Origin of the sequence: Sulfurimonas sp. (genome assembly GCF_026988655.1) — a bacterium.
In the GTDB taxonomy this organism is placed as follows: Bacteria; Campylobacterota; Campylobacteria; order Campylobacterales; family Sulfurimonadaceae; genus Sulfurimonas.
Genome location: NZ_JALSKT010000065.1, coordinates 1 through 57,289, shown reverse-complemented (window position 1 = coordinate 57,289; position 57,289 = coordinate 1). Strand labels below are relative to the sequence as shown.

Sequence of the window (57,289 nt, the reverse complement as noted above, 5' to 3'; positions counted from 1 at the left end):
GACAAAATCTATCTTGTTATAGGTGCTGACAACCTAGCATCACTACATCAGTGGTATAGATTTGATGCCTTACAAAAGGAAGTGACCTTTATCATTGCAACAAGAGATGATATAAAAGTGCCAAAAGAGTATCTTACGCTAAATATTTGCGTAGATATCTCTTCATCAGGTTTAAGACAAAAAGTTGACAGAACAAAACTACCAAAAAAAGTTGCTTCTCAAATAGCAAATTATTACAAGGAACATAATGAACAACAGAATACAAAGAATAACGGACACACTAGATAAAAATAAAGCTGAGGCTATTGAAGTTTTTGACTTAAATGGAAAAAACTACATCGTAGATTATGCCATTATTGCTTCTTCACTTGGGCAAAAGCATACAACTGCCTTACTTGACCACTTAAAAAATGAGTTAAAACCTGATGAACATTTTAATAATGTAGATGAAAGTGGAGACTGGGTTGTAGTGGATTTAGGCGATATACTCATCCACATTATGACACCTGAATACCGAACAAAGTATGATATGGAAACTTTTTTAAGCGAATTAGGGAGTCACTAACTCTTCGCTTTTATTTTCCAAGATATCTTTATAGTTATAAATATACTCCACATATTTAACAGGCTCTGCACCCCTTGCATAGCCATATTTTAAGTTTCTATAATACTTTTTTTGAGAAAGTAATGGTAGAACAATCTTTAAATCACTCCATACATTTTCATTTAACCCCAGCTTCTTAGCTAACTTCCGTGCATCTTTAATATGACCAAAACCTATGTTGTAAGCAGCAAGAGCAAATTTAAGTCTATTCTCACCTTTAATCTCTGGGGGTACAATTTTTAGCATTTGCTTGAGATGTCTTGTTCCCCCTTTTATACTCTCTTTTGGATTTAAACGATTTTTCACTCCAAGCATCTTTGCTGTTTTTTTTGTAAGCATCATTAAACCACGTACTCCGGTAAAACTTTTAGCTCGTGGATTCCAGTGTGATTCTTGGTATGATAAGGCTGCTAAGAGTGTCCAAGGAATTTCATATTTTTGTGCAGCTTGCTCAAAATACTTTTGATATTTATGCAACCTGCTTTTAATACGTTTATAAAACATTCTTGTATTGTAATAATCAGAAAAAAGTATATAACTATAATAATGATCTTTAAGTTGTGTCATCAAGCCTTTTTGATTGTAATCATTAAGCCATTTATACATATCAGACTCAAGCTTACTGGCATTTTTTGGTAGTATCCATGCCAACTGTTCACGCTTACTAATAGAAAACGCCATGGCTATATCTGGTATGTACCTTAGATTGAGAGAGTATATGTTTGAGTCTGCAACAGTACAGTCAATATCATGTGCTGCGACCTGCTCTAGCAAGTCTTCGGTCGAATATTCTTTACTTGTTGTTACATTTATGTCGTATCCATCTTTTTGTAAAGCGTGAAGAGTCTCAATATAACTCGTATCTGCTCCAACAACTATATTTAACCCGCTTAAAGCTTCAACATCTCTTGGAAACTTAGATGATAAGAGCATGTCCCTGCTACAAATAACTTGTTCTTGCACTTCAAAATATGATGGTCCAAAATTGTATTTTTTTTCTCTTTGTGGCGTTTTAGTCAAAGATGCTGAAGTTATATGAATATCACTGCGTTTACTCAACTCTAAAGCTTCTGCTACAGTGTGCGCTGTAATAACATTGAGCCTAACGTCTAAATACTTTGCATAAGATTTTAACAAGTCATACTCAAATCCTTGAGGTCCATCAACTCCTATCATATAAGTAGAAGGAGCATTCAAAAAAACCACTTTTAACTGCTTTTCTTTCATTATCTGTTCAAATGCAGAAATCTTTTTTGTGGGGGTAAGAGGAGGAAGTGCTGGCTCGGGTATGGAAACTGTACGGCTTATCCAGCCTATAGTAAAAGAAGCAAAAGCTAATCCTGCTATCAGTAAAAGATAAAGAGTTTTATTCATCACAAAAGTGTACAGACTTAAACTTATGCAAATATAAAGCGATTGACTCCATCTTCATATTCATAAGCAAGGACTTGCCCGTGTGCTTTTAAAATAGAGTCTACAAGATACAGCCCTAATCCAAAACTATTTTTAGAAGGATTGTCTTTAGTAAATGGTTCTATGTAGTAATGTAAGGGGTGCGCAAGTTTTTCACCTTTATTCTCAAAACACAATTCTCCTCTATCATTGACAAATATTCGAATAAACTTATCTGGAGAGTACTTCATAGCGTTATCTATCATATTTTTTATCGCTGTTGTATAAAGACGATAGTTCACATGTAACTTTTGCTCACCACTAAGTTCTACGCTCACCTGTTCTCTCTCAACCATCGCCATATCAATAGCCCCATCAATAATATCTACAAGTCTATAATCACTAAAATCTCGCTTATCATCCAGACTTGTCACCTCTTCAATCATTGCAAATTCAGTCACTAAAGATTCCAGTCTATGAAAAATAGAACTAAATCGCTTACACTGTTTTGGAGAATCAAGCATCTGTGTCGCAATAGTACCCTTAGCAATTGGAGTTTTCAGTTCGTGCATAAGATTTCTTAAAAAGAGGGTTCTTGACTCTAGGACAGTATTTATTCTCTGTCTTGCTCTCTCCATCTCATTTGAAACAGCAGCAATTTCATCTTCACTGTTTGTTTTAAAAGATATATCCATATTTCCTTGACTATATAAGGCTATCTTTTTACGTAAGCGAATAAGAGGACTAAGTTTACGTAAAACTAATATAAAGGAGAAGCAGATTATGGCAAAAGTTGTTGCATAAGCATACAAAATACTAAGATAACTGTAGGGTTTTAATTCATTATCATGAATCAGAATGTTACCACTTGGTGTTTCAATCTCAAAATAAATACCTTCTTTATACTCAAGCATTGTTGCACGAAGATTACTAATAATATTTTTCGTATACATCCCTTTATTATTAATCATCAGGGCTGTATTAAAACTTTTAAAACCTTCTCGTTTTAATATTTTTCCTAAATGGAGAATTTCTTTGGAGCTGTTTTCATCATTATTTAAAACTTCAAGATTATAGACCGCCAGATTGGCTTCCAGCATAATTTTTGAACTCATACGCTGTTGATGTTCTCTATAAATTTGTGTAATAACGGAGTATTTTGTAAAAATATGGTTAATATACTGCTGCTTATTGAGCTTATAAAACTCCCAAAAAATCACACTTACACTCACAAGTGAAACCGTAAGCGCAAAGAGAATTGTAATTAAAACAGCATGTTTTTTCATTATTTTAAAAGTTTATATCCTACACCACGTACTGACTCAATAAGGGACTTATCACCAAGTTTATTTCTAATACGTCCTACCATTACATCAATACTTTTGTTAGAAGAGTCTTCATTGATCGCATTTACATTATGTATCAAATCTTCACGTGACACAACAAGTCCTTGTTTACTTATCATATAAGAAAGTATTCCAAACTCTGCGTTTGTAAGATCAATATTGCGTCCCTTATAGCTGATAACCATCGTCTCTTTATCGCACCTAAAATCACTTTTATTTTCAGCTTTTTCTTCACTTTTAGCCTCATAACGACGTAAAACGGAGTGAATACGTGCCTCAAGTTCACGTGGATCGTAAGGCTTAGGAAGATAATCATCTGCACCAAGTTCAAGGGCTTTTATCTTATCTGTAACATCACTTCTCGCACTTGAGATAATAATAGGAATATCCTGGCGTTCACGTATGGCTTCGCACACCTCAAGACCATCCATACCCGGAAGTGTCAAATCTAAAATCACCAGATCAAATGGCTCTAATTTCAATATACTTACTGCTTTAAAAGGGTCATCTTCTGTGATAACCTCAAACTCAAACTGTTGGAGATACTCAGTGAGTATCTCTGCTAATTCCAAGTCATCTTCAATCATTAATATTTTTTGCATAATTTATTTTAACAAAGAGAACCTAATAATGAGTTAATAACTAAAGGCTAATGCAAGATGATAGCCCAAAAATGCCAAACCATATGCAGCTAGTGATGTAAAAGCTAAAAGATAAAAGAAATATTTTATTCCTCCTGCTTCACGTGTAAAAACTATAGAGGCAGCAAAACAAGGTAAATAGACAATAATGATAATAATAAATGCAACTGCTGAAGCAAAAGAGATATTTTTACTTATGGCATCTCTGAGTGAAGTATTTGATTCATCTACACTTTCCCCTAGTGAATAGAGTACACCTAAAGTAGAAACTATGACCTCTTTAGCTGCAATACCTGCTTCAAGTGCCACTGCCATTTTCCAATCAAGCCCAAGCGGCTCAAATACAGGTTCTGAAAATTGTCCAATTCTCCCTAAGTAACTATCTTCAAGATTCATCCCTGCAAGTTTATTTTGTAAAACAATTTTTTCCTTATCTGTTTGTGCTTTTTCTATCTTTTGTGCATACTCTTTTTCAAGCTCTACGTTGTGAGGATAATTACTTAAAAACCAGATAAGAATCGTTGCTCCAGCGATAAATGTACCCGCTTTTTTCAAATACATTAATGTTTTAGAAAGTACCGTATGCCATACAAGCTTCACAGAAGGAAGACGATACTTCGGCATCTCCATAACAAAAGGTTCATCCGCCCCTTTAAACGCAGTCATCTTCAAAATTTTTGCTGCAATTAGTCCCAAAACTGCGCCTGAGATATAGATAATAAAAAGTACATTTCCAGCGATTGACTCACTAAAAAATGCGCCTGCAAACAAAACATAGACTGGAAGTCTTGCCCCACAAGACATAAAACTGATAATAAAGAGAGTTAAAAGTCTATCTCTGTCATTTTTTAATATTCTCGCACTCATATACGCAGGAATAGAACATCCAAAACCAGTTACAAGGGGGATAAAGCTCTGTCCATGCAAGCCAAATTTATGAAAAAATCCATCAAGTAAAAAAGCAACTCGTGACATATAACCAGTACTCTCTAAAAGTGCAATCCCTATAAAAAGGATAATGATATTTGGAACAAAAAGGATAACAGCACCAACCCCAGAGATAAGTCCATCTACAACTAAGGAACGGACTTCATCATTAGTTATAGTGGCACCAACAGCATCACCCATCCATCCAAAAAATGCATCGATCCAGTCCATAGGAACGGCACCAAGAACAAAAGTAAGCTGAAATAATCCCCACATTAAAAACAAGAAAATAGGAATACCAAAAATGGGATGAATTAAGATATTATCTATCTTTTCAGTCATCGTTTTAATCTCTTTTAGCTCTGTTTTTTTCTTCACAACTTCTGTTACTATACCTCTATTAAAAGAAGCATACTCTTCTGCAAATGCTTCTTTGATATCATCCGTATCATGATGAATTTCAATATGTTTGGAGGCTTCTATTAAAATTGGCTGTAACTCTATCCATATTGGATCATCATGGAGTTTTGCATATGTTTTTTTATTTTCTTTGAGTAGATTAATCGCTATGTTTCTATAACTATTAACTGCTTTATATTTGTGTTTTTCAAGATAAGAAACAATATTTGTTATCTCTTCCTCAACCGCTTCACTAAAAACAAGTTTAGGATCTCTTTTAGGTCTTTCGTATACTTCAAGTACAGTATCTATCAACTCTTCTATTCCCGTTTTTTCAGCTGCAGAAACTTTCACACAAGGAACATTTAAAAGCTCAGAAATATACTCTGCATCTAGTTCTATTCCCTCTTTTTGTGCTTCATCACTCATATTTAAAGCAATAACAATTTTTTTACTCATTGTTAAAAGTTCAGCTGTCAGTTGCAGATTTTTCTCTAAGTTTGTAGAGTCTACGACATTAATAATAATGTCATAATCTTCAGCACAAAGATAGTTATGTGTTACCCTCTCTTCTATAGTATACTCAGTAAAAGCATACGTTCCAGGTAAATCGACAACCGTAAAATGGTAATCTTTATAGTCAAACAAAACTTCTGTTTTATCAACCGTAACACCAGAAAAATTTCCAACATGCAAGTGTGCATTTGAAACTGAATTTATCAGCATACTTTTTCCAACATTGGGTTGCCCCACTAAAGCAACTTTGATATGATTTTCTGTAATTGGACAAACTTTTTTTTCTGTTATCATACTTCTTCAACCTCAATCATTTGTGCCTCTTCTGCTCGTAGAGCAATACGCATCTTTCCTACTTTAATCTCAATGGTTTTTTTTCTAGGTGCCTGTTCTAAAACTTTTATTTTTGCATTTTTCATAATGCCAAATGATATAAAGCGTTGTTTTAAATCATACTCTGCATTAAGTTTTACAACCTTGACTTCTTCACCTTTGTTACAATCTAATAATTTTTTCATTTTTTACTCTTTATTTTAAAAATTGTATGAAGCTAAGATTCTAAAGTTATTGTCATTATAAAATGTACTTTTTGAATCTTCTTTATTATCATGAATTACATACACTACAGCCAATGTTAATTCATTTTGAGTAGTATATTCTAGACCAATATTTTGAGCTACAATGTGTTCTTTTACTTTTAAGCTATTTGCTTTCCCATCAAAATTCCCATAAGCATAAAGAAAATTCACATCGTATAAAGTGTATCTTAAACTAATTACTATAGCTTGAGCATCTCTATCTTCTGTTATTTCATCTAGTATCATGGTATCCATACTTGTGTAGAGGGTACCACCACCATAGCCACTAAAACTATGTTTTCCTTTTTGCTTGATTGATTTGTTATAAGCTAGGCCTACACTAAAATCACCATAAACAACCTGTGCCATACTACCATAAATATTTGCTTTTACATTACTACCATCAAGCTCATTTTGCTTGAGATACTGCAAGTTAACATGCACAAACAATTCATCTGATACGTCAAAATGTCCACTTATGTCTGCATAAAAGCTATTATTTCCATTTTGATCTGCACCTTTTATGATATCTGAAGCAGAAGCATTTGAAATATTATAATACCAAGCACTTACATCTACAGCTGCGTTTGAATAACTAAGACCTCCAAAATTTACACCATCTTTACCAGTGTTTACCCAGCCATTTTCTAAACCTGCATCATAGCCTTGCCAAGCATTTACATGTGCCGCTATAAATGAAAATTTATCCCTTTCATATACTACACTATAGGCATCAAAGGTATTAGGAGTCATACGTATATCATCACTATCAACTAATGGAGTATCAATTATTTGACGACCAACGCGGAGGTTTAATCCTTTATTTTTGTAATTAACATAAGCTTCACTCAGTTGATGATTAGCACCTTGAGAGCTAGAAAGATCTGGATTATGCTTATCTCCCTCTCCTGTTAAATAATGTACATCATTTGAAAAAACTGAGTATATACCTCTTATATTACCTGTGACTTTCCCTTTTTTAAACATCTTTTTGTTCTGGCTGTGTCACCTTCCCAATACTATCTCTCACAGAGTGTTCTAGTTCTCTATTGCTCTCATCAACTGCATAAGTAATAGAACTACAAAACAGTAGCAATACAAGAACGAACTTCATACTTTTATTCTTATCTTCTCTTTAAAATTAATTATGTGAATGATAATCTATATCAACTTATACTCTCCTTAATAATATCAATAATGAATATTAATAAGAAGCTGATTTTATTTAATCTGATTTTGCTATAATTTTATATATTTTACATAAGGGCACCTCTAAAAACCCTAGTATATCTGAGATATGCTAGGGTTTTTAGAGGTGCCCATAAGGTCATATTGATGAAATTTTTATGGACACCCTCTTCTCACTTTAATCTCGCAAATCTTTTTACATTTGTGAACATTACTGCCGGACTCATGGCTACCTACTTTATTACACAAAATAATTTTATTTTAGCAATAATTTTGGCATGGATTGGTGGTGCTTTTGATATTTTTGATGGAAAAATTGCTAGAAAATATAAACTATCAAATGAGTTTGGAATTCAACTTGACAGTTTTGCGGACTTTTTAAGCTTTGTTCTTGTGCCTGTATTTTTAATATTTCAAGCTTCTTATGCACCAGAGCTTCATGGCTTTACTCTTTTTGTAGCGGCAGTTGTATCTATCTATTATGTCATTTCAGGTCTTCGTCGTTTGATACATTTTAATCTTCACGCAGATGCTGGAGAAGTTGAAAACTACTTTACTGGAGTTCCTACACCACTTGGCGCTATTTTGCTTTGGCTTGTTTACCTTTTAAATGCTTATGAAATCCTGCCTGCTTTTGGTGTTATAGTTTGTATGCTTGCAATAGGATGGAGTTTAAATTCTACTCTTAAAGTAAGACACCCATAAATTTTAAAGACAAGGTTTTCATACACCTTGTTTATTTATGATTTACAGCATACCTACCACTCCCCAAAAGTACAACTAAAAGACTCATCACTAAAAATACTAAAGGTGTCTCCCACGCTAATCCACCATATTTTGACAATGTCAAAGAAAATCCATACGCTAAATATATTGCCATTAGCATATTGATTGCAATGATCCCTGAAGCAAATCTAGCATAGAGACCTAAGATAACAAAGATAGGAGCAATCAACTCTCCAACATAAACACCATACGCAAAAAAAGAGGGCAAGCCTACGCCTATAGTTAAGCTCTCAACACCACTTATACCATGGATCAATTTATGCACTCCATGAAAAAGTATCAAACTTCCAAGTGTCAAACGCAGTAATAGTTTAGCAATATCTGGGTATAAAAACATATATTTCCTTTATGGCAGTTTATTTATTCATTCTAAATTTACACGAACCGACACGTAACTCTTTACCATTTTTAATGGCTTCTTTTATATAGAGCAGTGTTCCCTTTGTATCCGCATCCCCAACCTCTTGTGCAATAATTTTATGCAACTCATCCTCAGTGGTTAGCGTCCAAGTTTTTTCATAATTATATCGTGTTTGTATCTTCATTCATTACCTTTTATTATATCTTTGTTACACCTCTGTTATCATATCCAAAAAAGAATTATGTTATAATTTTATCATTCAAATAAGGAAATAAAATGAAAAATATTTTAAAACAGTTCCTAGATACGACTGACAATTTTTTGTGTGACAGAATAAAAAACGTTTTTGACACAACACAAATACAATATAAAAACCAACATCAAGAAGTGAATCTAGAAAAAGAACTACAAAATTTTCAAGAAAATCCTCTTGGCTGTGTTATAGGTTTACACTCAAAATTTGAAACTGCCATTAAATTAAAAATCAAGTTTATCATTGGTTTGTTTTTCGTTTTTATTCCTATAATTGCCTTTAGTCTTCTTTGTTATCTTACAAATATCAATGTTGTATTTGCCTTCCTTGCAACGCTGCCAGTAGCCTTTCTTGTTTCAAGCAGAATGGAAGCCTTATCTAAACGTTATGTACAACTTCACTCTCTCCACCCTACACACTAATCATCGCTAGAAGTCAAAGAAAGTTCTTTTTTTGGCTTTAAGCCCAACTCTTTCATCTTTTGTGCTCTTTTAATTACATTTCCTCTGCCTGAGCTTAACCTATTCATAGCTGTGTCGTATGAGTCTTGTGCCTTAGCTAAACTACTACCGATATTTTTCATTTCATCCACAAACAAAACTAATTTATCATACATAGCTTCTGCTTCTAATGCTATTTTTTTTGCATGTTCTTCTTGTCTTTGCGTTCTCCATATATGCTCAATAGTTCTGAGTGTAACAAGTAGTGTTGAAGGTGAAACAACTAAAATATTACTTTCATATGCACGCTTGAAAAATTCGCCATCTTCTTCAAGTGCTAATAAAAAAGCGCCTTCTATAGGCATAAAAAGAAGAACAAAATCTAAACTGTTCACACCTATGAGTCTTTCATATTTTTTCGAACTTAACTCTTTAACATGAGTAGAAATACTTCTTATATGCTCTTTAAGTGCTTGCTTTTTTTCCTCTGCATCTACTGCGTTTACAAACTTTTCATATGCACGTAAAGAGACTTTTGAATCAACTATGATATCTCTTTGTTGTGGCATATGAATGATCACATCAGGTCTATAGGTTTTACCTTCATTTGATTGTCGTGAAGCTTGTAACTCGTACTCGACACCTAAACGCAGTCCTGATTGTTCAAGTATATTTGCAAGAATCAGCTCTCCCCAATTTCCCTGAGTTTTGTTTTCATTTTTAAGTGCATTGGTAAGGTTTAGTGCTTCTTGTGCTAAGGTTTCATTCATTTTTTTCAGATGTGATAGTTCGTCTTTTAGTAGATGTCTCTCTTTGAGTTCAAACTCAAACTGTTCGCGTGCTTCTTTTGAAAAAGTAGTGATTTGTTCACGAAAAGGTTGCAGTAGTAATTCTAATTGTTCTTTATTTGATGAACTAAATTGTTTAGATTTGTCTTCAAATATCTTATTGGCTAAATTTTTAAATTCTATAGAGAGTTCATTTTTAGCATTTTGCAAAACACTCAGTTTTTCATTTGAAGCTATGAGTTCATCTTCGTAGCGAGTATTCAGCACTGCGTGTTTGAGTTCTAAGTCACTCATCTCATCTTTTAACTCTTCATATCTTTGATCTAACTCCTTAAACGCAGTAGATAAGATTTTAGCTTTATTTTTTTCTTGTATATATAAATATAGCACAAATAAAAAAGCCAACATAGAAAGTAAAAAGAAAATGAGATATTGGTTTTCTAGTAAAACTCTAAGGAGGGTCTCTACCAAGGGATTATGCCTTTTGTTAATTTCTCTAATTATACTATGATTCTTATCAGTTCGAAATTATATGACATTATGTCAAACTATATTATCCATTTTGTAGCATTATAAACTTAACTAATCAAAAGCATTTGCAAGTTTAATATAAACTTAGGAAAATTTAGATATAATTCCACAAATATTTAAGGGGAAGATGCCCTATGAGTGTAGAAAACTTGCGTCATCTCCTTAACAAAAGGATACAGATGCAAGAAAATGCACAAGAAAAACAAACAACAACCGAAGAACCTACAATCACTTTTGATTCGTTAAACTTAAAACCTGAGATACTTAAAAGTATAAAATTTGCTGGTTTTACAATTCCATCACCTATTCAAGCACAAGCTATACCTATAATACTTGAAGGCCGTGATATGGTTGGTCAAGCACATACAGGAACAGGTAAAACTGCTGCTTTTTCATTACCAACACTTTCAAAAATGAAACTCGATGGTAGCGTAGAAATGTTAGTCATCACACCAACAAGAGAACTAGCAACACAAGTAAGTGATGAAATCTTTAAATACGGTAGAAACTTAGGTGTTAAAACAGTTACTGTATATGGTGGTAGTTCATACAAACGTCAACTTGATCTTATAGGACGTGGCGCTAGTGTTGTCGTTGCTACACCTGGTAGAATGCTTGACTTATTAAAAAGAAATATGCTGAACAACTTCGCACCAGATGTTGTTGTACTCGATGAAGCTGATGAGATGCTTGACATGGGATTTTTGGATGATATTAATGAGATATTTTCTTATCTTCCAACAAGTCGTCAAACATTGCTTTTTTCAGCAACTATGCCACAGCCAATTAAAAATCTTGCAAACAGAATTTTAAAAGATCCTGCTTTTGTTTCAATAACAAAAGGTGAAACTACAAACACAGACATAGAACAAGAGTACTATGTGATAGATGAGCATGAAAGAGATGATGCAATCATTCGTCTTATGGACTCAGAAAGCAGTACAAAGTCAGTTGTATTTTGTAGAACAAAATCAGAAGTTGATAGACTCAGTAATGTACTCTCAAACGCAGGGTATTTAGCAAATGGTCTTCATGGTGATATGGAACAACGTCAACGGGAAGCAGTTATCAAGGGTTTTAAAAATGACTCAGTAAAAGTGCTCGTTGCAACAGATGTTGCTGCTCGTGGTATACATGTTAGTAACATCTCGCATGTATTTAACTACCATATCCCATTTGATCCTGAGTCTTATGTTCACCGTATTGGTAGAACTGGTCGTGCAGGTACAAAAGGAAAAGCGATTACGCTTTTAACTCCATTAGAGTTTAAAGAGTTGCAACGCATCAAACAAAAAGTTGGTACTTCGATGAACCATGCTTTTGTACCGAGTAAAAATGATTTACGTTCTTCTACTATTGATAAAATGGTGGCAAGTATCGAAGATCAAAAAATTTATGATGAAGCACATAAAATTCTTGATCGTCTCAAAGAAGATATAGATGAAGAAAAAATTATGTTCAAACTCATCTCAATGATTTTAGATAGACAAGACATTAAAGGTCCTAGCAATATTGGTATTCCTGCTGATAAATTAACTGCTATCTTAGAGCGTGCCGGTAAACGTAATGACAGCCGAGGAAGAAATGGCAGAAGCCGTGGTGGATACCGTGGAAACAGCCGTAACCGTTCAGGTGGTGACAGAAATCGTTCAGGCGGAGATAGAAACCGTGATGGTGGTGGATACCGTGGAAACAAAAGTTCTTCAAATAGAAACAGAAACAGAGACTAAATAGAAAATATTTTCCCTACGGGGAAATATTTCAACCCCTTTTACCCTTCAAGCTTTTTATCTTCAATTTTTCTTTTTACTTTTTTTCATATGAATACGTTATACTTAGTGTATGATTATGTTTCAACAAAAGGATGAGATAATGAGATATATTTATGAAAATAAAAATTTTTATATACAAACACAAAAGAGTGAAATACCTTGGATCAAAATTTTTACAAAAGAACCCTACAAAGAGCTTAGTGATATGCCAAAAGCACTGCGTTTAAAAATGTGGGAGATTTATGATACCGTTGAAGTAGTCATGAGAGATTATTATAAACCAGATAAAATCAACATGGCATCTTTTGCCAATATGCTACCTCGCGTACATATTCATGTAATGGCAAGATATGTCAACGATAGTTATTTTCCAAATCCAATGTGGGGAGAAAAACTCCGTAATTCGGAGCTAAAATTACCTAATGAAAAAGAATTTTTAAAAAACCTACAAGAAGCATTAGATAACTTAGAAGTATAACCTTACAATAAGGTCTTATTTTGAGGGACTAAATGGAACAAGAGCACTTCCCCATGTGAGCCCGCCACCAAAAGCATCAAGAAGCATTACTTCACCAGCTTCAAGTTTTCCTGATTCATAAAGGTCGTTAATAGCCATAGGAATAGATGCGCCAGAAGTATTACCATACTTATCTACAGTGATAATAACTTGTTCATCTCTCATTTTCAATGCATCACCGACAGCTTTTATAATTCTATAGTTAGCTTGATGTGGAATAAAATGTTTAATATCTTCGCTTTTAATATCATTATCTGCTAGAATTTCTTTTACATCTTTTGTTAATGTTCGTACTGCTACTTTAAAAGTCTCATTCCCCTTCATTTGCATGAAAGATGTACCAGCTTCAACTTCTAAAGAGTCATGTGCAGAGCCTGTCCCACCATTTGGTGTCATTAACAAGTCAGCATATTCACCATCAGCACCAGTATGAACATCGATTATTGCTTCATCTTTGTTGTATGTAGCACTAATCACTGCTGCTCCTGCTCCATCTCCAAATAAGATACAAGTACCTCTATCTGTGTAGTCAGTAATTGCAGAAAGTTTTTCCGCACCAATAATTAAAATATTTTTTTTCATACCAGATTCAATAAATGCTTTTGCAATAGATAATATATAAATAAAACCTGTACATGCAGCAGAGATATCAAACGCAGTTACATTTTTTATCCCCAGTTTTGTTGATATTATTGCAGCTGTTGAGGGCATACAAAAATAATCAGGAGAGATAGTTGCAGTAATAACCATATCTATATCTGATACACATACTCCACTTCTCTCAAGTGCTTTTTGTGCAGCTTTTGCACCTAAATCACTGGTAAATTCATCTTTGGCTGCAATATGTCGCTCTTTAATACCTGTTCTTTTTGTAATCCATTCATCAGATGTATCAACTATCTGTGAGAGATCTTCATTTGTAAGTATTTTTTGAGGTACATAAGCACCTATAGAACGAAATGCTGCATAAGCCATATTAGATTTCCTTTTCTTTTAACTCTTTGAGTCTCGTAATGATATGTTCATTTACGCCAGTGTCCACATAGCTTATCGCTTGGTAAATAGCATTTTCAATAGCTCTGGCATTACTTTTTCCATGACTAACAATTGCACAGCCTTTGATGCCTATAAGAGGAGCACCGCCAACTTCTGCATAATCAATCTCTTTTTTTAGTAGCTTGAATACTCTACGCATTAACAAGGCACCAGTTATTCGGATAGGTGATTTTTTGATATAGTCTTTAATAAGCTGAGAGATAGTAGATGCAACACCTTCACTTGTTTTTAAAACTAAGTTGCCAACAAAACCATCACATGTTATAACATCGCAACTACCATTGAAAATATCGCCACCTTCAACATTTCCTCTAAAGCCTTTGTAGCCTTCAAGAATTTTAAATGTTGCTTTAGTTAGCTCATTTCCTTTAGAATCCTCTTCTCCATTTGCAAGAAGTCCGATAGAAGGTTCTTCAATGCCAAGCACATCCTCTGCATAGCACCCACCCATAATAGCAAATTGAGCTAAGTGTTCAGGTTTTGAATCCACATTGGCACCAACATCAAGTAGTACCGAACGACGACCAACCTTAGTGGGCATAAGCGTTACAAGTGCAGGACGAGCCACACCTTTGAGTCTACCTATTCTGAGTGTAGCAAGTGTCATCGTTGCGCCACTATGGCCAGCTGAGACAACACCATCAGCCTCACCATTTCTAACAAGTTCTACAGCTTTATAGATACTGCTTTCTTGTCTTTTAACTGCATCAGTGGCATGATCATGCATTGAGATAACGTCATCACTTTCAATGATTAAAATCTTATCTCTATAACTCTTTGGTAACAGAGGTAAAATTTCTGATTTTTTACCTACAAGTATAGGTGTGAATTTTTTTTTCTTTAATGCTTGAATACATCCCTTTACAATTGGCTCAGGACCAAAGTCCCCGCCCATTGCATCAATGGCAATCTTTACCATTGATTATTTATACTCACCAGTTGTAGGGTTAATATGGTGTGGTAATCTGTATGTTCCGTCTTTATCTTTAACTGGACGAGCTAAAGAAATTTTATAATGAGTTCTTCTTTTCGCTGAACGTGAATGTGAGACTCTTCTCTTAGGTACTGCCATAGTAATACTTCCTTAATTTAATTTTGTTTACAATTATCACAAGAGTGATAATCACTTTTGATAAGTTCTAGCTCAGAGTTTAATAACTCTTCGATATCTACATTACCATCAAATGACTCAACAACATCGAATGCAATGCTGTTATCATCTTGGTATAAACCATCACTGATAAGAAATTCAATATTTTCATCAAGATTTAGTTTAAATTCTTCTGCACAAATATCACAGCTTGTGGATAAAGAACCATTAATATTTGCTTTAAGCAAAATCAACTTTCCACCATGATATTCCAAATAACCTTTAAAAACTATTTCCTTAGACTTTACTTCAAAGTCTAAAGGTGTTTTTGTTACTTTTCTAAGCACCACCCTCATAGGAGATTACTTATACGATTTCTCTTTCAGCAAAAAAGAATGCAATCTCATTTGCTGCATTTTCTACAGAATCACTTCCATGAACTGCGTTTGCATCTATATTTTCAGCGAAGTCTGCACGGATAGTACCAGCTTCAGCTTCTTTAGGGTTAGTAGCACCCATTAAATCACGGTTCTTTTGCATTGCATTTTCACCTTCTAAAACTGTCACAACAACTGGACCACTGATCATGAAATCAACTAAGTCATTGAAAAATGGTCTCTCTGCATGAATAGCATAAAATGCCTCAGCATCTGCACGAGAAAGTTGTAGCTTTTTTGTTGCTGCAATTCTAAGACCATTGCTTTCAAAACGATCTAAAATTTTGCCTATAACACCTTTTGCTACTGCATCTGGCTTTATTATTGATAGTGTACGTTCCATCAAATCTCCTCTGAAAATATAAAATTAGAGTGGAATTATACCGAAAAAAAGATTGTTTTTAGTTTAAAAAATAAATTTGTTGATTTTGTCTTGCAAGAAAGGGGCTTTTTTAGAGTATCATAAAGATACTCTAAAAACTATTCTACTACTGGTTCGTGAGCTAAACGTTGCTCTTCAGTAATATCTTCACGATGTTCTGGGCTTTCTTTTACTTCATCCCATACAATACATCCCTCAGTTGGACATGCAGTAGCACAAGCTGGTTCGTCATGATGACCAACACACTCTACACATTTATCTGCGTAAACATAATAAATCTCTTCACCTGTTGGATTATCATCTTCGTCAACAATTGCCTCTACTGGACACTCATCTATACAAGCTCCACAGTTAATACATGTATCATTAATATATACTGACATTTTCTTCTCCTAATTTTTAATAAAAGTAACTATACACTTTAGACTTTTAAACAAAGCTAAAAGTGCAAAAATACACAAAAAAGTGTACCATATCGTTACATTTTCAACTTTTACTTAATGTCTAAATAACTCTTTATTTCCTCGACCTTATCTGTTCTTTCCCAGTTAAAGCCCTCTTCTTCACGCCCAAAATGACCGTAAGCAGCTGTTTTTCTATATATTGGTCTTAATAAATCTAAAGACTTAATAATACCTGCTGGAGAAAGGTCAAAGATCTCTTTTACGCAGGCTTCTATTTTTTCTTCACTTACAACAGCGGTTGCATGTGTATCAACCATAATAGAAACAGGCTGAACAACGCCAATAGCATACGCCACTTGAATAGTCGCTCTACCACATGCACCACTTGCTACAAGGTTTTTTGCGACCCAACGAGCAGCATAAGCAGCTGAACGATCAACCTTGGTTGGATCTTTCCCTGAAAATGCTCCACCACCGTGAGGACAACTTCCACCATAGGTATCAACGATTATTTTACGACCTGTAAGACCAGCATCACCTTGTGGTCCACCAATGACAAATTTACCAGTTGGATTGATGTGAAAGATAGTCTTATCATTCATCATATCAGCTGGAATAACATGTTTGATAACCTCTTCAATCATATCCTTATGGATTTGTTCTTGAGAAATTCCATCATGGTGTTGTGTGGAGATAACTACCGTATCAATAGAAACTGGTTTATCCCCTACATATTTTACACTTATTTGCGCTTTACCATCTGGACGAAGATAAGGAACAATGCCCTCTTTACGTACAAATGCTAATCTTTGCGTTAGACGATGTGCCAAATGAATAGGTAAAGGCATCAAAACATCTGTTTCACGACAAGCGTATCCAAACATCAAGCCTTGATCACCTGCACCGATCTCACCATTAGCTTGGTCAACACCTTGGTTGATGTCAGCTGATTGTTCACCTATTCCATTGAGAACTGCTGCAGCTCTATAGTCAAAGCCATACTGTGCATCTGTGTATCCAATCTCTTGAATTACTTTTCTTGCAATCTCTTGCATAGGGGCATAAGCCGTAGTTTTCAGTTCGCCTGCAATTACACAAAAACCATTAGATACTAAAGTTTCACACGCTACTCTAGCATTTTTATCATTTTCAATAATATAATCCAGAATTGCGTCACTGATCTGATCTGCCATCTTATCAGGGTGCCCTTCTGTTACAGACTCTGAAGTAAATATATACTCTTTCGTCATCGATTTTCCTTATTGAAGTACAGAGTCAAGCTCCATAAATCAAGCGAATTATAGCTTAGTATATTAAATATCTGTTGAAGCTTCTATACTACGCGTTTTTTGTTATCGTCTCGATTATATTCACATTGAAAAGTCGTGTGTTCTATCGAAAAAGTATCATGGAGTTTATGTTCAAAAGTCTCTATCACTGCGTTTGACTCACTCAGTGTTAGGTTTTGTTTAAAATCAAGGTGTGCTTCAAGATGGATACGATGGTCATCGAGCTTCCATATATGCATGTGATGCACATTTTTTATCTTTACATCCTCTTCTATAAACGCAGCAACAGTATCAATGTCAATGCCTTTAGGTGTAAACTGCATTAAAATTGCACTTGACTCCATCACAAGTCCAAATGATGCCCAGATAAGATAGAGTGCGATAAGCGCAGATATAAATGGATCTATCCAAAAAAGTCCAAAATAATACATCAAAAGTCCACCACCAACTACAGCTACAGAGGTCATAACATCTGTCAAAAGATGAAGATAGGCTGCTTTTATATTCATATTTGAATGCGCATCATTTTTTATAAGTAATACACTTGCTGCGTTTAGCACAATACTTAACATTCCAAGTCCAATCACCCACACAGAATTAATCGCTTCAGGATGATAAAATTTATGAGAGGCTTCTATGATTAAAAAAATAGCAATTCCGATAAGCACAGAAGCATTAAAAAGCGCTGCAATAACTTCTGCTCTTTTATACCCAAATGTTCGCTCTTTTGTACTCTCTTTTGCTGCAAGTCTATTTGCGACATAGGCAATAAGCAGTGCCAAAACATCACTAAAATTATGCATCGCATCACTGAGTAGTGCAAGTGAACCTGAAAAAATTCCCCCAATTATCTGAGAGAGTGTAATAATTATATTTAGAATTATCGTTAGAAAAAGGTTTTTTCCACTTACATCGTGATGATGGTGATGTTCAGACACTAGGACCCCTTATTTTATATTTTTAGAAATTTCATAGAGATAATCATGCATATCAAAATACCCTATCATAGCTTCAAACATCAATAAAAAAACTCAGGATATCCCACATAAACTAAAAATCATCCATTTCAAACTCTTGATCAGCTTTTTCATCTTCAATTCGCTGTAACTCTTCATCGCTCATCATCATGATTTTAAGTTTCTTGGTCAGATTTGTTCTATCTGGTAGTTTTGTCATATACGCATATGCACCATACACCATAACAATCACCGTCACAATCAAAATGACCTTTTGCACAGGGTTAAAAGTTTGGATAGGCTCTTTTATCTTCATCTCGCACACACCACCCGGGCAGTGTGTCGCTTTTTCTTTTTTTACAAGATTAAAAATTTTACAACCTAAACAGATAGAAAATGCAGCCTCAAAAAAAAGCAGTGCCATACAGATAAGACAAACAAGTACTTTTATAGGATTTGGCTGAAAATCAATCACAAGATAATAAAACATAGGCCATGCAATAATCATCCCTAATGCCCAAGCAAATCTTTTTTGTGCAGCGCCCACATATTCAGGTGTTTGATCTCTTACAAAAAAACGCCCAAGCATTAAACTAGGGGCATACCGTGGTTGTAGCACTCTCATAGTAAAATCAATGGCAAAAAATGTCACAAAATATTCTGAGAAGACTGCTGTTCCTAGCATAACGCCATTTGTAAGACCTAAAAAAGCTCCAACAAAAAGTATAGCAGCAGCAGCTCTTGCCTCTCTTTCGTTTAAAACCCTAACATCATAACCCGGAACTTTTTCACCATACTGAAAAAAATCTCTCATATCTAGCCTTTTTATTTATTTTTTAGCACTTTAACAAAATCTTACTTAGCTTTCATTTTGTTGATGATTAAACTCAGGAACTATATCTTGTAATTTAGCTATTTTATCTTCTATTTGTACAAGTTCTTTTATATCTGCATTGAGTTTTTCTATATCATAAGCTGTAGGTTTTGCAACCGTGATGGACTCATACGCTGTCCTAGCATCTGCATCATCTATAAGTAGTTCTTCATAGAGTTTTTCACCCGGACGAAGCCCTGTGAACTTTATCTCAATGCCCTCTTGTCCACTGAGTTCTATCATTTTACGTGCCAAATCTACAATCTTTACAGGCTCTCCCATATCAAGAATAAATATCTCTCCTCCACTCCCAATAGCACCAGCTTGCAAAACAAGTTCACAGGCTTCAGGAATCAGCATAAAGTATCTTGTGATATCTGGATGAGTTACAGTTATGGGGCCACCTGCTTCAATTTGTGCTTTAAACTTCGGTATCACACTGCCACTTGAACCTAAAACATTTCCAAAACGCACAGCGACAATGTCAGTACCCTTACCATTTGAATTTTGCGCATAAAGTTCACAAATCCTTTTTGTAGTTCCCATCACATTTGTCGGGCGTACAGCTTTATCCGTAGAAATCATTACAAATTTTTCTACACCATATTTGATAGCCATATCGATAACATTTTTTGTCCCCACAACATTATTTACAATTGCCTCTTGTATATTTGCTTCAACAAGGGGGACATGCTTATACGCTGCTGCATGGATGACTATATCTGGTTTATGCTTTGCAAATGTTGTATCTATAAAGCTCAAGTCTTTAATACTCTCAAGCACTGTAACCGTAGGCACCTCTTGTATCTCTTGATCAATCGCATAAAGATTGTATTCGCTATGATCAAGCAAGATGAGTTTTTTCACACCATATTTTTCACACTGACGGCAAATTTCACTTCCTATACTTCCACCTGCACCTGTCACTAAAACTGTTTTGTTTGTAAGAAAAGTTTTAATTGTCTTTTTATCAAGGTCTTTTGGATGCCGAGCTAAAAGGTCTTCTACTGAGATATTGAGTAAAATATCTTTGTCGTAACTACTAATGGGATTAAAAACTTTGATATCATGAATCCCTAAAGCTTTTACATCTTCGTAGATATCTTTGACTTTAAATTCATCAGAGACTACAACACTTTCCAAGCCTTTATGATACTTTTGAATATCACTGTATGTTTTTATGCTCACACCATTTATCTTTAGTCCTGCAGCAGCATCATTCCAAATAGCAACAGGCCAATTTTCATGAGAATATTTCATCAACTTTCTTGTAATCTCTTCAGCATATTGAGGAGAAGCGATGATAAGAGTAGGTCTTCCAAGTGATTGTTGTTTATAGACTTCTAGAAAAAAGCGTTTGCTACTACGAGAAAATAAAATCATCAAAAAAGAGAGTAAAAACTCTATAGGGATAATTGATCTTGGAAATCCTAAAAACAGGTTTGTACGAAAGATATAGACAAAGGCAGTAAAAAGAAGCGTTGAAAAAAGTAAGATGTAAGTAATTTGTACCTGATCTTTAAAACTAAAATATCTCCATGAAACTTTGTATATATCTCTTAGGTAAAAAAGTGTAATACGCATAAAAGCTAAAAGTGCAAAGCTCTTGTATATATCTGAAATGTATTGTGCAGGAATTTCAAAATCAAAACGCAGTAAAAAAGCGATATAGACTGCTAATCCTATGGCAAATAAGTCTGTCAGTATAAAAAAAAGTGTTCGTTTTAAATTTGTCGGGGTAAATATATGCAACTTAGAGTACCTTTAAAGTTTTCAAAATTAATTTTATGTCATTTATAAAAGAGATAGTATCAACATAATTATAATACAACTCTATCTTTTGTGGAAGAACAATATCAAGATAAGCTTTTTCTTTATCTTCATACTGATTCATTATCTCCTCTTCATCTCTAAACTCTATGGCTGCATTATCCGTTATACCGGGTTTCACAGCTAAAACTTTAGTATATTCATCTCTTTTTTGTGCAACAAACTGCATAACCTCAGGACGAGGTCCAACGAGTGACATATCTCCTTTAAGTACATTGAAGAGTTGCGGGAGTTCATCTATCTTCGATTTTCGTATAAATTTTCCAACTTTTGTAATGCGGACATCATCCCCACTTGTAACACTTGGACCAATTTTATCAGCACCCTCGACCATTGAGCGAAACTTATAAATGTTAAACTCTTGAAAATCTTTGCCTACTCTTTTTTGCATATAAAAAATCGGACCCCTTGAGCTTAGTTTTATCCACAAAGCTATTACAAGTAAAAGTGGAGATAAAAGTAATAAGCCCAAAAATGATGCAAGAACATCAAAAACTCTTTTGAAGTATTTTTTATACATTAGCCAACTATTTCTTGTACTTTTTCAATAACAAAAGCAACTTCTTCATCACTCATATCAGGATAAATAGGAAGTGAAAGCGATTGCTCAAACACTGCGTTTGCCACAGGATAATCTTCATTTTTATAGTGATATCTCTCTTTGTAGTAAGGATGTTTATGTATAGGAATAAAATGCACACTACATCCAACACCAGCTTCTTTTAACTGCTCTATAACACTATCACGATTGTCGATTTTTATTACATACAAATGCCATGATGTTTCTCTATCCTCTTTTACAAAGGGAAGAGTTATATTATTGTTGTTTTTAAACGCAGTAGTATATTTTTGTGCGATATTTGCTCTTTTTTTACAAAGTATCTCTTGTTTTTTTAACTGTACTAAGCCAATTGCAGAATTTATATCTGTTGTATTATATTTACAGCCATTATCAACTATCTCATAATACCAAGCGCCTTTAGTGGTGTATCTATCCCAAGCATCACGACTAATGCCGTGGAGTCTGTTAATCCGCATACTTTTTGCATAAATTTCATTGTTTGTTGTAGCCATACCACCCTCACCTGTTGAGAGTGTTTTTGTAGCATAAAAACTAAAACATGTTACATCAGTTCCTTTGAGATTTCCAATCTTTACACCCTTATAACTACTCGGCATTGCATGGGCTGCATCTTCTATAACTTTTAAATTATATTTTTTTGCAATAGCATAAATCTCATCCATATCACAAGCTTGTCCCCCAAAATGAACGGGCATGATGGCTTTGGTTTTTTCTGTGATGAGTGCTTCAATCTTTTTAACATCTATATTATGCGTATCTTCTTCAATATCGCAAAGCACAGGCACAGCGTCAAAATAAGTGACGACTTCTGCCGTTGCTACAAAAGTATTTGTAGGCACGATAACCTCATCACTGCGTTTGATACCAACTGCTTTGAGTGCCAAATGCAGTGCCGCTGTTGCACTATTTACACTGATCGCTTCACTAGAGCCTATAAACGCTTTAAAAGCCTTTTCAAACTCTAGCGTTTTAGGACCCATAGTGAGCCAACCAGACTTCATGGCGCCAACTACTGCGTTTATCTCTTCATCTGTTGTATGTGTTTTATGAAATGGTATTTGCATTTTTACTTCTTTAGTTTATAGACTTTTACAAGTGGATTTAAAATCACAGGTTCAAAGAGACTTTTATCATAGTTTTCAAAAACAAAAAGCTGAATAAACACAGAATTGTACATAGCATTATCTAAGACAAGAAAAGTATGATAGTTTCGCATATAGACAAGATTTACATTGGAGTTATAATCCAAAACTTGATCTTGTTTTTGAATTTTTCCTTGCTTATCATACTCTACAACACTAAAATGATGCAACTTAACTTTTTGAGAACCTAGTACTAATTCTCCCGTATTTTTAAGAAAACTCACTCCATTACCTAGTAAAATCTTATTGCCACTCTCTCTAAAGTTTTTTGAAACAAAAAAGAGCTGTTGTCTGTACTTTTGTCCACTATTGAGATCAAGATTGGAAAATACTGCCACTGTTGGAAAGATATTGAGCATTCTGTTTGGAAGATAAAGATAAATATCTCGTGTTTTTTTCGGTAATGGATAATCACTCAACTGCATCTCATCAAGAACACTATTAGCATCAAGCGCAGTTGCATTATGCTCAAAGATAGAGTTTGCTACTGGCGTATATGCAAGATGTTTTTTTGCATAAAGTTCAACCGATTTACGTGCAAGATTAGCTGCCTGTGTTTGTGAGTCAGTTGTCAAAATTTTAGAAATTATAAAATTATCATGATGATGTTTTCCACCATCTATAAGTGTATTTGTATCACTATAGTACCAGATTGGATAGCCATAATCCCACCATGTCAGTGTATAATCTTTAGGAGTCGCAATCTTTTTGAGTTGATCTAGCACCTTCACTTCTTCTTTATTAAAAACCGTAGGTACTTTGTAGGCAAGTATATGTTGAATATTTGGATAAAGCAGAGCTGCTGTTGCCATAACTATGGCAAAGTATTTTGTTGTCTCTTTTACGATTAATTTATCAACAATAAAATAAATCAAATAAACTGCACCGATAGCCATCGCAGGAATAGCATACACAGTAAATCTTAGACCGCCCATGTAAGCAAAAAAACCAATGGCAATAAGCGGTAAAAAAAGTAAAAATTCTTTTTTCTTAAACACAAGCAGTCCATACCCACCAAGTGCAAGCACAAAGGTAAATACTGAACCAGAAATCCTGTTTGCAAAGGTTTCAAATGGGATCTTGCCAGCTTCGCGAATAGTTTGTGCAACATCGTAAAAGTGAAGCACGCCACCCTCAACACCCGTTTTAGTGTACCAGCTTATTTTTGAAAGTATCAACGCGTAACCATCACCTGTTAAAATAAATATAGCAATGGAGGCAATAGCAATATACAAAGGGTTTTTATCTTTAAGAACAAAAGCCTGTTTACTCAAAAAATAAAAAGCGATAAGTACTGCAAGTTTTACTACAAGTATGATTTTAACAAGTGCAATACTCATAAAAACCAAAGAGAGATAAAACTGCTTTTTATCTTTTATAAATGCAATACCATATAAAGTATATGCAACAAAAAGTGCTGTAATAGCCGCATATCCTTGAGGATAAAAGACAACATAAAAAGAGGTAATAAGAGAAGCTGTGAGTATCGTTACAAGTTTATCATCTTGAACAAATTTCATAATATAATAAAGAATAAATACCGGAAATACTAAAGCATACATATCCGTATCAAAGTAACCTACCATCGTACGGTTGTAAAAACTCCAAGTGATAGAAGCTAAAAGAGCCGCCAAAAAACCAACAAACTCAAGTTTACACAAACGCATGATCAATATGATAGGAATCACAATCAGACTCGACACAAAGGCAGGGATATACAGTATAATCGTATCAAGAGAAAAAGGTAGAAATTTCGCTAGATAATAAACACTATACACCGTTCCCGGATAGGTATCTATGGCAGTTTGTAGGAGTTGATTGTCAGGGTTTGAACCTGTGAGCATATCCTTTACAACCGTAGCAAAGAAATACCCGTCATTGGTATTTATCATCAACTGTCCATCCCAGTAAAAAGGATCATATCCTCCAAACTGATATACCCAGATATATCTGCATGCCAAACTAAAAAAGTAGGCAAAAATCATATAAAAATAGACATCAAATTTCTTAAAAACATGTATCATAATTTATTTCTCCATTAGGTTTTGATATTTTTGTGCAAGTTTATCATAAGTAAAATACTGCAAGATATATTGCTTGGCATTTTCACCAATTTGTTCTCTCTCTTGCGTTTTCATTGCATAAATTTTCTTTATTCCATCAGCTATGGAAGCCGCATCTTGAGCTTCGACACTCACCCCACATTTTGCTGTCTTTACGATGTTGTTCTCTCCCGAGTCTATAGCATACACAACGGGTTTAGCGCTATACATATAGTCATACAGCTTATTTGGTGAAACACCATACTTAAAAAGGTTCTCTTTTTGAAGCCCGATATAACAAGCATCAAATAAGCCAAGCATACTCTGCACCTGTTTTTTAGGAATGGAATCTATAAAAAGTATATTTACTGCGTTTAGATATCGTTTCATTAGATTTTGTTTTTCTTGTCCATCTCCTACTATCACAAAAAGTATCTCTTTGTTTTGTTCTAGTAGTTTTGCGGCTTCACAAAAGCTTTCTAATGCATTAGCAACCCCAACAGTTCCCGTATACCCTACAATAAATTTATCTTTTGGCATCACTTGTTTTATGTTTTCATCTAAGGGCTCTATTTGAGAGAGTTCATCCAAATCAACCCCGTTACTTATCCACTCAAAATCTCTATCAATACCCAAATCTTTTTGCATATGTTCACCATAATTTTGCAAATTTGAGACAATAACATTAGACTTTAAAAGCGCAAAACGCTCAAACCAAGCCATCAATTTTATAAATGGGTGGCTTGGCTTAAAACCGCCAAGTTCTACTAAACTCAAAGGCCAAATATCTTTGACTTCATAGATAAGTTTTGCCTTATATATTTTTGACAAAATCCAAGCAGGAAAAATTGGAAAGGGTGCCATAGGAGAGACGATGATAACATCAGGTCGTCTCAAACTCAAAGGTAAAAAAAAGACTTTAAACATAAAAATAAACCATTTTAAGACTCTACGTTTATCATGCGAAGTTCCATAGTTTAAAGTAGGAAGCCAAAGATAATCTACCCCATCAATATTCTCTTTTTTTTGCTTTGGAAGATTTTTAAAAAGATGCGAATATGATGAAGAGACAACTGTGACGCTATTGCCAAGCTTGACAAGCTCTTTGCCAAGATAATAATGACGAAACTCCATCCCATGATACGGCGTTCCAGCGTACTCATTTATAATCCAAATATTTTTAGGCTTCATAGGCTAATAATTCTTGTATAATATTTTGACTAGCCTTACCACCACCATAAAGATCTAAGGTTTTGGCTTCAAAGGCACTTCTGTTTTTAAACGCAGTAAGTATCTTCTCATACTCTGCACCTACTAAAATATTGAAACCATTTTCTACAAGCTCTATCCATTCGGTTTCATCACGCAGAGTGATACACTGTTTTTCAAAAAAGTAAGCCTCTTTTTGGAGTCCTCCACTATCTGTCATAACCAAAGAGCAGTGATCGATGAGCCAAACCATTTCAAGGTAACCAACGGGGTCTATAATAGTTAAATTTTTTGTATCTATTGCTAAGTTATCAAGGATCTTTTTTGTTCTTGGGTGTAGTGGCAAAATAATTTGTTTCTCTTTTGCAATTCTATTGAGAGCTTTGAAAATAGATTGTATTCTTTGTTCATCATCTGTATTTTCAGCTCTATGAATAGTACATAGCAGATAATCCTCAGAGAGTTTACACTGTGGTTTAATGGCTAAAGACTTATAAAACATTGCCCCATCTTGCATTACGTCACCTGATTGTATTATCTTAATATCAAACGCAGTAAAGCCTTCATTTTTAAGATTTTGTACAGCAGTATCAGTAGGACAAAAAAGTATCTGACTGACTCTATCTGTCAGTATTCTGTTCACCTCTTCTGGCATCTTCATATTAAAACTTCTCAGACCTGCTTCTATATGTGCTAGTTTTATGTGTAGTTTACTCGCTACTATTGCCCCTGCAAGTGTTGAGTTGGTATCGCCATAGACCATAACCCAATCAGGATTTTCTTTCAAACAGACCTCTTCAATCTTCTCTATCATCTGTCCGGTCATAGCACCATGTGTTTTACCGCCAATTCCTAAAAAATAGTCTGGTTTTGGTATCTGCATCTCATCAAAAAATATATCACTCATATTTGCATCATAATGTTGTCCTGTATGAACGATGACTTCTTGTATCTCTTTATGTTTTGCAATTTCGCGACTGACTGTACCTGCTTTGATAAACTGTGGTCTTGCGCCTAGTATTGTTAGTATTTTCATTTCAATATACCTTCATAAATATTTATCATTTGGTCTACATTATCATTCAAATTGTAAAATTTTTTAATTCTTTCCCTTCCATTTTCACCCATTTTATCTCTCAACTCTTTATCTAATATTAACTTCTCAATTGCATCGGCTGTAGAAAATTCATCTCTTGAAAGAACTATAATGCCTGTAACTCCATCTTTAACAACTTCAGGCAAGCCTCCAACATTAGAAACGACAACAGGTTTAGCACATGCAGATGCCTCTATAATTGCCACTCCAAAACTTTCGCTATCTGATACTGACACTGATACTGATAACATATTTTGATATTTAGGAACTTCCGAAAAATGTACTTTTCCTACAAAAAGAGTATCATTCTCCAATTCTAACTTTTTCACTAATCCTTTTAAATTATTTTCTAAGCTGCCTCCTCCAACTATTAAAAGTTTTAAGGGTAGTTCTTTATGCTTGTCACTCACTATCTTAAATGCTTTTATGAGATATTCTATCCCATATTCTTCTTCTAATGCTTTTACTGTCCCTATTATAATGTCATTTTTTCTAAATAAGTTTTCTTTAGTATACATTGGCTTAAACTGCTCCATATCAATTCCAAATGGAGTAATTTCTATCTCTTTATCTGTATATAAATTTGTTTCTTTCGCCATTATATGTGAAGTAGATAGAATTTTATCTGCTTGTTTTAAATTATATTTTAAAATCAATCGATGCAAAAAAGATTTATTTGGAAAACTAAAGACATCTGACCCCCAAACAGACAAAACAAATGGATGAAACCTACTTAATGCTCCAAGCAAACCATAACTCGTTGCATAATGTGCATGTAAAATATCAGGCTTAAATTGTTTTACAATCTTTTTAAGCTCAGGCACCGCTTTAATGTATTTTAATTTACCCAGAGCCCCTTCATGCAGAGTTGTATTTTCATTTAAAGTAAAAATTTCAATATTTGAAATATGTTGATAATCATCTACTATACAAGGGTTTAATCCAAAAATCAAAATATCAATTTTATTTTCAGAAAGCAGTTTAGCCCATTTTATAATATGTACAGAATTTGGGTCACCTAAGAGAATTAATTTCATTTTAACACACCTAATAATAACTTCTTTTGTTTTTCAATTAATTCATTACGTAAAAAGGATCTATTAAAAGATTTATTATTACTTGATGTCAACTGATCTTGAAAAAAATCTACAAAATTATTTTTACTTTCAAAATAATCCAATATAGGAATCCTACATAAGATATAGTCAAATACTTTTGTGCCAAAATCATAATTTGGATCCCTTATTACTGCAATACCATAATCAGCTAATAGAATCTCTTCGTACATTTCCTTACGATTCATCCTTGGCAAAAATTCTATTTTTATATTATTTAAACTGTTCTTTATTATCCAGTCTTGAATCCATTTATTTTTTCCTATATTGGAACCAATTAATTTCAAAAGAGTAGGCTTTGTCTTCCGATTAAGATTTTTTAAGATTTTTTTCACCTTATCTTGTCCATATTCAGAAAATTGTCCTGCACAGACAACAATAGAGTCTAATGCATTATTTTTAGTAATTCCCTGAGTATATATTTTATTTACAAGTTCTAAATCATGTTTACTATATCCATTTGTAATTAATAGAATTTTCTTTTTTGTAAGGTCTTCTAGATAGCTTTGTAATCCACCTGTACATGTTATTGCTAATGATGCTCTTTTTATTGCAAGTCTTTCATAATAAGAAGCAAGAGAAGCTTTGATAATATTCTTTTTTGCAGTTCCTCCATACCCAGTTTTCATTGCAATTGACCAACCGTCTCTGATATCTATAATAATGTGCACATTAAACAATAAAAACAAAAACCAGTTTCTAAATGGAGGCATACTAATAAAAATATTTTTTATTTGATGTTTATATATTAAAATTATTAATTTTATTTTTTCACTAAAGGTATTGGGTAAACTCCATTGTATTACTTCAATATTATGCGATGTATAAAATTCTATATATGCATGAATCCTTTCAAAAGATGGTTGACCCTTTTTTATATTTTTAGGAATTAGTATTAATATTTTTTTCGTCATTTTACAATTCTTTTTCTATAAATTTTTTGATATTTTTTTCATAATTTTTTTTATACAACTCGTTTTGTTTCTCTTTTAAAGACTTGTCATATATCTTTGTAAAATCATTTTCATTTTCTATAATATAAAGATTTTCATTTGTTATCTCCCCCATTATTTGTGTTGCCAGATTATGGATGTTGTACAATATCGATTTTTTATCAAAAAACAATGCTTCAAGCGCGCATGTTGAATAAGCACTAAGATGTGCGTTGCTAACTCTTAAAATATCATAACATGAAAATTCACCTTTAAAGAGGTAAATGTTTTTTGGCAAATCAAGTTTTTCATAATAAACCTTTTCAAAATGCCTTAATGAAAACATAAAACATACGTCTTTGTGTTTTAAAGCAAGTGATTTAACGAATAAAGCAACTTCCTCTTCTACTGTGTATTGTGTAGAAACTGATAAAGAGTATCTATATTTACTAACTAAACCTTGTAAATCTTTAGGAATACTCTCTTGTAATATTTGCTCAAGCGCATCACTGCCAAGAGCATATATCTGAGTAAAAGGATTATTTTTATTTTGCTCTATAATACACTTCTCGTACGTTCCATAGCTTAACAATACATCTGGAAAATAAGCGCTTTGTAACTTTTTATTTAAGTTATATGCAAAATGCTTTGAGCCTATCATCCCATGCTGTGCTTCAACTACTTTTATATTGAGCTCATGTGCCGCTTTTATAATCTCTTGTTTTCCATAATAACAGCTTACAAAAATAACTTTGGGTTTATAAATTTTTAAAAAAAACTTCATAAAATTTTTCACAATGATAAAACGTATTATAATACTTTGATAATCAACTTTGCAGTTCTCATTATCATTCATTGCATCAAGCAATTTAATTGAGATATCTTGCTTATAAAAAGGAGTAACTGTTCTTGTTAATAGGCTTGAAAAGAGAGAAAGTAAGTTTCTTGAAACAATGTGTTTTGTTGGCACAAGTTTTTTTGGATAATACGCAGTCGATGCCTCTTCAATAAGTAAAAATTTATCCTGACCCACTATTTCCATCATCTTTTCAAAACTTTTTTCTCTATAATTCCCATCAATGTATTGCCTATTGTTACTGCTACTAAATACCAAATACTCATAAGATCTAAACCAATGCCCAAAACCATACAAAGATTTTTGCACTATACCTAATCCCTTTCTAAAGAAAATACTTTTATTTTTATCATTATACGTTGTTGTTATAGACTTAATAGTTTCTGCAAAATAGTGATTTCTCAGATATGCCCAAACCTGCTCACCTTTATAAGAGATATTTTCAACATCATATGTCGATTCAATGTTTTTAAAAGTATTAAACATCGCTTTTCCAAAACTTCCATGGCATTGCATAGACTTTGTTACTCAGCCACCAAGTGACTATAAATGTGATGATATATGACAACAAAGTAGCTTCTGCCGCCCCAATTGCACCGTGTAAACTAATAAGGATATACAAAAGAGCTATGTGAATAATTGCCGTAGCAAATGTTATCATCGCTAAGATATGTGTTTTTTTTACAAAAAATATATAATTTGTCACCATAAAATACATCCCGCCAAAAGCAAAGGCTAAAGAAAAATAAAGAATGTATTTAGAAGATTGTATAAACCTTTCACCTAAAAAATAGGGAATGATAAGTTCTAAAATATAACTTACAACAATAGCTAAAAAAAAGATAGCTATAAAATAAATATACGAATAAAAAACAAGTTGTTTTTTTTGTTTTTGACTCGGATTATTAGCAAGAATTTTAAACAGATAGGGACTCCATGCCTTGTTAAACGCAGTAACTATGATACTAATCACCATACCAAGCTGATACCCAACAGAGTAGATACCCGTTGCAGTTGCTCCTAAAAGGCTCATAAGCACTACTCTATCTGCACCTGTTTTAATCCAGCCAGACAGAGCATGAGGAACAAGAGGAACGCCAAATTTCAGGGCATCTTCAAGATAGTTTTTATTGAATTTAAAGATTAAATACCCTCTTTTAAGGATAAATATAAAACTTATCATAGAAAACAATACACTTGCTATACTCGTTGCTAAGAGTTGCCCTTCCCAGCCAAGTCCTAAGCCAACAACCAATAAAATAGATAAAATTGTTGTTATTAAAGTTTGCACTATTTTATAAAAACTATAAGCCTTTGGATTTTGTTCTGCTGTCCACAAAAGCATATTTATCGTGGTAAAAAATTGAGAAAAAGCAAGAAAAACTGCGACAATTAGCCACTCTTTTTCTAGTTTTAAGTGTTGTAAAATATAGGGAAAAAAGAGTAGAACTATCAACAAAACTAAAATGGTTGAAATATTTAAAATAATGATAGTATTGCCAATATACTCTTTGAGTTTCTCTTTTGTTAATTGAAAAAAATTAACATTAATGGCACCTTCGACACTCAAACCTATAAATACAGACAATATACCAACACTAACACTAAATATGGAAATAATTCCATAATCATCTGGAGTTAAATAACGAGTAAGTATAGGCAACATAAAAAAAGGAACAGAACGATTTAAGATATCACCTAAAATAAATATAAATGAATTTTTTAGTAATTTTTTACTCATGAAAGAGTCTCATATAAACTGGAAATCGAGGCTTGCCATTTTTTGTCAGTTCTTTATATTTGAAAGTAACTCTACTTCCAATGGCAGGAGGGTTTTCTCTTTGGACATCACTAAAGCCAGAACCGATTTTAAAGATTTCCCCATTATTAAGTTGGCACTTCAGCGCACCAAGTTTACCGCTATATTTTCCTTTGCCTTTTGTGTAGCCGATAACTCTACACTCTGCATCTAAAAAAGATTTTACTTTCAGTGCTTTACTTGTTCTTTTGGCGATATATACTGCGTTTGGATCGCGAACAACAAGACCTTCTCCACCTTTTGCTTCAACACTTTTTAAAAATTTTCGCATATTTTCTTTGGATTTCACAGCTATTTGTGGAATGATTTTAAGAATATTACTCTTATAAGGTTGCACTTTTTCTAATCTTTCAAAAAGTCCTCCTACTGCGTTTGGAACTTCAAATATATTGTAGCTTATTTGACTCCACTCTCTTGAGGGAACTCTATCTCGGACAATTGAGGAGATATGACTAAAATCACTGCGTTTACTCCAAAGCTCACCATCTATGGCAAAGGGTGGAAACTCTTTGGTAAAGTACGCAGGAGCATGAATGATTTTTCCCCCTCTACTGAGGAGATACTTCCCATCCCAATACGCCCGAATTCCATCAAGCTTTTCACTCATCACCCATCCGCTAATGTTTTGGTCTTTATAGGTCTTTAAAAGCAGGAGATTTGGTTTATCTGCTAAAAGTATGAATGGTAGGAGAAAAAAGAGAAAAATTTTAATCATAAACGCTCACAAATGTACTCAATCTCATCATCACTAACATAAGGATTCATAGGCAAAGACATAATCTCTTTACTCACTCTCTCAGCTATAGGAAAGTCACCCTCTTTATACCCTAAGTAACTAAAACACTCTTGCAAATGCAGTGGCATAGGATAATGCACTGCGGTTGGAATGCCTTGCTCTTTGAGTTTGGCTTGGAGTGCATCTCTGTTTTGAACTCTCACTGAGTACTGTGCCCATGCTGATGTTGCGTTTAGATCTACAAAGGGGAGAACAAGTTCTTTGTTTTGTAAAGCTGTTGTATATTTGGCTGCTACTTCTTGACGAAGGGCGAGATCGTTTTTGTAGTGTTTGAGTTTAACATTGACTACTGCACATTGAAGTGTATCCATTCTTCCACCCATACCGATGTATTTATGGTGGTAGCGTTTGTTTTGTCCATGGACTCTGAGCATTTTCATCTTTTGGGCCAATGCGTCATCATCGGTAAAGACTGCTCCGCCATCTCCAAAGCATCCAAGTGGTTTTGCGGGGAAAAAGCTTGTTGTTGAGATATCACCTAGGTTTGAGTCAGTTTTTCCTTTATAGGTACTGCCAAAAGATTGTGCACCATCAATGATGACTTTGAGACTGTGTTTGTTTGCAATTGCCCCAATGGCATCCATATCTGCTGGTTGTCCATACAAACTTACAGGGATAATGGCCTTTGTTTTTGCAGTGATTTTTGCTTCTATTTGGTTTGGATCGATGTTGTATGTCTTTTCATCTATATCTACAAATACCGGCACAGCACCTAAAAAAGCAATCGTCTCAGCCGTAGCTATAAAAGTAAAAGGCGTAGTTATTATCTCATCACCTGGTTTAATATCAAGTGCCATCATAGCTAAGATAAGGGCATCTGTTCCACTACCACATGTTATGGCATGCTTTGCACCTGTAAAAGATTGTAAGTTCTCTTCTAACTCTTTGACTGCATCACCCATGATGTAGTTTGCTCTATCAAGCACATCTTGCATTGCTTTGTCTATCTCTTCTTTATAGAGTTTGTACTGGTATTGTAAATTTGCGAAATCTATTTTCATTTATCTGTAACCTTTAGAGTATCATCTACTATCTCATAAAAAGCAAACTCATCTTCAGCTTTATTGTCACTAAACTTGAGTGTATTGCCACTGATGCCTACCCAGCCTATTTGCTTCGCAGGAACACCCACCATAAGCGCATAGGGTTTTACATCTTTATTTATCACCGCACCACTGCCAATGAGTGCATACTCACCTATGGTGACACCACAGACTACTGTTGCGTTTGCACCTATAGAGCAGCCTTTTTTGAGTAGTGTCTTTTTAAACTCATCTTTTCTTTGTATGAAAGCTCTTGGATTAATGACATTGGTAAAGACCATAGAGGGTCCTAAAAAAACATCATCTTCGACCTCTACACCTTCATAGATGGATATGTTGTTTTGCACTTTGACACCATTGCCCACTTTTACTTTTGGACCAACGACACAGTTTTGTCCAAAAGAGCAATTTTTGCCTATGGTTGTTTGACTGAGTATATGGGAGAAGTGCCATATCTTAGTGCCATCTCCTATAGTTACATTCTCATCTAGATAGGCTGATTCATGTGCAAAGAATTTCATGGCTATTGTGCTAAAACTTTTTTACAAAAAGGGTGAAAATCACCTTCTAAGCTAATAGCTGGAAGATGACGAATAGTTGAAACCGTTCGGATAGAACCATAGGCCTCATCAAGTCCAAATCCTCCACCATTTAAGATATGCTCGTAACTTTTAGTATGCAAGTCTGTAAATCCACCACTAAACTCTATCTCATCACCATCCACTGTGATAGAGCGGTATGTTCTTAAACCTCTCTCACGTATCTCTTCTGGGATATAGTCATAGTTTACAGAGAGAAACCATCTCACAGTTGCATTTTTGAGTTTAAAGTATCCTGCATTTGTATCTGCTGTTTTTACATGAACGATGTTTTCTTCAACATCGCCAAATATCCAGCAGAGCATATCATAGAAGTGTACACCAATGTTTGATGCGATACCACCTGATTTATCTTCTTTACCTTTCCAAGACTCAAAGTACCATTTCCCACGGCTTGTAAGGTAAGTTAAATCTATGTCATAGATTTTATCTGGGTTTTCTTGCAACTCTTTTGTGACTCTCTCTTTAAGCGCAATGATAGAGTCATGTAAACGCAGTTGCAAGATGTTATAGACACGTTTGCCTGTCTCTTGTTCTATAATTTTTAGCTCATCAATATCTGCAGGATTTAGCACAAGTGGTTTTTCACAAATGGCATCGGCACCCTGTTCTAGTGTCAAACGGATATGGCTTTTATGTAGATAGTTTGGACTTGCAATACTAATGTAGTCCAGCTTGTTACTGCGTTTATACGAGGTTAAAAAGTCTTCAAATCTCTCTAGTTCGGTAAAGAAATCAGCCTGAGGGAAGTTGCTATCCATAATGCCTATACCATCATAGATATCATAAGCTGCTACGAGATCATTTCCTGTCTCTTTTATAGCTTTCATATGTCTTGGAGCAATGTAGCCTGCTGCTCCGATGAGTGCGAATTTTTTCTTTTGCATTATTACAGTCTCCATGTTGGATTTTCTACTATGCCTTTAACATCAATGATGATAGGCTTGCCATTTGAAAGGCTTGTAAACTCTTCTTGCGTGATTGTTTTAAACTTATCATGTCCTACAGCTACAATGATAGAGTCATATTTGTTTGAACCATATGACAGTTCATCTATAAAAGGAACATCTTTAGTTTTTTTATCACTCTCATCTACCCAGTAGTCATAAACATCTACATTACACTCATACTCTCTGAGTTCACTGATAATATCAACAACTTTTGTGTTACGCATATCAGGGCAGTTCTCTTTAAAGGTGATACCAAGCACTAAGACATTTGCCCCTTTAAGTTTTTTATCCTCTTTTATCATAAACTTGATAGCTTTATCAGCGATGAGTTTACTCATACCATTATTGATATGACGGGCACCGAGGATAAGGTTTGGTGTATAACCAAGGCTTTGTGCTTTATGCACAAGATAGTATGGATCGATGCCTATACAGTGTCCACCTACAAGTCCAGGGGAGAGTTTTATAAAGTTCCACTTTGTTGCTGCTGCTTCAAGCACTGCGTTTGTATCTATACCCATAGTATCAAAGATCATAGCAAGTTCATTCATCAATGCGATGTTGACATCTCTTTGAGTGTTTTCAATGACTTTAGCCGCTTCTGCTACTTTGATATTGGCTGCTAAGTAGGTTCCAGCTGTAATGATACTTTTATAAAGTTCATCTACTTTTTTAGCTATCTCAGGGGTAGAGCCTGAAGTGATTTTAAGGATTTTTGTAACAGTATGTTCTTTATCTCCCGGATTGATTCGCTCAGGAGAGTAACCACAAAAGAAAGTCTCATTAAATTTGAGTCCACTTCCCTCTTCTAAGATGGGTACGCAGACCTCTTCTGTCACACCAGGATACACTGTAGACTCATAGATGACGATGTCACCTTTTTTTAGGACTTTTGCGACACTTTGGGTTGATTTTAAAATGGGAGTTAAATCTGGTTCGTTTTTTTTATCTATGGGAGTTGGCACTGTTACGATATAAATATTTGAGTTTTTCATCTCCTCAAATGCTGTCGTAAACTTGATGCCATTCTTTTTTGCTTCTTGAAGTTGCACAGAAGTAAGTTCCTGTGTTCTGTCAAAACTATTTTCAAGTTCATCCACTCTAGCTTGGTTAATGTCATAACCCACAACTTCATACTTTTCACTAAAAGCGTGTGCTAGAGGAAGACCTACATAACCTAAACCTACTATTGCAATTTTATCTTTGTTCATACATACTCATAATTTTAAATTTATATAATTATACAAGTATATTCAATTTGAGCTTTTTTAGCCTTTAAAGCAGACCTAATAAAGCCACAAAAAGTACAAGAGGAGTGACCACTACTCCTACCCTCATATATTCTCCCCAGCCTATTTTTACACCTTTTTGTGCAAGAACATGGAGCCAAAGAAGTGTTGCGAGCGAACCGATAGGTGTCATCTTAGGACCTAGATTTGAGCCTAATATATTTGCATAAACGAGTGCTTCATTCCCAACATAGCCAACTTTATCTATGGCTATGTCCATAATCATAATCGTTGGCATATTATTCATCACTGAGCTAATAAATGCTGAGAGAAAGCCCGTACCTATGATAGCCACGACATCTCCTTGTGCTTTTAAAAGTTCTATCCAAGAAGCCACACTATCTGTTAGCCCTGCATTTTTTAGACCATACACAACAACATACAAACCTATACTAAACCACACCACCTGCCATGGTGCAGCTTTTATCGTTATAAGAGGTTTAACAGCCTTATAATGATTTGCAATAGCTAAAAATACTAAAGCACCACCCAAAGCAAAAACAGAAACTGGAAGATGAAATCTATCTCCTACAAAGTACCCAAGCATTAAAAGTGCTAAAAAAAACCAAGAAATTTTAAACATTGTTTGATTTTTAATGACGGATGCTGCTTCTGGGAGTTGGCTTACATCTACTTTAAGAGGAATATCTTTACGAAAATAGATCCATAAAACTACAATAGAGGCAAAAATACTCAAAAGATTTGGTAAAAACATATGTTTTGCATACTCTACAAAACCTATATCAAAATAACCAACAGTTACAATGTTTGTCAGATTTGAGATCACAAGTGGATTTGAAGCAGCATCCCCGATGAAACCTCCCGCCATTAAAAAAGCAAAGATAGCTAAAGGTTTCATTTTTAGGTATTTCATCTTTGCTAATAAAATTGGAGTAAGGATTAAAGCTGCTCCATCATTGGCAAAAAAAGCTGCGACTAGAGCACCAAGAAGCAAGATATAAACAAACATCTTATTTCCACTTCCACCACTAAGCTTTGCCATTTTGATGGCAGCCCACTCAAAAAACCCTATCTCATCAAGCACCATAGAGAGGATGATAATCCCGATAAACGCCAAGGTCGCATCCCAAACAATGTCAATAACAGTGAGCACATCATTAAAATCTACTACCCCTATAACAAGTGCCATCACAGCCCCAACAACTGCCGTTGTTCCTATCTGCAAACCCCTAGGCTGCCAGATAATAAATACCAATGTCACTAAAAACAGACCAAATGCTAATATCATACATACACCTCTTTCATATACTAATAACGAAACTATAACTAAATACAATCAATAAATCAATATATCTTGATATTTATATTTTTTCTGCTATAATTTCATAAACGGAGGTACTTAAATATGGAAATATTTCTAAAAACAGTTTCAGCATTAAATGATGAAACAAGAGTTTTGATCTTACGCTTTTTAGATGAAAATGGTGAGTGCTGCGTTTGTGATTTGCAAAACTCTTTGGGGATGATTCAGTCACGACTTTCCCGCCATCTGAAACTATTAAAAGATGCTGGTTTTTTAAAAGTACAAAGAAAAGGAACTTGGGGGTTTTACTCTATTCGCTCGCCACTTGACAGATTTCGTCAAGAAGCCTTAGAAGAGATAAAACATTTAGATATTCAACTGCCCCCTTTAACAAAATCATCTGATGGAGAATGTAAAATATGAAACAAAAAAAAGAAGTCTTAATCCTATGCACCGGCAACAGTTGTCGCTCGATAATGGCTGAAGCTTTGGTCAATGCGAAGCTAGGTGATTGTATGCATGCGCAGAGTTCTGGTGTCAAAGCAAGTGGACAAGTAAACCCTCACGCCAAAGCACTCTTAGAAAAAAAAGGATACTGGAGAGATGAATATCACTCCAAAGTTATAGAGACTGTTTTAGACACGCCATTTGATTTGGTTGTCACTGTCTGTGACGCAGCAAAAGAGACCTGTCCTGTGTTTCCAAACGCAGTAAAAACAATCCATATGGGTTTTGAAGACCCAAGTGGTAAAGAAGATGAAGAGTATGCAAAAACTCTCACGCTTATAGAAGCTAAACTGCTACCAATCATCAAAAATGAACTATGCTAACCCAAATATTACAAAGGAAAAATTATGGAAAAATCAGTAAATAAAACAGAGCAAGGCGTTAAAATCTCATTTATGGGAGAGGTAAAAAAGAAAAATATTGTCTCTATGGTCGAAAATTGTTCAACGGGAAAATGTGAGTGTATGAGCGATGAAACAAAGCAAAAAATATCCAATATGCAAGTCAGTGGCGATGATGGAGCAGTTGAACTTAATCTTACTGGAGATGTAAGTAAAGAAGAGATTGAAGCAGCCCTAGCAAAATCAAAAGTTATAAACTAAAAGCTAGCAATTATCTTTATTTTACTATTAGTAAAACTTTGATAAAATCATCACAAATAAAACACAAGGACATATATATGTTAGTAACAAATCCAGCTCCAGATTTTACAGCTACAGCAGTTTTAGCTGATGGTTCAATCGTTGAAGACTTCAAATTAAGTGAAAATTTCGGTAAAAAAGGTACAGTTCTATTCTTTTACCCATTAGATTTTACTTTTGTTTGTCCATCAGAAATTATTGCATTCTCTCACAGATATGAAGAATTTCAAAATCGTGGTGTAAATGTTGTAGGTGTTTCAGTTGATTCTCAATTTTCTCACTTTGCTTGGAGAGAAACTCCAGTTGAAAAAGGTGGAATTGGCCGTATCAATTTTCCATTAGTAGCAGACTTAACAAAAGACATCGCTCGTGATTATGATGTTCTTTTAAACAATGCTGTTGCACTTCGTGGTTCATTCTTAATTGATGACAAAGGGATTGTTCGTCACGCAGTAGTAAATGATTTACCACTTGGACGTAATGTTGATGAGATGTTAAGAATGATTGACGCTCAACAATTTACTGACGAGTTCGGTGAAGTTTGCCCTGCTGGTTGGCAAAAAGGTGACGAAGGTATGAAAGCTGATGCTGAAGGTGTTGCTGAATACTTAGCAAAACACGAGTCAGAACTCTAGTCACAACTCACTAGTAAAAGTCAGAACAAATTCTGACTTTTACTCTTTATCTAACTGCTCTAAAGCTTTTTGGCTCGCTGTATTTGCTCTATCATAGTAAGCACTATCTTCATGCGAAGCACAAGCACTCAAACCAAAAACAACAAACAAACTAAAAAATAATATTTTCATAACTACTGAAACCTCACTTGATTCTTTCCGTTCTCTTTTGCTTTATATAAAGCATCGTCTACTCGTTGCAACAGTAGCGACTTTGGCTCATTCATCCTATAGGTACTCACTCCAATACTAACAGTAATCTTATAATGATCAGCAATAGTCGTCACACTGATAATATGTCTCAGCTTCTCAGCAATTTTAAGCGCTTCCTCTTTTGTAGCATTATCCAAGATCAACATAAACTCTTCACCGCCCCAACGCCCAAAACTATCTACCTGACGGATGTTTTGATGTACAATATGACTCAAATCTTTCAGTACAATATCCCCCACATAATGTCCATAGGTATCATTTACTTTTTTAAAATTATCTATATCAAGCATTACAAGAGCAAAAGGTTCATTGTAGCGTTTTGCTCTTGCTATACGAAGATCTATCTCCATATTTATCTTATATCTATTATTAACTTGAGTTAAGCTATCTGTTGTTGCAAGATTCTCTAATTTTTGCTCTAATTTCATCTGAATGGTAACATCTTTATACGTAACAACAAAGTGCTGCACTTTAGCGCTTTCATCTAGTATTGGGGTTATGTTTATATCATTATAAACAAGTCCACCATTTTTCTTTTTATTTATAATGATGTTACTATAGTTTTCACCTCTTAGCACTGTGTCCCAAAGCTTTTTGTAAAAAGCCTCATCATATTCTCCAGACTTAAATATACTTGTTTTTTGCCCTATAAGTTCATCCATACTGTATCCAGTTTGTTTGACAACTGAATCATTTGCATAAGTAATGATGGCATTTTTATCTGTAATAAAAACCATATGGTTTGTTTGCTCAAGTGCTTTTGCTAAGAGTTCAACTTTTTGTTCTTTTTCTATAAGATAGGTAATGTCATTAATAGTGCTCAAATATGCCGCTACTTCTCCCACTTTATTTCTTTGAGCTATGATACGCACATCAACCCATCGAAGCAACCCCTCACTCGTTCTAATTCTATAGACTTGTGAAAATTTATCTATGCCATCTTTTATGTACTTTTTCATCTCAACAGTTAATCTTTTAGCATCTTCTTTGCAAATAATAGAAAAGTAACTAATCTTAGCACTCAAAAAATCTTCACGAGAGTAGCCAAACTGAGAAATATTACTCGTAATATATTTAACTGGCCAATTTTCTTTGTTTTCCCAATGTAAGATTACAGTTTGAGAGGTACTGAGGAGCTGTGTAAAGTTTAGTAGTTGTTGCTGCGTTTGCTGTTTTTTTTGCATCTCAAGATGTAAGGAAATACTGTTTGCAACAGAGATAGCAAAACTCACTTCTCTATCGCCCCAAGCAGCTACGTTTAGTACAGAACTTTGTGCTAAAACACCGACAATTTCATTCTCGATTACTAAGGGAGTTAGCAGTAGGGAGGATAAACCATAACTCCTAACATAGTTATGAAAACGTTTATAGTGTGACAATTCTTCTTTTTGAAGGTCTAACAAAAGAGGTCTCTTAAACTTTGGCGTATGTTTACAAGAGATGTAGTCATCAAGTTCAATCTCTGCACTTGCGCATTGCGCGATACATTCAAGCACAGTGTTATCTTCACTGCATACCCAAATACTTGAATGAACTACATTTAAAGGTTTTGATGCAAGCTTTGCAATCTTTTCAAACGCAGCATGTACATCTTTTGAGTCTACATTTAAGAGCTCTAATAAAGCATCTTTAAAATCAGCATCACTTATCCCTTGCACATTTTATTCCTCATGGAGAGATTATACATAAATTTAAACTAATTGCGTACTTTTTCTCACTTTAAATAACTTTTATTTACTTTTTTTACTCACTAAGACACCTCCGGTAACTATCAAAAGGATCCCTATAAAAGTTAAAGTGTCAGGAAAGGCATCTCCAAGCATAGCCCCAAAACCTATCGCAAAAGGAATATTTGTATAGCTTATCACACCAATAACACTTAGGTTTTTTGCACTGTAGGCTTTTGTCAGCAACCATTGTGAAAGTGTAGAAATTATAGCCATGACGATGATCAGCAACCAAATCCGCATCCCAACAGGTACAATAAACTCTGGAAATAAAAATCTTAAATACTCAGGTAGATGCAAGTATGGCGCTAGTAAAAAAAGAAGTGCTGGAAAAAGCGTACCGACACTCACAAAAGAGAGAACAATAATACGAGAATCATATATATCTTTTATCTTCTTTATCGTCGTATATGCCGCTGCTGCAAAAAAACCACCAAGTATACCGAGCAGATGCACATAAGAAAAACTCATAGCAAATGGCTTTGTAATCAAAACCGTACCAAGAAACCCAACTAAAAGAGCAAAAACGACCCTACTGCTCAGCCCTTCTTTGAGTAGAAAAAAGGCTAAAATAGTGACAAAAAAAGGCGAGGTTTTGTTCAATGCTATCGCTTCTCCAAGTGGAATGACGGTAATAGTGTAAAAAAACAAAATCATTGCCATAAAGCCAAAGAGTCCTCGAGTAAAAAGCAGATGGATTTTTCCACCTGTTAGTTTTGGTGCAGTATGTTTGAGCGTATAAAGTATCAGAAAAATTCCTATAAGATTACGAAAGAACACTATCTCAAGAGCTGAAATATCTTGAGATAGTATCTTTGTCAATGCCCCATTAAGTGCAGAAATAAGCGCAGCACCAAGCATAAACAAGATGCCGCTATCAATTTTTTTTAGCACACAGTTTCACTTTTGACAAATTTCATAGCTTTTTCATTGACAAAGGCAAGTTCATACCACTGCCGTTTTGGAGCAATGAGAGTGAGCCTTGAAGGATTAGAGGCACGTGAGAGCGCTACATAAAACTGAGAAGGAGCAAAGATTTCATTTGTATCGATGATAAGATCTTCTATACTCATACCTTGTGACTTATGAATGGTAATAGCAAAAGCAAGTTTGATAGGATACTGATACACACTAAAGATATCTTCTTCAAGCATCTCCTTTTTTCCCTTGAGAGTTTTTTCCTTCCAGACACTTTTACTTTGGGCTACTGTTTCAAGTTTGATTACTTTAGCATCACTCTTTTGAACATAAACATAACCGGCATCAATGTTTATAATCACGCCACGTTCCCCATTAAAGTAGTTCCATGAGTTTCGTGTAAAAAGTACTGGAGCACCGACTTTAAGAGCAAGTGTTTTATCAATTCTTGCATCATCCATAAAGCGTTCTATCTCTTTATCTTGCGTAGATTTCAGATGTTTAATCACTTGTGCTTCTTTAAGAACAAGTTCTTCATCTATAAACTCGAGTTGCATTGTATTGTGTCTGGCTGCTGAAACATTTTTACCAAACAAAAAAGTAAACTGGCTCAAGTCTTGCGGTAGTGCTTTTATATATTCATTGAGATGATTATGCACCTCTTCATTTATCACACCAAACCTTACTGCGTTTAGAAGCTCGATAAAGCGCTTGTCATCAGTACGGTAGATATGGGTGAGCTCTATCTTCTCAAAATCAAAGCGTTTCCATGCAGGTGATTCAAAAGCAAACTTCACTTCACCATATCCTCGAACAACAGGGGGAAGTTGTAAAAAATCTCCCACAACCAAAAGTACACCAGTAAAGCCCGCTTGATTCAAACGCAGCTCTATCATCTCAAAAAGTGTATCACTTACCATAGAGATCTCATCTATCACGACTAAGTCCATGGAAAGTATCACTTTTTTAATCTTTTTCTTTATCTCAAATTTGAGATTTCTCTCAAGCTCTTCTACATTTGAAGCGATACCAAGATCAAAAAAACTGTGCAGTGTTTGCCCACCGATAAGCGTTGCTGCCATACCTGTTGATGCCAACTTTGCAACTTTTTTTGCCTCAGACTCATAGGCTTTGATGATCTTTCTTGTAATAGTAGTCTTTCCAACACCAGCGCCACCCGTTAAAAAAACGTGTCTATTTTGCTTGAGTTTTTCTAAGGTTATCTTTGTAAAATTCATAGGCGGATAATATCCATAATTGCTATAATTTTAGGTTAATGATATATAATTTCACACAACATAAACTTGATGGATAAAAGATAATGACAAAAGATAGAATACTCATCGTAGACGACAATAAAACACTTGTAAAACTCATCTCAAAAAAATTACATTCAGCACTAGATATGGAGATAGATATAGCTTACAATATGGCTGAAGCAAAACTTTTTATCAAGCGTTACAAGTACTTCATCACACTTTTAGACATTAACCTCCCCGACGCTCCAAATGGTGAAATAGTAGACTACTCTATAAGCAAGGGAAACCGTGTTATCGTTTTAAGTGGAAATATTGACAAAGAATTTCGTCAAAATATTTTAAAGAAAAATATTATTGACTATATAAATAAAGGTGGGGTTGATGACATAAACTACATCATAAAAACCATCGAAAGATTGAAAAAAAACCAAAAACATAAAGTCCTTGTTGTAGATGACTCTCTCGTATTTAGAAAACATATGCAAAATTTACTTGAAAATCTCTTTTTTGAAGTCATCACAGTTGCACATGGAGAAGAAGCCTTAGGTATGTTACAGGCAAAACCTGACATCTCACTTGTACTTACAGACTACAATATGCCCGTAATCAACGGGCTTGAACTCACTATTGAGATACGAAAAAGTTACACCAAAGATGAACTGTGCATCCTAGCCATCTCTTCAAACAATGATGATGAAGTAACAGCGCTGTTTTTAAAACATGGCGCAAATGACTATGTCAACAAACCCTTTTCCAAAGAAACCTTTTCTTGCCGTATTAACAACTCCATCGAAGCTTTAGAAAATATTCATATGCTTACAAACCATGCCAACCGTGACTATCTTACAGGACTCTACAACCGAAGATATTTTTACAATGCCATGCATGAGTATATGGAGCAAGTAAAACATAATGGAGAGAAGTTTGCTATTGCCATAGTAGATATTGACCACTTTAAAAAAGTCAATGACAGTTACGGGCATGATGCTGGAGACAAAGTCATAACCTCCCTCTCTGACATCCTACGCAGCGCAACAGATGCTAAAGACTTAGTCTCAAGATTTGGAGGAGAAGAGTTTTGTGTACTACTCAAGGATGTAGATAACCGCATCGCCCAAGAGACCTACGAACGCATAAGAAAAGAGGTAGCATCTTTTTCTTTCCCTATCGGCGATGACAAATATCTTGATATAACAATCTCCATCGGTGCGACAATGTTTGATCCAGAAGAAACACTAGAAGAGACAATCAACAGAGCCGATATGCACCTTTATAATGCGAAAAATGGGGGAAGGAATAGGCTCGTTTTTGCATGAATTATGTCATGATGTATTTGGGTATTTGCAATGAGTTCGTGGGCAATATCAACGTTTACAGGATTGTTATTAGAAGACAAATTTTATAAATGATAAAGAAAGTTTATAAGGTTTTATGCTAAAATAAACAGAAATGAGGAGTTTATTATGTTATCTTTAAATATAAATAATCCAACAGTAGAAAATTTTTATAAGAAAGAGTGTAACAATGATGAAAGTAAATTTATCAACAGTATTATGCACTACATCGAAACTTATAACATTAAACAAAGTGTAAAACGAGGACTAGAAGAAGTTAAACTTCAAAATAGTGGTCAATTGGAAAAAAGAGAATTGAAGCATATTTTAGATGAACTATAAAGTTATTCCAACTCCTGAATTTATTAAAAATCTTAAAACTTTAAAAAAGAAGTATAAAAATATTACAAATGATGTTTTAGAATTAGCTAATGAGCTTGAAAATAATCCAACTATGGGGATAGATTTAGGAAATAATACCTTTAAAATTAGGATAAAAAACAGTGATAATAATAAAGGTAAAAGTGTAGGATATAGGATTATTACATATTGTATAAATGATATAAAAGAAGTGTCTTTAGTAACCATTTATTCAAAATCAGAAAAAGAAAATATTTTAGACTTAGAGCTAAAAGAACTGATCACAAGGTTGAGCTCATAACAAAATATGGGAACAAGTAACCAAAGTTATGACAAACTCGTGCTAATCTAACACTATTACTTTTCCAAAAACTACTTCTTTTTCTTTTGGAACGATCCATTTCACTTCATAATTTGGTACTTCTTCTGGGAAAAATCCATCCAAATCTGTAAAATATAAAAGCAACTTCACCTCATCAAAATGTTTCTTAATATATGAAAAAACAGGACGGAAATCTGTTGCACCTCCACCTTTTACATCTACATCCAAAGTATCCCCACTGTAAAAAGTCTCATGCGATTGTATTTTATCATCGCAGACTAAGAGTTCTATCTGATAGTTTTGCACCAAAGTCATTAAAAAGTTCACTTCGCTTAAAAACTCGTTGAGTTGCATCTCATCTATGGAGCCAGAGCTATCAACGGCGATGACGAGTCGAAAGGTCTGTGAAATATTTGAGGGCAAATATATACCAGCATAGAGTAGCTTTTTTGAGGGTGGCATCACGACATAATCATCTCGAAAATACTTATCAAGTGCGATTCTCAACTCTTCGCGCCAGTCTACTTTTGCAAAATCTTCAAGCACGAAAAAACGCTCTATGGTTTGGGGAGCTTCACCTTTTTGCATTTTTGACTCTAAAAGAGCTATCGCCTCCTCAGCTAAAAGTTGCTCTTGAAGTATCTCCTCTTCAAGCTCTTGGGGCGTTTGATTTTGCTCCTCTTTCTCTTTTTGCTCTTTGTTGTCCTCATTTTTTTCTACATCATCAGCATTATCAGCTTCATATTCTAACTCTTCATCATCACGTAAGATATCATCTTTAAGCTCAGCGTAAATCTCCTCCGCATACATCCCACTAAAACGCTCTCTGTACTGCGCACCATAGGGCATATCCAAACCATTTTGTACCAGCATATCATTGATCGCCATATCGGTTGCCATCTGCCACAACCATCCGCTACGATTGTTTTTTCGTGCTTCGTGGGCAAGTGAAGCGTGCATCGCACCATTGGCAAACACAAACTCCATCTCACTAAGCTCAAGCTCCTCAAGATAGTCACTGTTTATCTCTAACTTTCGTCCATCACTTTTAAAAGCTTCTATATCATCGTTGAGTACAAGCTCAAGTTTTGTTGCCAATGTCCCAAAGTAAGGATAATCCACTAAGAGTTTGGCTTTAGCCTGTGAGATTTTTTTATTTACATTCATGCGAGAAGATAAGAAAATTCTCTTACCCATTTTTTGAAGACTTCACACCCTTCCATCCTCACACCCGCACCTTGTAAATCCTGCACAATCATCACGGCAAATTCACCTTTAAGCTCCAATGTATAAGCAAGCAGATTATTTAATCTCTCCTCGCTAGGATTGATAAGATAGTGACTCACAAGCCCTGAACTCAATGCATATAAAACATCTACTTCTTCTGGATATTCAAACGCAGTTCCTTCAAGAATATCCTCCATATTTGGCAGTCTGTCCATCACCTTGATAAAGCTCAAAAACCCAACACCGACCTCTTTTCCAACCGCTCCACTCAGCGTATCAAGTAGCAGTGTTTTATCAATATTACTCTTTAAAATACTATCCACATACTCCCAGCTTCTCGGTGTCGCAAAGCTTTTCAGTTCACTCTTTGACTCAAACGTGAACAAGTGTTCATTCTTATAACTAATGTAAGCAATAATCCTAGAATCAAGCCCTGACATATATGCCCACTCTTTCCAGTCTTGCACACTTACCTCTAGCTCAAAATGAACAAATCTATTGGCGAGTGGTGCTGGCATTCTGTAAGTCACACCTCTATCCCCTTCACGATTTCCTGCAGCTACTATCGCCCAACCTTCAGGGAGTTCATACTCACCTACTCGTCTGTCAAGGATGAGCTGATATGCTGAGGATTGCACCGCAGGTGCAGCGGAGTTTAGCTCATCTAAAAAGAGTATGCCCTCTCCTTTACCTGGCAAAAATGCCGGTGGTGCCCAGAGTGCAGTATGACTCTCTTTATCATAAAATGGTATGCCTTTGAGATCTGTCGGATCCATAAGTGCCAAACGCAAATCTATAAAGTCAATTTTATTTTTTTGTGCTATTTGCTTAACAATAGAAGACTTTCCAATCCCCGGAGCACCCCAAAGAAACGTCGGTACTTTTTGCTCAATCAAAGCAGCTAAACTCTTTGTCAAATCACTTGCTTTCATACTAACCACCCTATATTTTCACTTTGTATATGCTTGCCAAACGCAGCATTTGTTTTAACGGCTCTATCAAACCGACTGTCAAGTTGCAACTGGTACAAAACTTCCACTGGTGTACTCTCATTTCTAGCCAAAGCATCTAAAATCTTCTCGTCTGCCGTATGAAACATCGCTTCAAGCAGTTTTGGTGGTGTTGCTGGGTTTTTAGCTAGGCTGAGATGATTGTTTTCATCCTCATAAGCGTCACAGAGCATCTCTTTGCTTATGGATGGATTTGTATATATCGCTGCGTTTAGCTCTGCATTGTTAAGTTTTAACAACTCTAAACGCAGTGATTCATTAAGACTTGGGTTTTTAGCTAGTATAGTATTTACCTCAGCATTATTTAAAGAAAAAAGCTCTTTTTGCATCTCATTTGTAAGCGATTCATTACTTGCCAAAAGCGTTTTATATTCAAACAGTAGTGCAAAAATTTCTGCATCAAGTTGAACATTTTTAGCTAAAACCTCAAGTAAATCTTGAGACTTAGCAAGCTCTTTGATGATGCTCTTATCTATCTTCGCATTATATGCCATTGCCTCTTTTGCGACAAAGTTATCTTCTTTGATATATTTTTTAAGTACCCGTTTTGGTATCTTCTCATGTCGAGCTAATGCTTGGATAAGTTTTGGATGCATTTTTGTTGGTTCTAGCAGTGCGATAGCTTCAAGTAGTTCTTCATTTTTTGTTTGTGAGACAAGATGAAAAAGTCCTGTAGTTGCATACTGAACATTGTGGTTTCTCTCTATATTTTCATAAAAACGAGAGATAAACGCAGCTGTCACATCACGGTTATCATCATTTTCAAAAAAGTCTTCTTTATTCCACGAGTACATTTTTAAAAGTTTGAAAAAAAGTTCATCTGCTATCATGGGATTTTGCAAAAAGCTTTTGAGTCTTTTCTTATCATGAGAGAGTTTAAGGCTCATCAGCAGAGTATCATTGTCTATCTCAGATGCTAACATCCCCTCAAACGCAGCTACTTGCATAAATTCATACTTTTCAAGTGCATACAGCTCTTCACTGAGATTTTGCTCATAAGGAGTCATCATCCGCCCCTCAACTATCAAAGAAACAGTATCATTTATCTCTTGTGTCACAGAGATATGATGAAACTCCAACTGAGAAGCAAACTCTTCTTCACTAAAAGCACGACTCTTGCCTAAAAATAGTATAGTTTTATCTTTTAAATCTTGTAAATTCATAGCCAAATTATACTCAACTTTTTTAATTTGTGTTTTAAATCTCATTACCTACATTATTAATGATAAAATTGCACTGCTTTTTAAACTTAGGAAGACCATTTCTTATTATCCATTCAACGATAGCAAGGTTAACACCTTCATAGTCATGGGCTATATAAGTCCTAACATCATACATACCTTTAACATCGCCATCGTCAAACACACTTAAAATGTTATTTGCATGTTCTTGCTTAAGTTTGTTAAATTGTTCAGCAATTGCTGTAAGATGCATAAGAATTGCTGGTCTTTTTGTGATTGAATCTTCAAGTGCTTGAGTAATACTACCGCTATTGCTAACTATCTGATTTATATAATCAATCTTTTCTAAGATGAGATACACCTTACTGATAGACTCTTTAGACATAAATAGCTCTGTCTATAATAAACTTTTTTCCTGTTTTACTCATACCACTACTGTCAGCCAAATCCACTGGTACTCCAAGTGCGTCACTCAATTCTGTTTGAATTTCATGAATACGAGAAATAGCACGAAAACCATACTTATTTGCAAATACAGGGGTAGCTTCAATTAAAATATCCACATCACTATTAACATCCGCTTCATCACGAGAATAAGAGCCAAACAAGGCTTTTATTAAAAAACCCTCGTCCTGATACTTATTTTTAATATCTGTAAGGTAATTAAGTATGTATTCTTTATTCATACAAATATTATAACATAACTCAATATATGCAAAAACTTAAATAGACTTAGTTGTCAGACATACACTACATAAAAATTTAAGTCACCCTGAACTTGATTCAGGGTCTAGTTTATATGAAATTATAAGCTAGATTCCCAGTCAAGCTGAGAATGACTTGAGTTTTGATTTACCGTAACTTAGTTGTTAAGTCATATGGTTAGTACTAGAATTATGTTAATATATTCTCATATTTTACAGGAGGAGTTTGGAGTTATGATTTTATATGCACCATGGGAGAGAGCTTTTAAGCGAGTCTACACACCATTTGAACATTTTTTACACGCGCAAACGACTACTGGTCTCATTCTTATTGGTATGACGATTGTTGCTCTTATACTTGCAAATTCTCCTCTCTATGAAGCATATCAACACATAATTCATACAAAAATTGAGTTTGACATAGGTTCTTTGCAAGTCATTAATTCTTTGCACCACTGGATCAATGATGGACTTATGGCAATCTTTTTCTTTATGATAGGACTTGAGATAAAACGTGAGATACTTGTGGGGGAACTCTCCAATATAAAAGTAGCCATCCTTCCCATACTTTCAGCCATCGGGGGTATGGCAGTTCCTGCACTTATTTACATGGGTATCAACGCTCACAGTCTCGGTGCTGATGGCTGGGGAATTCCTATGGCGACAGATATTGCTTTTGCTATTAGCGCCCTTGTCCTTCTTGGAAACCGTGTCTCTCCTGCTCTTGTTACTTTTTTAGTAGCCCTTGCCATCGTTGATGACCTCGGAGCCGTTTTAGTTATCGCCCTGTTTTACACTTCACAAATCCATTTTGAATATCTTCTTTTAGCTGGAGGGATGTTTCTTATCATGGTGAGTTTTAACCGCTTTGGTATTCATGCCACACTGCCTTACTTCTTTGTTGGTCTTTTGATGTGGTTTTTTATGCTAGAATCAGGCGTTCACGCAACTATTGCTGGGGTAATCGCTGCGTTTAGTATTCCCTCAAAACCAAAAATCCCGCCTATTGATTTTACCCAACAAACAAAAAATCTCCTTGATGAGTATGACAACTATCCTGTGGCAACCGACCATACAATGCATGAACAGCAAAAAGCAATACTGCAAAATATTAAAGACCGTATTGATGCAGTTGGCTCACCCGCTGCAAGACTCGAGCGTTCTTTGCATCTGCCTGTGAGTTTGATTGTTATTCCACTTTTTGCCTTAGCCAATGCAGGCATCAAGATCAACTTCTCCTCTTTTAGCGATGTTGTCTTTGAGCCTGTCTCTCTTGGAATCATGCTAGGACTCGTTCTTGGAAAGATTATAGGCATTGCCGGAGTCGCTTTTCTTGCCATAAAATCAGGCATAGCAAAACTACCACAAGATAGCTCAATGAGTCAAATATTTGGTGTTGCAGCCCTTGGTGGGATAGGCTTTACTATGAGTATCTTCGTAGCTGACTTAGCATTTGTAGGCAATGATGAGTTAATCTTTCAAGCAAAAGTAGGCATACTCTCAGCTTCACTTTTAGCAGGAACACTTGGTTTTATCTGGTTGCGTTTTATCGCAAAACCACATAAAGAGGAAGAGGAAGATTTATAAAGCAAAGGGGAGTCTAAATCAACATACTTGATAACATCACGATAAGCAAAAGCAAGACTAAACGCAGCGCTTATGGAGATAGGACCCTCAAGCATAGAACCTAACATACAAGTGATGTTTTTCTCTCTTGCATACTCCAAAATCTCCACTGCTTTACTTACACCACCACACTTCATCAGCTTGATATTTATCATATCTGCACAGCTATTTTCATAGATGTATTTCACATCTTCAAGAGTAAAGGCAGCTTCATCTGCCAAAATAGGAATCTTGGATGCCTTAGAGATAATTTTAAGACTTTGTAAGTCCTCTGCTGCGACAGGCTGCTCTATAAGTTCTATCTTTAAATCTTGTACCGCTGCAACATACAAAAGAGAGTTCTCTAAACTCCACGCCTGATTTGCATCTATGAGAAGCCTTGCCTTTGGCAACTCTTTTGCTACTCTTTTTGTGACCTCTATCGCATGAGAGATATCCTCACCAAGCTTTACTTTTAAAATGTCATAGCCATTTTGTAAGGCTTCATCTGCATCTTTAAGCATTGTATCTACTGTGTTTAGACTGATGGTAATATCTGTTTGTATAGGGCTATAATCTTGCGTACCAAGGTACTGTAGCAGTGTTTGTTTGCTCTGCGCTGCGTTTAGCGTGACAAATGCCATATCAAGTGCTGCTTTTGCACTTGAACCTATCTTAAATGTATGCAGTAAAAAGAGGGCATCACGCACATCTAGTCCGAGTAGTTCTTCTTTTACCTTCGCTATGGAGCGAGTGATAGACTCTAAATCTTCACCTGTTATAGCCTTTGTAGCAGGAGCCTCTCCAAACGCAGTAAGACCATTCTCACAAACAACTTCCACACGAACAAACTCGACATTCTCTACTCTACGCAAGGCAGTGATAAAAGGCGTTTTAAGGGGAATCTTTTGTATTGTCGTGCTTATAGATTTGAGTTTAGTGTACATTTTCCCCCATTTTCTCTTAAAAGTTTTGCAAATTCTACTGCGCTTAGTGGTTTAGAACATAAATATCCCTGCATATACTTACAGTTTTTCTCTTTAAGGAAAAGGTACTGTTCATATGTTTCTACTCCCTCAGCAACAACTTCAAAATCAAAAGTTTGCGCTATCATCAAAATCGCACTTATTAACTCTTTGTCATCAACATCATCTTGAATATCCATAGTAAAAGATTTATCAATCTTCAACTTCGTAAAAGGGAGTTTTTTCAGATATGAGAGCGATGAGTATCCCGTACCAAAATCATCTATGGAGATCCCTACACCAAGATCTCTAAACTCCTGCATCTTTGTTTGTACACTTTGAACATTAGCAACCAGTGCTGATTCTACGAGTTCTAGGTCTAAACAACCCTCAGGAATTTTACTTGTTTTGATCGTGGAAGCGATGTCAGCTACGCATGAAGTATTATCAAATTGGTGCGCACTGATATTGACTGCAATCTTCTCAAGTGTATCTAAATCTTTAAACTCATCTCGCCACTGCATAAATTGTCGCAGTGCATTTTCTAAAACCCACTTTCCTATCTCAAAAATCAAACCACTCTCTTCTGCAATCGGTATAAATTCATCAGGAAATACATCTTTTACTTTTGTAGTATTCCATCGTAGTAATGCCTCAGCACCAATGATATTAGAGGTGGAAAATTCAACAATAGGTTGATAATATAGTTCAAGTTCGCCATTTTCAATAGCACTGCGTAAACCATTTTCTATACTTACTCTTCTGCTAATCCAACTATCCATTTCCAATTTATAAAATTTCGTAGTGTTTCGCCCCATTTTTTTCGCTTCATACATTGCAATGTCAGCGTGTTTTAAAAGGTCATCTATATCCTCATTTTTCTCGCCAACTATGGCAACGCCAATGCTTGAAGAGATACTTAATGTATGTTTATCTAGCACAAATGGTGTTTGTAATGTTGTATGAATTTTTTGCGCTATTACTTCAGCTTTTCTTGCTGCATCATGTTCTTCTGTACCCAAATCCGCCAATAAAATGATAAACTCATCTCCACCGAGTCGAGCAAGAGTGTCTCCCTCTCTGATAATTTTACCTAATCTTTGCGCAGTTTTTACAAGAAGTTTATCTCCTACTGCATGCCCAAGAGAATCATTCACATTTTTAAAATGATCTAAATCTAAAAAAAGTAGACCAAAAAGTGTCGTGTGCCTTTTGTAACGACTAATTTCTATAGCCATTTTTTCGAGTAAAAAAGTACGATTAGGAATATTTGTCAAAGTATCATATTTTGCTTGATGCTCAAAGTCCATCTGTGTACGCATTCTTTGTGTGATATCAGCGACTATGCCGATGCCACCTATCACTTCTCCTTTTGTATCTTTAAGCGGTGAGGTATGCATACTTATCCACAAATCTTTGTTTTTGTATTTGCTGTTATACTCTCCCTCATAAAAGCCTTCAATTCCATACTCCGTTACGCTGATGGCTGGAAGGATTCTTGTATCAGGTAACATTGTAAGATTTAAGCCTATTAAAAAATCCATTGGTGCTTCTAGGAACTCCGTAAACTCTTGGTTTACTTCTTGTATAACAAATTTGGTGTCATACATAAATATGCCCAAAGGTGCTTGCCTAAAAACTGCTTGAAAATGTTCTTGAGAGAGAAGAAACTTTTCTTTTTCTTTTTGGTACATTCTTTTTGAGTTTAAAAGTTCAAAATAATTTCTGTAGGAAGTATTAACAATAAAAATCAGTAAAACTAAATATATAAAAGTTAAAAATGCTAGAGAGTAGTATATCAGTGTGTTTTGCATTACTAACTCTATTATTAATGGAAATATAATAATGACTAAATATACTTGAGTTATCTTCCTCATAGAAGCAAAACTACTCGCTCCTCCAGCTGTTAAACCTGCAATAATTACAAAGAGTATCATTTGGTAAGCAGGGCTCTCTTGTATAAAAAATAAAAATGGGGTGATACCAAATAATAAAGCAATCGAAAGTAAGGCAACAGAAAAGATGTTTTTCCATTGTTTTATTGTAAATCTCTTTTTTTGCTTCTTGTAAACAGCTTGTGCAACAAAACGAAAACCGGAGACAACAACAACGAAAAAATACCATATAAAGAGTAAAGAGTTCTCTACATGTCCAAAAAAAACTACCAACAACACCGTAGCAATTCCAATAACAATGAGAGAAGAGAGTCGTAAATTTTCATATGCAACGTCAAGCAATTCTTCAAATCTTGATTTCATACTCTCACCTCAATTATTCTCTTTATTATCTTAATTTATTATACCCTATCTTACATAGGATGCAGAACAAGCAAGATATTTCCAACCAATAAACCGCCAAATGTTCCTATGAGGTAACCCATAATTGCCATCAAAACACCTACGCTAACAAGAGATTTATTGTAGGTTGCTGCAAGGATTGGAGCTGAGGCTACACCACCTATATTTGAGAGAGATGCAACGGAGATACTAAAGAGGTCAAGTTTAAAAATCCTCGCTCCTACTAGCATGATCAAGAGATGAATGAGCAAGATAGCAAGACCAGCAAGCACATATATGCCTAAACCTGAAAACTCTTCTATCATAGCTTTTGAACCGATAAGCGCTATAAGCATATAGAGCATAGTTGTGGCTACTTCACTTGAGCCGTTAAGATATCTTAGTTTTGTAAAAGAGCCTAGGATGCCAAAAAGTGTGGCAAAAAGTACTACACTTGTTGTTGTGTTAAGAATAACGAGCTGATTTGCAAGGAGTTGTGAAACTAAAGAAACCCCGAGTGCTAAGGCTATCAAAAGCCAGTATCTTTTTGCTCCCATAGAACAAGCACAGCCTATGTCACCAAGATAAGCAAGGTGTTCTTCGCTTTTCGTAAACTTGTTAAAAACCTTCGCAAAAGGTACAACAAAAAGCAAAAGCATAACCCATAAAGTATAATCCACACTATCCACAACAAGAGCATAAGCAAAAGCATCTGGTGTTACATTTAAGGCAGAGCCTACAGCTATCATGTTTGCAGTGCCTCCCATCCAGCTCCCAGCAAGTGCGCCAAACGCGCCAGCCATATCTGGCTTAAAATGAAAGAGAGAAGCAACCACGATAAAGCCAAAAGCGATGGAGAACACCGCTAAAATGTAGGCGATGATGAGTTTTTTTCCAAGTTTTATAAAGTGTCTCAAGTCAACTTCTAAAAGCATTAAAAAAAGCATGGCAGGCAGAAGATTTGATTTCGTTACTTTATAGATGTTGTTTATAGCCTCGTTGTAGTCAAATACACCAAACGAAGCGAGAAGCATAGAAAAAGCATATATTAACACGACAGCAGGAAAATACTTCAAAAATTTGAGATTTGTTTTGCTTTCAAGAAGATGAAACGCAGTAACAATAAGCGCAAGAGTAAAAAGGTACAAAAGAGGATTTATTATCATAAATTGTGTAACTTCTTCATCTCTTTATCAAAGTCTGATTCGATTTTTTGTATTTTATTAAACTCTTCATACTCTTTTGAAGCTTTCTCTTTAGCCTGTAGGTGTGAAACACTACCTTTTCCTTCAAGCACTTTAAACTCATTAAATTCTAAAAATCTATTGACCGATTCACTTATATCTTGCATACTTAACTCTTGACGGTTTTCAATAATTCTCTCAATATAATCAAAATACGCCCCAATAGTTCGCTCAAGTTTTTTAATCTCATCTTCTTGTAGATAATTTTTAGCTATGAATGTATCTGATTTTAGTACTCTTCCATCAGGTGAGTTTTTCCAAGATGTTAGTCCCATATTTGGCTTCTTAATATCTGCATGTTCATAGACTATTTCAGCGGCAGTTTTTCCTGTGATGGCAAAGTGAAACTTGTTTTGAACGGTAGCATAAAAATCTTTTGTAGTTTGAGAGTTTTTATCATAATCAAAACTACACTCTGCAAATATATCAGTGATTTGTTGGTAGATACGTCTTTCACTCGCTCGAATAGAGCGGACACGTTCTAGAAGTTCTTTAAAGTAGTCTTTGCCAAAGTAGCGACCATTTTTAAGTCTATCATCATCCATAGCAAAGCCTTTGATGATATACTCTTTTAAAATCTTTGTAGCCCAGATACGAAACTGTGTCGCTTTTGATGAGTTTACTCTATAGCCTACTGACAAAATAGCATCAAGATTGTAAACATTAATCTCTCTTTTTACTTCCCTTTTACCTTCCATTTGAACTATTGGGAATTTCCCAATAGTTGCTTCTTCTTCGAGTTCATGACTTTTGTAGATGTTTTTTAGATGTTCGTTTATGGTTGAGACATCGACACCAAAGAGTTCAGCCATCCTTTTTTGAGGCAACCAAACTGTCTCATTGTGCATAAAAATTTCTACTTTTATCTCACTTGAGGGAGTAGTGTAGAGTAAAAACTCTGTGAGTTCATCTTTTAGGCTTAGCTTTTTCATTTTGAAACCGCTTTTTTATCGAGGTATAACACCACATCTTTTATCACAAGTTTTTGTATAGCAGAGATGAGGGTTTGCATAAGGGTGTAGTCTGGTTG

General features: G+C 34.9%; 62 protein-coding genes (1 of these 62 cut by a window edge). 14 read left to right on the top strand and 48 right to left on the bottom strand.

Annotation, left to right across the window (positions count from 1 at the left end; all coding sequences use genetic code 11):
* Together nadD and rsfS are read left to right on the top strand one after the other, a co-directional pair.
* Positions 1-288: the 3' portion of a nicotinate (nicotinamide) nucleotide adenylyltransferase gene (nadD, locus tag MV052_RS07115; RefSeq protein WP_297442394.1), read on the top strand. Its footprint begins 285 nt before the window's first position; 288 of the gene's 573 nt are visible here — the last part of the coding sequence; its start codon lies beyond the left edge, outside the window; its stop codon occupies positions 286-288.
* Positions 248-565: a ribosome silencing factor gene (gene rsfS / locus MV052_RS07110; RefSeq protein WP_297442391.1), complete on the top strand. Its 318-nt coding sequence runs from the start codon at positions 248-250 to the stop codon at positions 563-565. The genes nadD and rsfS overlap by 41 nt, the downstream gene beginning before the upstream one ends.
* On the opposite strand, the gene mltF is transcribed toward rsfS, so the two are convergent.
* The 7 genes from mltF to MV052_RS07075 are packed head-to-tail and all read right to left on the bottom strand — an operon-like array spanning position 551 to position 7,517.
* Positions 551-1,978 carry a membrane-bound lytic murein transglycosylase MltF gene (mltF, locus tag MV052_RS07105; protein ID WP_297442388.1) on the bottom strand — a complete coding sequence of 476 codons (1,428 nt, stop codon included), beginning with the start codon at positions 1,976-1,978 and terminating at the stop codon, positions 551-553. The genes rsfS and mltF overlap by 15 nt on opposite strands.
* Positions 1,979-2,001: 23 nt before the next feature.
* Entirely contained in the window at positions 2,002-3,282 is a 1,281-nt protein-coding gene (locus tag MV052_RS07100) for an ArsS family sensor histidine kinase (protein WP_297442385.1), read from the bottom strand.
* Entirely contained in the window at positions 3,282-3,944 is a 663-nt protein-coding gene (locus tag MV052_RS07095) for a response regulator transcription factor (protein WP_297442382.1), read from the bottom strand. Before MV052_RS07095 ends, MV052_RS07100 begins: the two co-directional genes overlap by 1 nt.
* A gap of 33 nt (positions 3,945-3,977) precedes the next feature.
* Complete coding sequence (feoB, locus tag MV052_RS07090) at positions 3,978-6,119, bottom strand: ferrous iron transport protein B (RefSeq protein WP_297442379.1); 2,142 nt, start codon at positions 6,117-6,119, stop codon at positions 3,978-3,980.
* Positions 6,116-6,343 (bottom strand): FeoA family protein, encoded by a 228-nt coding sequence (locus MV052_RS07085; RefSeq protein WP_297442376.1) that lies wholly within the window; start codon positions 6,341-6,343, stop codon positions 6,116-6,118. The genes feoB and MV052_RS07085 overlap by 4 nt, the downstream gene beginning before the upstream one ends.
* A 15-nt stretch (positions 6,344-6,358) precedes the next feature.
* Entirely contained in the window at positions 6,359-7,390 is a 1,032-nt protein-coding gene (locus MV052_RS07080; protein ID WP_297442373.1) for an OprD family outer membrane porin, read from the bottom strand.
* Entirely contained in the window at positions 7,383-7,517 is a 135-nt protein-coding gene (locus tag MV052_RS07075; RefSeq protein WP_297442371.1) for a hypothetical protein, read from the bottom strand. The genes MV052_RS07080 and MV052_RS07075 overlap by 8 nt, the downstream gene beginning before the upstream one ends.
* 221 nt (positions 7,518-7,738) lie before the next feature.
* On the opposite strand from MV052_RS07075, the gene MV052_RS07070 reads away from it, so the two are divergent.
* Positions 7,739-8,296 carry a CDP-alcohol phosphatidyltransferase family protein gene (locus tag MV052_RS07070; RefSeq protein WP_297442369.1) on the top strand — a complete coding sequence of 186 codons (558 nt, stop codon included), beginning with the start codon at positions 7,739-7,741 and terminating at the stop codon, positions 8,294-8,296.
* Between the two features lie 31 nt (positions 8,297-8,327).
* Here MV052_RS07070 and MV052_RS07065 read toward each other — a convergent pair whose 3' ends face one another.
* Positions 8,328-8,714, bottom strand: coding sequence for a DoxX family protein (locus MV052_RS07065; RefSeq protein WP_297442367.1), 387 nt, complete (start codon positions 8,712-8,714; stop codon positions 8,328-8,330).
* A 19-nt stretch (positions 8,715-8,733) separates the two neighbouring features.
* Positions 8,734-8,922, bottom strand: coding sequence for a hypothetical protein (locus MV052_RS07060; RefSeq protein ID WP_297442366.1), 189 nt, complete (start codon positions 8,920-8,922; stop codon positions 8,734-8,736).
* A 92-nt stretch (positions 8,923-9,014) separates the two neighbouring features.
* On the opposite strand from MV052_RS07060, the gene MV052_RS07055 reads away from it, so the two are divergent.
* Positions 9,015-9,413 (top strand): hypothetical protein, encoded by a 399-nt coding sequence (locus tag MV052_RS07055; RefSeq protein ID WP_297442364.1) that lies wholly within the window; start codon positions 9,015-9,017, stop codon positions 9,411-9,413.
* On the opposite strand, the gene rmuC is transcribed toward MV052_RS07055, so the two are convergent.
* Entirely contained in the window at positions 9,410-10,690 is a 1,281-nt protein-coding gene (rmuC, locus tag MV052_RS07050) for a DNA recombination protein RmuC (protein WP_297442362.1), read from the bottom strand. The genes MV052_RS07055 and rmuC overlap by 4 nt on opposite strands.
* Positions 10,691-10,929: 239 nt before the next feature.
* Between rmuC and MV052_RS07045 the strand changes: the two genes are divergently transcribed.
* Both MV052_RS07045 and MV052_RS07040 read left to right on the top strand, forming a co-directional pair.
* A complete protein-coding gene (locus tag MV052_RS07045; RefSeq protein WP_297442408.1) occupies positions 10,930-12,480 on the top strand; it encodes a DEAD/DEAH box helicase in 1,551 nt (516 codons plus the stop codon).
* Positions 12,481-12,622: 142 nt separating this feature from the next.
* Entirely contained in the window at positions 12,623-13,000 is a 378-nt protein-coding gene (locus MV052_RS07040; protein WP_297442360.1) for an HIT family protein, read from the top strand.
* Positions 13,001-13,015: 15 nt separating this feature from the next.
* Here MV052_RS07040 and MV052_RS07035 read toward each other — a convergent pair whose 3' ends face one another.
* The 25 genes from MV052_RS07035 to MV052_RS06915 form a co-directional block, all read right to left on the bottom strand.
* A complete protein-coding gene (locus MV052_RS07035; protein ID WP_297442358.1) occupies positions 13,016-14,014 on the bottom strand; it encodes a beta-ketoacyl-ACP synthase III in 999 nt (332 codons plus the stop codon).
* Between the two features lies 1 nt (position 14,015).
* Positions 14,016-15,014: a phosphate acyltransferase PlsX gene (gene plsX, locus MV052_RS07030; RefSeq protein ID WP_297442355.1), complete on the bottom strand. Its 999-nt coding sequence runs from the start codon at positions 15,012-15,014 to the stop codon at positions 14,016-14,018.
* 3 nt (positions 15,015-15,017) lie between these two features.
* On the bottom strand, positions 15,018-15,167 hold the full coding sequence (rpmF, locus tag MV052_RS07025) for a 50S ribosomal protein L32 (protein WP_013326319.1): 150 nt from the start codon (positions 15,165-15,167) through the stop codon (positions 15,018-15,020).
* 17 nt (positions 15,168-15,184) lie between these two features.
* Positions 15,185-15,541: a hypothetical protein gene (locus MV052_RS07020; protein WP_297442353.1), complete on the bottom strand. Its 357-nt coding sequence runs from the start codon at positions 15,539-15,541 to the stop codon at positions 15,185-15,187.
* Positions 15,542-15,551: 10 nt separating this feature from the next.
* Positions 15,552-15,965, bottom strand: a complete 414-nt coding sequence (ndk, locus tag MV052_RS07015; protein WP_297442351.1) for a nucleoside-diphosphate kinase — start codon at positions 15,963-15,965, stop codon at positions 15,552-15,554.
* A gap of 137 nt (positions 15,966-16,102) precedes the next feature.
* Positions 16,103-16,387: a 4Fe-4S dicluster domain-containing protein gene (locus MV052_RS07010; RefSeq protein WP_297442349.1), complete on the bottom strand. Its 285-nt coding sequence runs from the start codon at positions 16,385-16,387 to the stop codon at positions 16,103-16,105.
* A gap of 110 nt (positions 16,388-16,497) precedes the next feature.
* On the bottom strand, positions 16,498-17,658 hold the full coding sequence (gene metK, locus MV052_RS07005) for a methionine adenosyltransferase (protein ID WP_297442347.1): 1,161 nt from the start codon (positions 17,656-17,658) through the stop codon (positions 16,498-16,500).
* 83 nt (positions 17,659-17,741) lie between these two features.
* Positions 17,742-18,635 (bottom strand): cation diffusion facilitator family transporter, encoded by an 894-nt coding sequence (locus MV052_RS07000; protein WP_297442345.1) that lies wholly within the window; start codon positions 18,633-18,635, stop codon positions 17,742-17,744.
* A 112-nt stretch (positions 18,636-18,747) separates the two neighbouring features.
* Complete coding sequence (locus MV052_RS06995; protein WP_297442343.1) at positions 18,748-19,467, bottom strand: DUF4395 domain-containing protein; 720 nt, start codon at positions 19,465-19,467, stop codon at positions 18,748-18,750.
* A gap of 45 nt (positions 19,468-19,512) precedes the next feature.
* Entirely contained in the window at positions 19,513-20,910 is a 1,398-nt protein-coding gene (locus MV052_RS06990; protein ID WP_297442406.1) for a nucleoside-diphosphate sugar epimerase/dehydratase, read from the bottom strand.
* 370 nt (positions 20,911-21,280) lie between these two features.
* The gene (locus MV052_RS06985) at positions 21,281-21,877 is read right to left on the bottom strand and encodes a sugar transferase (protein ID WP_297442342.1); all 597 of its coding nucleotides are present in this window, start codon (positions 21,875-21,877) and stop codon (positions 21,281-21,283) included.
* Positions 21,877-23,004, bottom strand: coding sequence for a DegT/DnrJ/EryC1/StrS family aminotransferase (locus tag MV052_RS06980; RefSeq protein ID WP_297442339.1), 1,128 nt, complete (start codon positions 23,002-23,004; stop codon positions 21,877-21,879). Before MV052_RS06980 ends, MV052_RS06985 begins: the two co-directional genes overlap by 1 nt.
* A gap of 2 nt (positions 23,005-23,006) precedes the next feature.
* Positions 23,007-25,106, bottom strand: coding sequence for an STT3 domain-containing protein (locus MV052_RS06975; protein WP_297442337.1), 2,100 nt, complete (start codon positions 25,104-25,106; stop codon positions 23,007-23,009).
* A 3-nt stretch (positions 25,107-25,109) separates the two neighbouring features.
* Complete coding sequence (locus MV052_RS06970) at positions 25,110-26,315, bottom strand: glycosyltransferase family 4 protein (protein WP_297442335.1); 1,206 nt, start codon at positions 26,313-26,315, stop codon at positions 25,110-25,112.
* A complete protein-coding gene (wecB, locus tag MV052_RS06965) occupies positions 26,305-27,369 on the bottom strand; it encodes a UDP-N-acetylglucosamine 2-epimerase (non-hydrolyzing) (protein ID WP_297442333.1) in 1,065 nt (354 codons plus the stop codon). Before wecB ends, MV052_RS06970 begins: the two co-directional genes overlap by 11 nt.
* A complete protein-coding gene (locus MV052_RS06960; RefSeq protein ID WP_297442331.1) occupies positions 27,366-28,466 on the bottom strand; it encodes a glycosyltransferase in 1,101 nt (366 codons plus the stop codon). Before MV052_RS06960 ends, wecB begins: the two co-directional genes overlap by 4 nt.
* Entirely contained in the window at positions 28,463-29,458 is a 996-nt protein-coding gene (locus MV052_RS06955; RefSeq protein ID WP_297442329.1) for a hypothetical protein, read from the bottom strand. The genes MV052_RS06960 and MV052_RS06955 overlap by 4 nt, the downstream gene beginning before the upstream one ends.
* A gap of 1 nt (position 29,459) precedes the next feature.
* Positions 29,460-30,848, bottom strand: coding sequence for a hypothetical protein (locus tag MV052_RS06950; RefSeq protein ID WP_297442327.1), 1,389 nt, complete (start codon positions 30,846-30,848; stop codon positions 29,460-29,462).
* On the bottom strand, positions 30,811-32,073 hold the full coding sequence (locus tag MV052_RS06945) for an oligosaccharide flippase family protein (protein ID WP_297442325.1): 1,263 nt from the start codon (positions 32,071-32,073) through the stop codon (positions 30,811-30,813). Before MV052_RS06945 ends, MV052_RS06950 begins: the two co-directional genes overlap by 38 nt.
* On the bottom strand, positions 32,066-32,866 hold the full coding sequence (locus MV052_RS06940; protein WP_297442323.1) for a DNA ligase: 801 nt from the start codon (positions 32,864-32,866) through the stop codon (positions 32,066-32,068). The genes MV052_RS06945 and MV052_RS06940 overlap by 8 nt, the downstream gene beginning before the upstream one ends.
* Positions 32,863-33,948, bottom strand: a complete 1,086-nt coding sequence (locus MV052_RS06935; protein ID WP_297442321.1) for a DegT/DnrJ/EryC1/StrS family aminotransferase — start codon at positions 33,946-33,948, stop codon at positions 32,863-32,865. Before MV052_RS06935 ends, MV052_RS06940 begins: the two co-directional genes overlap by 4 nt.
* Positions 33,945-34,511 (bottom strand): acyltransferase, encoded by a 567-nt coding sequence (locus MV052_RS06930; protein ID WP_297442318.1) that lies wholly within the window; start codon positions 34,509-34,511, stop codon positions 33,945-33,947. Before MV052_RS06930 ends, MV052_RS06935 begins: the two co-directional genes overlap by 4 nt.
* Before the next feature lie 2 nt (positions 34,512-34,513).
* A complete protein-coding gene (locus MV052_RS06925; protein ID WP_297442316.1) occupies positions 34,514-35,476 on the bottom strand; it encodes a Gfo/Idh/MocA family oxidoreductase in 963 nt (320 codons plus the stop codon).
* A 2-nt stretch (positions 35,477-35,478) separates the two neighbouring features.
* Positions 35,479-36,750 (bottom strand): nucleotide sugar dehydrogenase, encoded by a 1,272-nt coding sequence (locus tag MV052_RS06920; protein ID WP_297442314.1) that lies wholly within the window; start codon positions 36,748-36,750, stop codon positions 35,479-35,481.
* A 64-nt stretch (positions 36,751-36,814) separates the two neighbouring features.
* The gene (locus MV052_RS06915; RefSeq protein ID WP_297442313.1) at positions 36,815-38,077 is read right to left on the bottom strand and encodes an arsenic transporter; all 1,263 of its coding nucleotides are present in this window, start codon (positions 38,075-38,077) and stop codon (positions 36,815-36,817) included.
* A 117-nt stretch (positions 38,078-38,194) separates the two neighbouring features.
* Here MV052_RS06915 and MV052_RS06910 point away from each other — a divergent pair, with 117 nt between their 5' ends.
* The 4 genes from MV052_RS06910 (at position 38,195) to MV052_RS06895 (ending at position 39,875) form a co-directional block, all read left to right on the top strand.
* Entirely contained in the window at positions 38,195-38,515 is a 321-nt protein-coding gene (locus MV052_RS06910) for a metalloregulator ArsR/SmtB family transcription factor (protein ID WP_297442311.1), read from the top strand.
* Positions 38,512-38,922, top strand: a complete 411-nt coding sequence (locus tag MV052_RS06905; RefSeq protein WP_297442309.1) for an arsenate reductase ArsC — start codon at positions 38,512-38,514, stop codon at positions 38,920-38,922. The genes MV052_RS06910 and MV052_RS06905 overlap by 4 nt, the downstream gene beginning before the upstream one ends.
* A 24-nt stretch (positions 38,923-38,946) precedes the next feature.
* Positions 38,947-39,201, top strand: a complete 255-nt coding sequence (locus MV052_RS06900) for a hypothetical protein (RefSeq protein WP_297442307.1) — start codon at positions 38,947-38,949, stop codon at positions 39,199-39,201.
* A gap of 77 nt (positions 39,202-39,278) precedes the next feature.
* Positions 39,279-39,875 (top strand): peroxiredoxin, encoded by a 597-nt coding sequence (locus MV052_RS06895; protein WP_297442305.1) that lies wholly within the window; start codon positions 39,279-39,281, stop codon positions 39,873-39,875.
* A 39-nt stretch (positions 39,876-39,914) separates the two neighbouring features.
* Here the strand turns inward: MV052_RS06895 and MV052_RS06890 are convergent, their stop codons facing one another.
* The 4 genes from MV052_RS06890 to MV052_RS06875 form a co-directional block, all read right to left on the bottom strand.
* Positions 39,915-40,046 (bottom strand): hypothetical protein, encoded by a 132-nt coding sequence (locus MV052_RS06890; RefSeq protein WP_297442303.1) that lies wholly within the window; start codon positions 40,044-40,046, stop codon positions 39,915-39,917.
* A gap of 2 nt (positions 40,047-40,048) precedes the next feature.
* Positions 40,049-41,785, bottom strand: a complete 1,737-nt coding sequence (locus tag MV052_RS06885) for a diguanylate cyclase (RefSeq protein WP_297442301.1) — start codon at positions 41,783-41,785, stop codon at positions 40,049-40,051.
* 72 nt (positions 41,786-41,857) lie between these two features.
* Entirely contained in the window at positions 41,858-42,748 is an 891-nt protein-coding gene (locus MV052_RS06880) for a DMT family transporter (RefSeq protein ID WP_297442299.1), read from the bottom strand.
* A complete protein-coding gene (locus MV052_RS06875) occupies positions 42,742-44,010 on the bottom strand; it encodes a DEAD/DEAH box helicase (protein ID WP_297442297.1) in 1,269 nt (422 codons plus the stop codon). The genes MV052_RS06880 and MV052_RS06875 overlap by 7 nt, the downstream gene beginning before the upstream one ends.
* Before the next feature lie 83 nt (positions 44,011-44,093).
* Between MV052_RS06875 and MV052_RS06870 the strand changes: the two genes are divergently transcribed.
* The 3 genes from MV052_RS06870 (at position 44,094) to MV052_RS06860 (ending at position 46,026) form a co-directional block, all read left to right on the top strand.
* Positions 44,094-45,347, top strand: a complete 1,254-nt coding sequence (locus MV052_RS06870) for a diguanylate cyclase (protein WP_297442295.1) — start codon at positions 44,094-44,096, stop codon at positions 45,345-45,347.
* A gap of 147 nt (positions 45,348-45,494) precedes the next feature.
* The gene (locus tag MV052_RS06865; protein WP_297442293.1) at positions 45,495-45,707 is read left to right on the top strand and encodes a hypothetical protein; all 213 of its coding nucleotides are present in this window, start codon (positions 45,495-45,497) and stop codon (positions 45,705-45,707) included.
* Positions 45,697-46,026 carry a type II toxin-antitoxin system RelE/ParE family toxin gene (locus MV052_RS06860; protein ID WP_297442291.1) on the top strand — a complete coding sequence of 110 codons (330 nt, stop codon included), beginning with the start codon at positions 45,697-45,699 and terminating at the stop codon, positions 46,024-46,026. The genes MV052_RS06865 and MV052_RS06860 overlap by 11 nt, the downstream gene beginning before the upstream one ends.
* A gap of 42 nt (positions 46,027-46,068) precedes the next feature.
* Here the strand turns inward: MV052_RS06860 and MV052_RS06855 are convergent, their stop codons facing one another.
* The 5 genes from MV052_RS06855 to MV052_RS06835 are packed head-to-tail and all read right to left on the bottom strand — an operon-like array spanning position 46,069 to position 50,151.
* Positions 46,069-47,244, bottom strand: a complete 1,176-nt coding sequence (locus MV052_RS06855; RefSeq protein ID WP_297442289.1) for a VWA-like domain-containing protein — start codon at positions 47,242-47,244, stop codon at positions 46,069-46,071.
* Positions 47,211-48,206, bottom strand: a complete 996-nt coding sequence (locus MV052_RS06850; RefSeq protein WP_297442287.1) for a MoxR family ATPase — start codon at positions 48,204-48,206, stop codon at positions 47,211-47,213. The genes MV052_RS06855 and MV052_RS06850 overlap by 34 nt, the downstream gene beginning before the upstream one ends.
* Entirely contained in the window at positions 48,203-49,492 is a 1,290-nt protein-coding gene (locus MV052_RS06845; RefSeq protein ID WP_297442285.1) for a hypothetical protein, read from the bottom strand. Before MV052_RS06845 ends, MV052_RS06850 begins: the two co-directional genes overlap by 4 nt.
* Entirely contained in the window at positions 49,482-49,850 is a 369-nt protein-coding gene (locus MV052_RS06840; RefSeq protein WP_297442282.1) for a HepT-like ribonuclease domain-containing protein, read from the bottom strand. Before MV052_RS06840 ends, MV052_RS06845 begins: the two co-directional genes overlap by 11 nt.
* Complete coding sequence (locus MV052_RS06835) at positions 49,843-50,151, bottom strand: nucleotidyltransferase domain-containing protein (protein WP_297442280.1); 309 nt, start codon at positions 50,149-50,151, stop codon at positions 49,843-49,845. The genes MV052_RS06840 and MV052_RS06835 overlap by 8 nt, the downstream gene beginning before the upstream one ends.
* Before the next feature lie 252 nt (positions 50,152-50,403).
* Here MV052_RS06835 and nhaA point away from each other — a divergent pair, with 252 nt between their 5' ends.
* On the top strand, positions 50,404-51,756 hold the full coding sequence (nhaA, locus tag MV052_RS06830; protein ID WP_297442278.1) for a Na+/H+ antiporter NhaA: 1,353 nt from the start codon (positions 50,404-50,406) through the stop codon (positions 51,754-51,756).
* On the opposite strand, the gene MV052_RS06825 is transcribed toward nhaA, so the two are convergent.
* Genes MV052_RS06825 through MV052_RS06810 form a run of 4 tightly spaced genes read right to left on the bottom strand, consistent with a single transcriptional unit; the run spans position 51,648 to position 57,191 of the window.
* Entirely contained in the window at positions 51,648-52,721 is a 1,074-nt protein-coding gene (locus MV052_RS06825; protein WP_297442276.1) for a dipeptide epimerase, read from the bottom strand. The two genes, nhaA and MV052_RS06825, sit on opposite strands and share 109 nt — an antisense overlap.
* Positions 52,697-54,997, bottom strand: coding sequence for an EAL domain-containing protein (locus MV052_RS06820; protein ID WP_297442275.1), 2,301 nt, complete (start codon positions 54,995-54,997; stop codon positions 52,697-52,699). Before MV052_RS06820 ends, MV052_RS06825 begins: the two co-directional genes overlap by 25 nt.
* 50 nt (positions 54,998-55,047) lie before the next feature.
* Positions 55,048-56,181 (bottom strand): DUF819 family protein, encoded by a 1,134-nt coding sequence (locus MV052_RS06815; RefSeq protein ID WP_297442273.1) that lies wholly within the window; start codon positions 56,179-56,181, stop codon positions 55,048-55,050.
* Positions 56,178-57,191, bottom strand: coding sequence for a virulence RhuM family protein (locus MV052_RS06810; RefSeq protein ID WP_297442271.1), 1,014 nt, complete (start codon positions 57,189-57,191; stop codon positions 56,178-56,180). The genes MV052_RS06815 and MV052_RS06810 overlap by 4 nt, the downstream gene beginning before the upstream one ends.
* Between the last annotated feature and the right edge of the window lie 98 nt (positions 57,192-57,289).

What these genes read in the sequence shown, in the direction of transcription:
- rsfS (WP_297442391.1), top strand. Translation starts at nt 248, where the DNA reads ATGAACAACAGAATACAAAGAATAACGGACACACTAGATAAAAATAAA.
- mltF (WP_297442388.1), bottom strand. Translation starts at nt 1,978, where the DNA reads ATGAATAAAACTCTTTATCTTTTACTGATAGCAGGATTAGCTTTTGCT.
- MV052_RS07100 (WP_297442385.1), bottom strand. Translation starts at nt 3,282, where the DNA reads ATGAAAAAACATGCTGTTTTAATTACAATTCTCTTTGCGCTTACGGTT.
- MV052_RS07095 (WP_297442382.1), bottom strand. Translation starts at nt 3,944, where the DNA reads ATGCAAAAAATATTAATGATTGAAGATGACTTGGAATTAGCAGAGATA.
- feoB (WP_297442379.1), bottom strand. Translation starts at nt 6,119, where the DNA reads ATGATAACAGAAAAAAAAGTTTGTCCAATTACAGAAAATCATATCAAA.
- MV052_RS07085 (WP_297442376.1), bottom strand. Translation starts at nt 6,343, where the DNA reads ATGAAAAAATTATTAGATTGTAACAAAGGTGAAGAAGTCAAGGTTGTA.
- MV052_RS07080 (WP_297442373.1), bottom strand. Translation starts at nt 7,390, where the DNA reads ATGTTTAAAAAAGGGAAAGTCACAGGTAATATAAGAGGTATATACTCA.
- MV052_RS07075 (WP_297442371.1), bottom strand. Translation starts at nt 7,517, where the DNA reads ATGAAGTTCGTTCTTGTATTGCTACTGTTTTGTAGTTCTATTACTTAT.
- MV052_RS07070 (WP_297442369.1), top strand. Translation starts at nt 7,739, where the DNA reads ATGAAATTTTTATGGACACCCTCTTCTCACTTTAATCTCGCAAATCTT.
- MV052_RS07065 (WP_297442367.1), bottom strand. Translation starts at nt 8,714, where the DNA reads ATGTTTTTATACCCAGATATTGCTAAACTATTACTGCGTTTGACACTT.
- MV052_RS07060 (WP_297442366.1), bottom strand. Translation starts at nt 8,922, where the DNA reads ATGAAGATACAAACACGATATAATTATGAAAAAACTTGGACGCTAACC.
- MV052_RS07055 (WP_297442364.1), top strand. Translation starts at nt 9,015, where the DNA reads ATGAAAAATATTTTAAAACAGTTCCTAGATACGACTGACAATTTTTTG.
- MV052_RS07045 (WP_297442408.1), top strand. Translation starts at nt 10,930, where the DNA reads ATGCAAGAAAATGCACAAGAAAAACAAACAACAACCGAAGAACCTACA.
- MV052_RS07040 (WP_297442360.1), top strand. Translation starts at nt 12,623, where the DNA reads ATGAGATATATTTATGAAAATAAAAATTTTTATATACAAACACAAAAG.
- MV052_RS07035 (WP_297442358.1), bottom strand. Translation starts at nt 14,014, where the DNA reads ATGGCTTATGCAGCATTTCGTTCTATAGGTGCTTATGTACCTCAAAAA.
- plsX (WP_297442355.1), bottom strand. Translation starts at nt 15,014, where the DNA reads ATGGTAAAGATTGCCATTGATGCAATGGGCGGGGACTTTGGTCCTGAG.
- rpmF (WP_013326319.1), bottom strand. Translation starts at nt 15,167, where the DNA reads ATGGCAGTACCTAAGAGAAGAGTCTCACATTCACGTTCAGCGAAAAGA.
- MV052_RS07020 (WP_297442353.1), bottom strand. Translation starts at nt 15,541, where the DNA reads ATGAGGGTGGTGCTTAGAAAAGTAACAAAAACACCTTTAGACTTTGAA.
- ndk (WP_297442351.1), bottom strand. Translation starts at nt 15,965, where the DNA reads ATGGAACGTACACTATCAATAATAAAGCCAGATGCAGTAGCAAAAGGT.
- MV052_RS07010 (WP_297442349.1), bottom strand. Translation starts at nt 16,387, where the DNA reads ATGTCAGTATATATTAATGATACATGTATTAACTGTGGAGCTTGTATA.
- metK (WP_297442347.1), bottom strand. Translation starts at nt 17,658, where the DNA reads ATGACGAAAGAGTATATATTTACTTCAGAGTCTGTAACAGAAGGGCAC.
- MV052_RS06995 (WP_297442343.1), bottom strand. Translation starts at nt 19,467, where the DNA reads ATGAGAGATTTTTTTCAGTATGGTGAAAAAGTTCCGGGTTATGATGTT.
- MV052_RS06990 (WP_297442406.1), bottom strand. Translation starts at nt 20,910, where the DNA reads ATGATTTTATTTTCTCGTAGTAGCAAACGCTTTTTTCTAGAAGTCTAT.
- MV052_RS06985 (WP_297442342.1), bottom strand. Translation starts at nt 21,877, where the DNA reads ATGTATAAAAAATACTTCAAAAGAGTTTTTGATGTTCTTGCATCATTT.
- MV052_RS06980 (WP_297442339.1), bottom strand. Translation starts at nt 23,004, where the DNA reads ATGCAAATACCATTTCATAAAACACATACAACAGATGAAGAGATAAAC.
- MV052_RS06975 (WP_297442337.1), bottom strand. Translation starts at nt 25,106, where the DNA reads ATGATACATGTTTTTAAGAAATTTGATGTCTATTTTTATATGATTTTT.
- MV052_RS06970 (WP_297442335.1), bottom strand. Translation starts at nt 26,315, where the DNA reads ATGAAGCCTAAAAATATTTGGATTATAAATGAGTACGCTGGAACGCCG.
- wecB (WP_297442333.1), bottom strand. Translation starts at nt 27,369, where the DNA reads ATGAAAATACTAACAATACTAGGCGCAAGACCACAGTTTATCAAAGCA.
- MV052_RS06960 (WP_297442331.1), bottom strand. Translation starts at nt 28,466, where the DNA reads ATGAAATTAATTCTCTTAGGTGACCCAAATTCTGTACATATTATAAAA.
- MV052_RS06955 (WP_297442329.1), bottom strand. Translation starts at nt 29,458, where the DNA reads ATGACGAAAAAAATATTAATACTAATTCCTAAAAATATAAAAAAGGGT.
- MV052_RS06950 (WP_297442327.1), bottom strand. Translation starts at nt 30,848, where the DNA reads ATGCAATGCCATGGAAGTTTTGGAAAAGCGATGTTTAATACTTTTAAA.
- MV052_RS06945 (WP_297442325.1), bottom strand. Translation starts at nt 32,073, where the DNA reads ATGAGTAAAAAATTACTAAAAAATTCATTTATATTTATTTTAGGTGAT.
- MV052_RS06940 (WP_297442323.1), bottom strand. Translation starts at nt 32,866, where the DNA reads ATGATTAAAATTTTTCTCTTTTTTCTCCTACCATTCATACTTTTAGCA.
- MV052_RS06935 (WP_297442321.1), bottom strand. Translation starts at nt 33,948, where the DNA reads ATGAAAATAGATTTCGCAAATTTACAATACCAGTACAAACTCTATAAA.
- MV052_RS06930 (WP_297442318.1), bottom strand. Translation starts at nt 34,511, where the DNA reads ATGAAATTCTTTGCACATGAATCAGCCTATCTAGATGAGAATGTAACT.
- MV052_RS06925 (WP_297442316.1), bottom strand. Translation starts at nt 35,476, where the DNA reads ATGCAAAAGAAAAAATTCGCACTCATCGGAGCAGCAGGCTACATTGCT.
- MV052_RS06920 (WP_297442314.1), bottom strand. Translation starts at nt 36,750, where the DNA reads ATGAACAAAGATAAAATTGCAATAGTAGGTTTAGGTTATGTAGGTCTT.
- MV052_RS06915 (WP_297442313.1), bottom strand. Translation starts at nt 38,077, where the DNA reads ATGATATTAGCATTTGGTCTGTTTTTAGTGACATTGGTATTTATTATC.
- MV052_RS06910 (WP_297442311.1), top strand. Translation starts at nt 38,195, where the DNA reads ATGGAAATATTTCTAAAAACAGTTTCAGCATTAAATGATGAAACAAGA.
- MV052_RS06905 (WP_297442309.1), top strand. Translation starts at nt 38,512, where the DNA reads ATGAAACAAAAAAAAGAAGTCTTAATCCTATGCACCGGCAACAGTTGT.
- MV052_RS06900 (WP_297442307.1), top strand. Translation starts at nt 38,947, where the DNA reads ATGGAAAAATCAGTAAATAAAACAGAGCAAGGCGTTAAAATCTCATTT.
- MV052_RS06895 (WP_297442305.1), top strand. Translation starts at nt 39,279, where the DNA reads ATGTTAGTAACAAATCCAGCTCCAGATTTTACAGCTACAGCAGTTTTA.
- MV052_RS06890 (WP_297442303.1), bottom strand. Translation starts at nt 40,046, where the DNA reads ATGAAAATATTATTTTTTAGTTTGTTTGTTGTTTTTGGTTTGAGTGCT.
- MV052_RS06875 (WP_297442297.1), bottom strand. Translation starts at nt 44,010, where the DNA reads ATGAATTTTACAAAGATAACCTTAGAAAAACTCAAGCAAAATAGACAC.
- MV052_RS06870 (WP_297442295.1), top strand. Translation starts at nt 44,094, where the DNA reads ATGACAAAAGATAGAATACTCATCGTAGACGACAATAAAACACTTGTA.
- MV052_RS06865 (WP_297442293.1), top strand. Translation starts at nt 45,495, where the DNA reads ATGTTATCTTTAAATATAAATAATCCAACAGTAGAAAATTTTTATAAG.
- MV052_RS06860 (WP_297442291.1), top strand. Translation starts at nt 45,697, where the DNA reads ATGAACTATAAAGTTATTCCAACTCCTGAATTTATTAAAAATCTTAAA.
- MV052_RS06855 (WP_297442289.1), bottom strand. Translation starts at nt 47,244, where the DNA reads ATGGGTAAGAGAATTTTCTTATCTTCTCGCATGAATGTAAATAAAAAA.
- MV052_RS06850 (WP_297442287.1), bottom strand. Translation starts at nt 48,206, where the DNA reads ATGAAAGCAAGTGATTTGACAAAGAGTTTAGCTGCTTTGATTGAGCAA.
- MV052_RS06845 (WP_297442285.1), bottom strand. Translation starts at nt 49,492, where the DNA reads ATGAGATTTAAAACACAAATTAAAAAAGTTGAGTATAATTTGGCTATG.
- MV052_RS06840 (WP_297442282.1), bottom strand. Translation starts at nt 49,850, where the DNA reads ATGTCTAAAGAGTCTATCAGTAAGGTGTATCTCATCTTAGAAAAGATT.
- MV052_RS06835 (WP_297442280.1), bottom strand. Translation starts at nt 50,151, where the DNA reads ATGAATAAAGAATACATACTTAATTACCTTACAGATATTAAAAATAAG.
- nhaA (WP_297442278.1), top strand. Translation starts at nt 50,404, where the DNA reads ATGATTTTATATGCACCATGGGAGAGAGCTTTTAAGCGAGTCTACACA.
- MV052_RS06825 (WP_297442276.1), bottom strand. Translation starts at nt 52,721, where the DNA reads ATGTACACTAAACTCAAATCTATAAGCACGACAATACAAAAGATTCCC.
- MV052_RS06820 (WP_297442275.1), bottom strand. Translation starts at nt 54,997, where the DNA reads ATGAAATCAAGATTTGAAGAATTGCTTGACGTTGCATATGAAAATTTA.
- MV052_RS06815 (WP_297442273.1), bottom strand. Translation starts at nt 56,181, where the DNA reads ATGATAATAAATCCTCTTTTGTACCTTTTTACTCTTGCGCTTATTGTT.
- MV052_RS06810 (WP_297442271.1), bottom strand. Translation starts at nt 57,191, where the DNA reads ATGAAAAAGCTAAGCCTAAAAGATGAACTCACAGAGTTTTTACTCTAC.